The sequence below is a fragment of the Kitasatospora sp. NPDC059462 genome (assembly GCF_042749955.1).
GTDB lineage: Bacteria > Actinomycetota > Actinomycetes > Streptomycetales > Streptomycetaceae > Kitasatospora.
Genome location: NZ_JBHYUU010000050.1, coordinates 1 through 45220 on the forward strand (window position 1 = coordinate 1; position 45220 = coordinate 45220).

The 45220-nt window shown below is 70.7% G+C and carries 23 protein-coding genes and 2 pseudogenes; 16 read left to right on the plus strand and 9 right to left on the minus strand.

Annotated features, from left to right (window positions below):
• Positions 1 to 54: 54 nt before the first annotated feature.
• Together ACFXAM_RS15675 and ACFXAM_RS15680 are read right to left on the minus strand one after the other, a co-directional pair.
• Positions 55 to 3033: a hypothetical protein gene (locus tag ACFXAM_RS15675; RefSeq protein WP_380291406.1), complete on the minus strand. Its 2979-nt coding sequence runs from the start codon at positions 3031 to 3033 to the stop codon at positions 55 to 57.
• A 261-nt stretch (positions 3034 to 3294) separates the two neighbouring features.
• Positions 3295 to 4164 (minus strand): SDR family NAD(P)-dependent oxidoreductase, encoded by an 870-nt coding sequence (locus tag ACFXAM_RS15680; RefSeq protein ID WP_380291408.1) that lies wholly within the window; start codon positions 4162 to 4164, stop codon positions 3295 to 3297.
• Positions 4165 to 4225: 61 nt separating this feature from the next.
• Between ACFXAM_RS15680 and ACFXAM_RS15685 the strand changes: the two genes are divergently transcribed.
• The 6 genes and pseudogenes from ACFXAM_RS15685 to ACFXAM_RS15710 all read left to right on the plus strand — a co-directional run bounded on the left by ACFXAM_RS15685 (position 4226) and on the right by ACFXAM_RS15710 (position 9453).
• Positions 4226 to 4969, plus strand: coding sequence for a TetR family transcriptional regulator (locus tag ACFXAM_RS15685; protein ID WP_380291449.1), 744 nt, complete (start codon positions 4226 to 4228; stop codon positions 4967 to 4969).
• Positions 4970 to 5133: 164 nt separating this feature from the next.
• Positions 5134 to 5862, plus strand: coding sequence for a DUF5995 family protein (locus ACFXAM_RS15690; RefSeq protein WP_380291410.1), 729 nt, complete (start codon positions 5134 to 5136; stop codon positions 5860 to 5862).
• A 90-nt stretch (positions 5863 to 5952) separates the two neighbouring features.
• Positions 5953 to 6237 (plus strand): annotated as a pseudogene (locus ACFXAM_RS15695) (flavodoxin family protein); the annotation flags it as partial.
• Positions 6238 to 6459: 222 nt separating this feature from the next.
• Positions 6460 to 7869, plus strand: a complete 1410-nt coding sequence (locus ACFXAM_RS15700) for a recombinase family protein (RefSeq protein ID WP_380291412.1) — start codon at positions 6460 to 6462, stop codon at positions 7867 to 7869.
• A 143-nt stretch (positions 7870 to 8012) separates the two neighbouring features.
• A complete protein-coding gene (locus ACFXAM_RS15705; protein WP_380291414.1) occupies positions 8013 to 8630 on the plus strand; it encodes a hypothetical protein in 618 nt (205 codons plus the stop codon).
• 106 nt (positions 8631 to 8736) lie between these two features.
• Entirely contained in the window at positions 8737 to 9453 is a 717-nt protein-coding gene (locus ACFXAM_RS15710; RefSeq protein ID WP_380291416.1) for a flavodoxin family protein, read from the plus strand.
• 126 nt (positions 9454 to 9579) lie between these two features.
• Here the strand turns inward: ACFXAM_RS15710 and ACFXAM_RS15715 are convergent, their stop codons facing one another.
• The 4 genes from ACFXAM_RS15715 to ACFXAM_RS15730 form a co-directional block, all read right to left on the minus strand.
• Positions 9580 to 10140, minus strand: coding sequence for a hypothetical protein (locus ACFXAM_RS15715; RefSeq protein WP_380291418.1), 561 nt, complete (start codon positions 10138 to 10140; stop codon positions 9580 to 9582).
• A gap of 498 nt (positions 10141 to 10638) precedes the next feature.
• Positions 10639 to 11760 carry a hypothetical protein gene (locus tag ACFXAM_RS15720; protein WP_380291420.1) on the minus strand — a complete coding sequence of 374 codons (1122 nt, stop codon included), beginning with the start codon at positions 11758 to 11760 and terminating at the stop codon, positions 10639 to 10641.
• Positions 11757 to 12611, minus strand: coding sequence for a thiopeptide-type bacteriocin biosynthesis protein (locus ACFXAM_RS15725; RefSeq protein ID WP_380291422.1), 855 nt, complete (start codon positions 12609 to 12611; stop codon positions 11757 to 11759). The genes ACFXAM_RS15720 and ACFXAM_RS15725 overlap by 4 nt, the downstream gene beginning before the upstream one ends.
• A 28-nt stretch (positions 12612 to 12639) precedes the next feature.
• Complete coding sequence (locus ACFXAM_RS15730) at positions 12640 to 13155, minus strand: lanthionine synthetase LanC family protein (RefSeq protein ID WP_380291424.1); 516 nt, start codon at positions 13153 to 13155, stop codon at positions 12640 to 12642.
• 256 nt (positions 13156 to 13411) lie between these two features.
• Here ACFXAM_RS15730 and ACFXAM_RS15735 point away from each other — a divergent pair, with 256 nt between their 5' ends.
• The 7 genes from ACFXAM_RS15735 to ACFXAM_RS15765 all read left to right on the plus strand — a co-directional run bounded on the left by ACFXAM_RS15735 (position 13412) and on the right by ACFXAM_RS15765 (position 35536).
• Positions 13412 to 14581 carry a protein kinase gene (locus ACFXAM_RS15735; protein ID WP_380291426.1) on the plus strand — a complete coding sequence of 390 codons (1170 nt, stop codon included), beginning with the start codon at positions 13412 to 13414 and terminating at the stop codon, positions 14579 to 14581.
• 106 nt (positions 14582 to 14687) lie between these two features.
• Positions 14688 to 17828: a DEAD/DEAH box helicase gene (locus ACFXAM_RS15740; protein WP_380291428.1), complete on the plus strand. Its 3141-nt coding sequence runs from the start codon at positions 14688 to 14690 to the stop codon at positions 17826 to 17828.
• Complete coding sequence (locus ACFXAM_RS15745; protein WP_380291430.1) at positions 17825 to 23269, plus strand: hypothetical protein; 5445 nt, start codon at positions 17825 to 17827, stop codon at positions 23267 to 23269. The genes ACFXAM_RS15740 and ACFXAM_RS15745 overlap by 4 nt, the downstream gene beginning before the upstream one ends.
• Positions 23266 to 30003, plus strand: coding sequence for a DEAD/DEAH box helicase (locus tag ACFXAM_RS15750; protein WP_380291432.1), 6738 nt, complete (start codon positions 23266 to 23268; stop codon positions 30001 to 30003). The genes ACFXAM_RS15745 and ACFXAM_RS15750 overlap by 4 nt, the downstream gene beginning before the upstream one ends.
• Positions 30000 to 32321 (plus strand): UvrD-helicase domain-containing protein, encoded by a 2322-nt coding sequence (locus ACFXAM_RS15755; RefSeq protein ID WP_380291434.1) that lies wholly within the window; start codon positions 30000 to 30002, stop codon positions 32319 to 32321. Before ACFXAM_RS15750 ends, ACFXAM_RS15755 begins: the two co-directional genes overlap by 4 nt.
• A 57-nt stretch (positions 32322 to 32378) precedes the next feature.
• Entirely contained in the window at positions 32379 to 34325 is a 1947-nt protein-coding gene (locus ACFXAM_RS15760) for a DUF4357 domain-containing protein (RefSeq protein WP_380291436.1), read from the plus strand.
• A complete protein-coding gene (locus tag ACFXAM_RS15765) occupies positions 34322 to 35536 on the plus strand; it encodes an McrC family protein (RefSeq protein ID WP_380291438.1) in 1215 nt (404 codons plus the stop codon). The genes ACFXAM_RS15760 and ACFXAM_RS15765 overlap by 4 nt, the downstream gene beginning before the upstream one ends.
• 281 nt (positions 35537 to 35817) lie before the next feature.
• Here ACFXAM_RS15765 and ACFXAM_RS15770 read toward each other — a convergent pair whose 3' ends face one another.
• From ACFXAM_RS15770 to ACFXAM_RS15780, 3 genes are all read right to left on the minus strand, one after another.
• Positions 35818 to 36915: a three-Cys-motif partner protein TcmP gene (locus ACFXAM_RS15770; RefSeq protein ID WP_380291440.1), complete on the minus strand. Its 1098-nt coding sequence runs from the start codon at positions 36913 to 36915 to the stop codon at positions 35818 to 35820.
• Between the two features lie 90 nt (positions 36916 to 37005).
• Positions 37006 to 37761 (minus strand): DUF5131 family protein, encoded by a 756-nt coding sequence (locus tag ACFXAM_RS15775; protein ID WP_380291442.1) that lies wholly within the window; start codon positions 37759 to 37761, stop codon positions 37006 to 37008.
• Between the two features lie 244 nt (positions 37762 to 38005).
• Positions 38006 to 42007, minus strand: a complete 4002-nt coding sequence (locus ACFXAM_RS15780) for an AAA family ATPase (RefSeq protein WP_380291443.1) — start codon at positions 42005 to 42007, stop codon at positions 38006 to 38008.
• A 276-nt stretch (positions 42008 to 42283) separates the two neighbouring features.
• Here ACFXAM_RS15780 and ACFXAM_RS15785 point away from each other — a divergent pair.
• The 3 genes and pseudogenes from ACFXAM_RS15785 to ACFXAM_RS15795 form a co-directional block, all read left to right on the plus strand.
• Positions 42284 to 42724 (plus strand): annotated as a pseudogene (locus ACFXAM_RS15785) (flavodoxin family protein); the annotation flags it as partial.
• A 243-nt stretch (positions 42725 to 42967) separates the two neighbouring features.
• On the plus strand, positions 42968 to 44239 hold the full coding sequence (locus tag ACFXAM_RS15790) for a family 2 encapsulin nanocompartment cargo protein terpene cyclase (protein ID WP_380291445.1): 1272 nt from the start codon (positions 42968 to 42970) through the stop codon (positions 44237 to 44239).
• A gap of 15 nt (positions 44240 to 44254) precedes the next feature.
• Positions 44255 to 45136, plus strand: a complete 882-nt coding sequence (locus tag ACFXAM_RS15795) for a geranyl diphosphate 2-C-methyltransferase (protein ID WP_380291447.1) — start codon at positions 44255 to 44257, stop codon at positions 45134 to 45136.
• Positions 45137 to 45220 lie beyond the last annotated feature (84 nt).

Here is a 45220-nt window from a genome sequence, read left to right on the forward strand (position 1 = left end):
GGCCGGGGAGCGCGCTGCTCCCCGGCCCGGGGCCCGCGGTCGTTCATCGGGGCGTCAGCCCCAGTTGCCCACCAGCGGGGTCTCGCCGTCGCCGACGGTCGCCCGGAAGACGGTCAGGTCGCTGCCGACCGCCGCGCCGGAGAAGGAGTGGTCGGAGGGCCGGAAGACGCCGACGCTGTCGACGCCGGTGCCGTCCCAGTCGCCCTTGACCGGGATGTCGCCGGTGTTGCCGTAGACGACGTCCCGGACGTGCTCGGTCTGGTTGGAGTCGTTGAGGTGGAAGGTCCGCGTCTGCGGGTCGTAGACCGCGACGGTGGTGGTGCCGTTGCCGTCCCAGTCGCCGACCAGCGGCTTCCACCCGACGTTGCCCAGCATGATCCGGTACTTGAAGACGGCGTTGTCGTCGCTGAGGTAGAAGGTGGCCTCGCTCGGCCGGTAGACGCCGATCGTGGTCCGCCCGCGCCCGCTCCAGTCCCCGACGACGGGGACGTCGTCGTAGTTGCCGTACCGCACCGGGGCGCCGATCGTGCCGTCCGGACCGGGCAGGAAGAACTCCGCGGTGCTCGGGCGGTAGTAGCCGATGGTGTCGACGCCGGGGCCGTTCCAGTGGCCCGCCAGCGGGACGTCACCGGGAGCGCCGACGGTGGCGCGGGCGATGGTGACCCCGTTGTGGGACGCCTGGGTGACGCTCCGGTCGGCCGCCCGGTACACGCCGACCGAGGAGGGCCGGCGGGCGGGGGTGGCGTTGACGACCGCCGTGCCGGCGGCCTGCTGGCGGGCGACGGTCTGCGGCAGGTCGGCGGCGGTGCCGCTCATCCAGCGGAAGGGGTGCAGGTAGACGATGCGCGGGTCCTGGGCCGCGACGGCCTCGTACTCGGCGTTGAACGCGGCGATCTGCGCGTCGCTGCTGCTCCCGCATTCGTCGGACCGGAAGGTCTCCGGGAAGAGCATGAGGTGCTGGTCGGGCGAGGCGAGCTTGGAGCGGAGCTTCTCCACCAGGCCCTGGACCGTCCCCCGGCCCTGGCAGTACCGGTTGGAGCCGACGATGTCGGCGAGCGCGGGGGCGGGGTTGACGCCCGGGACCGGCGAGAGGTCGCCCGAGGCGTAGTCGAAGATCAGCAGCTTGCCGGGGAAGGCGGCCCGGACCAGCTCGGCCTGCACCCGGATCTGGTCGGCGGTCAGCTCGCGGTAGTAGGCCTCGTCGGTGAGGTAGATGGCGCCGATCTTGTCGAGGTTGCCGCCGATCCGCGCCTTCAGGGCGGTGAGGTTGTCCTCGATCTCGGCGGTGGGCTTGGCGACGAGCCGGTGCCCCACGCCGGGGTTGACCACCTCGGGGTTGACGCCGAGGGCGCAGGAGGCCGGGCGGCAGTTGTCCAGGAAGCCGAGCGAGATGTTGTCCGCGTCGCGCGAGTAGCCGTTGAAGTTGGTCCAGCCGGCGACCTTGGGGGTGAAGTCCGGGTGGGGGCCGTCGATGGGGTCCACGGTGGCGTAGTACCCGTAGTAGCCGAGCCCGCCGAGCATCGAGATCCGCAGCTCGTCCACGGTGGCGACGCGGCCGGCGGCGGAGGGCCGGGCGCCCAGGACGACGTAGCCGTCGCGGGGCAGCTCGGCGGCGGTCGTGCCGGAGAAGACCTCCCGCCCGTTGACGGTCACGGTGGCGAGCTTGTCCGGTCCGGCGGCCAGGGCCAGGGAGACCGTGTAGGAGGGGGCCGCCGGGACGGAGGCGAGCGCGGTGACGGTGCCGCCCTGGTGGAGGGTCAGAGCGCCGTCCGCCTGCACCCGCAGGCCGAGCGCGACGTCGGGTGCGTCCACGGCGCCGGTGCCGTTGCTCGCGCGGCTGACGGCGAGGTGGGCCGCGTCGGTGCCGGTGGTGCTGCCGACGGCGGGCGTCAGCCTCGCCTGCACGGTGTACAGGCCGTCGAGGTCGGCGGTGGCGGGCTTGGCGAGGCGCACCGCGGCCGTGCCCCGGGGGAAGGAGAGCACGTTCGGGTGGGCGGGGGAGTTCACCTGCGCCGCGCCCGGGACGGGGTCGGTGACCAGGCCGTTGACCCCGGACTCGGCGACGTAGTTCGAGGAGAGCAGGCTCGGCTGGCGGGCGCTCAGGTCCTGGTTCAGGCCGAAGTCGGCGGTGCCGGAGGGGGCGCCGTCGAAGGTGTCGACGAGCGGCCTGGCGCTCGCGCCGGCGGAGGTGTCGACGCGGCTGACCGACAGGCCCTGCCCGGCGCCGTTGCCGAAGGTGGTCACCTTGGTGCTGCTGGAGTCGAGGTAGGCGCCCAGGTAGAGGAAGGCGCTGCTCGGCCAGCGGGTGACCGTCGCGGGGGCGGTGGCGGTCAGCGTGGTGCCGTTGACCTCCAGCGTGACCGTGCGGTCCGCGCCGGTGGAGACCGTGAGCGAGACGGCGTAGCTGTCGGCCGGCGTGACCTGGCCGGACCAGAACGCGCTCTCGCCACCACCGCCGTGGTAGAGCGCGAGCTTGCCGTCCGACTTGACGGTCAGCCCGAGGTCGACGTCGGCGTTGGTCACGTAACCGGTGCTGCGGTGGCTGCGGCTGAGCACGATCGAGGCCCAGTCCTGGCTGGTGGTGTCGCCCACCGAGGGGTCGACCACGGTGGAGACGGTGTAGCGGCCGCCGGCGTCGGCGACGGCGGGTGCGCCCAGCATCACGGCCGAGATGCCCTTGCCGAACACCAGGCGGTTGGGCCGGGCCGCGGGGCCGACCTGGACGAACGAGGAGTCCGGCGGCTCGGCGGTCCACCAGCGGCCGGAGACGCGGGTGTAGGAGATCGTGCGCTCGCCGTCCGGCGGCGCCTGCCGGGTGGTGAGGTCGGCGTTGAGTCCGTAGAACGGGGCCGTGGCGAGCGCGGGGTCCTGGGTGAAGGTGTCGTGGAACGGGCGGGTGGCGGTCAGGTCCACCGGCTTCGGCGGGGCGGCGGCGGCGCCCGTGGCGCCTCCCGGCCCCGCGGGTATCAGGGCCAGGGTGAGTGCCGAGGCCGCGACGCCGAGCGCGCGGCGGGCACGTGGGGTGAAGGTCACCGGGTCTCTCTTCCGATCTCTCGTCCGGTCCGGTCCGGTTCGGTCCGGCCACCGGAACGCCGGATCGGCGGTGCGGCTGCGCCACCGATCCGGCGGGATCATAGAGGACGGATACGAACCTTCGTCAGGGGCGAGCGGCCCACGGGTGCGGGCCGGCGGGACATGTGAGGGCATATCGGCCGCCGCTGCCGGTCCGGGCGCCGCTGCCGGTCCGGGTGGCGCTGCCGGTCCGGGCGGCACTGGCGGTCCCGGCGGCACGGGTCAGTGCGTCGGCTCCGGCGGGAAGGGCACGGGGTAGGCCTCGGCGAAGTCGGCCGAGCGGGCGACCTCGCGCCACTTGGTGTCCTCGGCGAGCAGCTGCCGGTCCATCGCGATCGAGGTCTCGGCCGCGTTGACGCCGAGCGGCAGGTGGTGGGGGACGTCGCGCCGTCCGGCCATCCGCACCAGGATCCCGGCGGCGCGCACGGGGTCCCCGGCGGCGCCGGCGCCCGCCTGCCGCAGGCGCGTGTGGACGGCGCCGACCGTCCCGGCGTACGCCTCCGGGGTGTCGTGGACGGTCATCGAGGCGCCGGCCCAGTCGGTGCGGAACCCGCTCGGCTCGACGACCAGCACCCGGACGCCGAACGGCTCGGTCTCGGCGCGCAGGACGCGGCTGAACCCGTCGATGGCGAACTTCGCCGCCTGGTAGGAGGCGATGCCGGGGGAGCCGCCGACCCGTCCGCCCACCGAGGAGAACTGCATGATCAGCCCGCTCCGCTGCGCGCGCAGCAGCGGGATCGCGGCCTTGGTGACGTGGTAGACGCCCCAGAAGTTGGTCTCGAACTGGGCGCGGAAGTCGGCGTCCTCGGTGGTCTCGATCGGCGAGACGTTGGCGTAGCCGGCGTTGTTGACCAGGACGTCGATCCGGCCGAAGTGCGCGTGAGCCTCGGCGAGCGCGGCCCGGGCGGCCGCCGGGTCGGTGACGTCCAGCGCGATCGGGCGGATCCGGTCGCCGAACTCCTCGGCGAGGTCGGCGAGTTGCTCGGGGCGGCGGGCGGTCGCGGCCACCCCGTGTCCGGCCTCCAGGGCGGCGCGGGTGAGGGCGCGGCCGAGGCCGCGAGAGCTGCCGGTGATGAACCAGGTCTTGTCCATGCCGTTAGTAAAACACCGTTGCGCTAATAGTGCAACGGCGTTGCGCTACCATGGGGGAGTGGTGAATGCATCGGAGTTCCAGCGCGCACGCTCCCCCGAGGCCAAGCGGCAGCGCGAGGCCGCGATCCTGGAGGCGGCCCGGGTGCTCGGCCGCGAGCGCGGCATCAGGGACGTCACCCTGACGGACATCGCCGCCGCGGTCGGCATGCACAAGTCGGCGTTGCTGCGGTACTTCGAGACCCGCGAGGAGATCTTCCTGCGGCTGACCGCGGAGGGCTGGGCCGAGTGGTCCGGGGCGCTGACCGCGCGGCTGCGCGCGGCCGCGGACCCGGGCCCGGCCGCCGTGGCCCGGGAGTTCGCCGCCACCCTCGCCGCCCGCGGCCCGTTCTGCGACCTGCTCGCCCACGCGCCCCTCAACCTCGAACGCAATGTCTCGCTCGACGCGGTGCGCGACTTCAAGCTCGCCACCCGGGCCGCCCGCGAGCCGGTCGCCGAGGCCGTCCGCGCCCAGCTGCCCGCCCTGACCGACCAGGACGTCACCGACCTGTTCGCCACCGCCGTCGCCCTCGCCGGGGCGATGTGGCAGATCGCCAACCCGGGCCCCGAGGTCGCCGCCCTCTACCGCGGCGACCCCCGCCTCGCCCACGCCGTCATCGAGCTCGAACCGCGCCTCGCCCGCATCCTCACCGCCACCCTCACCGGCCTGGCGGCGGCCGCGGACACGGGCGGGACCGCCGGGACGGGCACGGACGCGGGCACGGGCACGGGCGCGGGTGCGGGTGCCGGTGCCGGTGCCGGTGCCTGACCGCACCCGCCGCCGGCGCACCCGTCGCCGGGCCGGTCCCCGCCCGGCGCCGGTCGTCACCGGAACGGGTGATGGGCGCCGGTGTGTCCGCCGGTCCGCCGGACACGTCGGCGGCGGGTGGGTATAGCTGGCAGCCGGAGTACGCCGACGGAAGGACCAGCCCCATGACCCGGCCAGCCGCCAAGCACGCGCAGAGCGTCGACGAGGTCATCGAGCGGATGCGGGAGATCAGGGCGCGGTTGGACCCGCGGGACGGGGTCGCCTGCTTCGACCGGATGTACCTCAGGGTGACCGAGCTGGTCGGGGAGCGGCTCACGGCCGGGTACTTCCAGGACCAGGCGTTCATCGAGCGGCTGGACGTGGTGTTCGCCAACCTGTACTTCGACGCGGTCGACGCCGGCGAGGCCGGACGGCCGGTGAACGCGGCCTGGAAGCCGCTGTTCGACGCGCGCAGCCACCGCAGGGTGTGGCCGGTCCAGTTCGCGTTCGCCGGGATGAACGCGCACATCAACCACGACCTCGCCCTGGCCGTCGTGGAGACCTGCATCGAGCGGCGGACCACGCCCGACACGCCGCCGGTGCACGCCGACTACCTCAAGGTGAACGAGCTGCTCGCCCAGGTGGAGGCCGAGGTGCGGGCGTCCTTCGAGGCGCAGATCGTCAGGGTCGCCACCGAGGAGGCCGAGCCGCTGAAGCACATCGTCGCCAGCTTCTCGATCGCCCGCGCCAGGGACGCCGCCTGGGCGACCACCCAGACGCTCTGGCACCAGCGCAACATCCGGCCGATGTACGACTCCACGCTCGCCGCGGTCACCGCGAGCACCGCGCTGGCGGGGCAGATGCTCGTCACGCCGGTGCTGCCGCCGCCGGAGCAGCCGGACGGGCAGGTGTGAGGCGACTCCGCTTGGCGGAGTCCGGCGGGCGGGGGTGCGCGGGGCCGGGGTGGACTGGTGGGTGACGAGCCGAGCAGCGAAAGGCCGACGATGTCCACCTCGCCCCCCGCCGAGTACGGCGACCTGAGCGCCCTGGTGATCAACTGCACGCTCAAGCGCTCGCCCGAGCGGAGCCACACCCAGGGCCTGATCGACGTCAGCACCGGGATCATGGAGCGCCAGGGCGTGCGGGTCGAGGTGGTCCGCGCGGTGGACCACGACCTCGCCACCGGCGTCTGGCCGGACATGACCGAGCACGGCTGGGAGACGGACGAGTGGCCCGTCCTCTACAGCCGGGTGATGGCCGCCGACGTCCTGGTGCTGGCCGGCCCGGTCTGAGCCGGCGGAACACTCTGCCTGCCGCCAATCGCGTGCCATGATGGCCCGCCCCGGACGGAGAACGAGTGATGACCGACCTGCCGTACGTAGACCTCTACCTGCGCAAATCGCGCGCCGTGCGCGACGAGGACCCGCGTGACCTGACCTCCATCCAGTCCCAGGAGAACACCGGTCGGGCCTGGGCCGCACGGGAGGGGTACCGGGTCCGCGAGGTTGTGGGTGGACAACCTGTCCGCCTGGAGCGACATCGAGCGGCCCGAGTTCGACAAGGCGCTGGCCGCCGTCCTGGCGGGCGAAGTACCGGCGCTGTGGTGCGCCTTCCTGGACCGGTTCACCCGCAAGGGCATCGACGACATCGGTCCGATCCTGGGCAAGGCCCGCGTGATCTTCGACTACGAGGGGCTGGACTCCTCGATCGAGCGGGACCGGCGCTGGATCATCGACCGCGCCGAACAGGCCCGCGAGTACTCCAACCGCCTGTCGTACAACATCAAGTCGACCAAGGCGACGATGCGGGCCCGCGGCCAGTGGACGCAGATGGCCCCCTACGGCCTGTGCGCGGACAGGACGAGGAAACTGCACCACGCCCCCGAGACGTGGCGGATCGTTCTGCACGTGGTGAAGTGCGTCGCGCTCGGCTTCTCGCAGCGATCCGTGGCCAAGGCGCTCAACTCCGGCCCGAACCCCGTCCCCGGGCCCGGCGGCGGAAGGTGGCAGGCGAACGCCATCTCGCGGATCCTGCACAACCCGGTCTACGAGGGCTGGCAGGTGGCGCCGCGCCGGCAGAAGGCCACCCGCGGCCGCATCGAGGCGTTCCGGGACCGCGACGGGAACCGGGTGAGCGTGCTCGCCGACGGTGTGGAACCCGTACCGGCCGACCTGCTCGCCCGGGCCCGCCAGGTCGCGGCCGGCTTCACCTTCGCCTCCCCCGACCAGGCCGCCCGGGTGGGGACGACCCGCGAACTCCTCACCGACGCGGTGAAGTGCCCCGGATGCAGGGGCGGCGCATCTCCCGATTCGCAGAACTACCGCTGCTGGCGCGCCGTGCAGGGTGATGTCTGCCCTGCACCGGTGTCGGTCAGCCGGGCACGGCTCGAGGAGTACGTGACCGAAGCCTGGTTCTCCTGGATGAACGCGGCGGAGCCGGACGACCCGCTCCTGGTGAAGGCCGCCCAGCGGTGGAAGGGCCTCCAGCAGCCGGACAACGGGGCTGAACTCGCGGAAGCCGCAGCCGCGTTGAAGTCGGCCGAAGCCGGAATCAAGCGGTTGGTGGAACAGCAGGCTTCGGGCTTCTTCGACCCGCCGTTCGACACGCACCTGCCGATCCTGCAGGCCGAAGCGCGGACCGCCCTGGAGAACGCGAAGCGGAGGGTGGCGGACGCCAGCCCGAAGCGCCTCGACATCTCGTTCCTCCTGGAGGACGCCGGGATCCGGCAGGCCTGTGCAGAGGCCGACCTGCCCCTGCGACGCGAGCTGCTGCGCCTCGTGATCCGCCGGGTCGTGGTGACGAAGGGCCGTCGGGGATGCAACGTGTTCGACGGCCCGTCGCGCGTGGAGATCCACTGGCTCGACCAGCCCGACCCGTGGTTGAAGCCGAAGGACCAAGGGTCCTTCGCCGCGGCAGCCTGACAGACACGGCTGGCCTGTCGCCGTCATGCCGCGGCGGGCCGGTCCCCGGCTGGGCCGGGCTTCGAGACAAGGGGAGACGGCCGAGTCAAACCGCGCCGGATCCGGATGCTCTCACCACTCGACGAGAGGTGAGGAGGCGTCCTGTGGCGACGTACTGTTGTGTGACATCCGGTCTTCTGGTAGCCGCTGAGCGGATCAGCGTAATGGCCGAGGGAGGATGGTGCTTCGTCACCGGCGGCCGAGAGAGCGCAGTTACGGTCGCTTCGGTGCTGGGTGGCAGGATCGACGAAGCCGACCCTCGCGGTTCCTCGCCTGCCTACATGGTGAGGACCGGAGTCCACTCTCTCTCGATCACGATGCATGGGGCTGAGTCGATCTCGTTCCGGATGGTGAACCGGGGCGTCCGGGGGAGCGGCAAGGTCCGGGCGGACCACCGGAATTGCCACCGCCCTGCTGCTCTCGACGTCAAGCAGTGCGGCTGTGGCACGGGCCTGGCGGAGAAGCGCTCTGCGGCCAGGTCCGGCCACGGCGCGAAGCCCGAGATCAAGATCGCGTTCCGGCTGACCGAGGCGCCCTCGCTCGGGGTGTTCGAGTTCGCCACCTCGTCGTGGATGCTGGCCGGGACGCTGGAACCCGTACTGCGGGCGTTCGCGGAGGGCCGGGCGTCGCTGCGATGCGAGCTCAGGATCGAATCCCGCGGCTTCGAGACGTCCAACGGCGTGCAAGTGACGTGCCACGAGCCGGTGCTCGTCCTCGGCTGAGCCGTTGGAGCGGGATCGCGGTCCGACCGGGTGAGCCTGTCAGCCGGCCGGACCCGTGGCTGGTGAGCTGACCCGAACGACCTGAGCAGCAGAAGGAGAGGAAGCCATGCCCGGGCCTGGCACGTCGTACGGTGGCCTTCGAGCCCTGGTGATCAACTGCACGCTGAAGCGATCGCCGGAACGGAGCCACACCCAAGGCCTCATCGACATCAGCACGGGAATCATGGAACGCCAGGGCGTGTCGGTCGAAGTCCTTCGCGCCGTCGACATCGACATCGCCACCGGCGTGTGGCCGGACATGACGGAGCACGGGTGGGAGACCGACGAATGGCCGGTCATCTACTCGAAGGTGATGGCCGCCGACATCCTTACGCTAGCGGGGCCTGTGTGGCTGGGAGACAACTCCTCCGTCATGAAGCGTGTCATCGAGCGGCTGTACTCCTGTTCCTCGGTCCTCAACGAGCACGGCCAGTACGCCTACTACGGGCGGGTCGGCGGCTGTCTGATCACCGGGAACGAGGACGGTGCGAAGCACTGCGCGATGAACGTGCTCTACAGCCTCCAGCACCTGGGGTACGTCGTCCCGCCGCAGGCCGATGCGGGCTGGGTCGGACCGGCCGGGCCGGGGCCGTCGTACCTCGACGAGGGGTCGGGTGGGCCGGAGAACGACTTCACCAACCGGAACACCACGTTCATGACGTGGAACCAACTGCACCTGGCGCGGATGCTGAAGGACGCGGGCGGCATCCCGGCGCACGGCAACCAGCGGTCCGAGTGGGACGCGGGCTGCCGCTTCGACTTCGAGAACCCCGAGCACCGGTAGGGATCTTCACCGGATCTGGTGATTTCGGCTGGTGTCGCACGGTCCGCTTCTTGAACGCCCTTGTGCTCTACGACCTGGTTCGATGCGGGTGCTGTTCGACTTCGGGGCGTGGCGCCGTTCCTCGGATCAGTGGCGGACGAGTGCGACCTTGGCGTCCATCACCTCCCACCACACCTCTGTGTCCCATTCGGTGACCTGTGGGAGGTGGTCGGAAACCTCCTGCACCTGCGGCGTGTTCGGGATGGTTACGGAGATGAGCGCCCGCATCAGCTCCTCGGCGGTGTAGCCGTGGTCGATCCCGCCGATGCCGCCGGGCGGGAGGTCTTCGGCGGGGATCCGCTGACGGGCCTTCTTCGGACCGTCCCAGGTGGTGGGCCCGTCCGCGCCGGCCTGTCCGAGCACGGTGGCCGCGTACCTGCCGATGTTGACCATGCCGCGGAGGGTCATGAGCCGGTCGGGCACGTCGTCGGGCCGGGTCGTTCCGTCGGGCAGGACGATCGAGCGGTCCACCACCCATGCCTTGTCCTCGGCCCCGTCGAGGCGGAGCGGGCAGCCCCACACCGGCCAGGAGTTCATGTCGCCCTGGACGAAGGCGAGCCACCGGTCCTTGTACATGTTGGCCAGCAGCCAGCGGATCTGGTGCTCCCGGTCGCCGGGGTCCTCGAAGTTCAGGTGGACGCTGGCCACCCGAGACCTGGCGCTTGCTGAGGGCCTTGGTGTGGGGATGGATGCAGCGGAGCTTGGCCGTGGCGGGCCGGTGCCAGACCGCGTTGGTGTAGGGGACCCACTCGGGGTCGGCCTGGAACAGCTCGGGCGCGAAGAACAGCGCGTTGCGGCTGCCGGGACGCTCGTTGGGTGCCTCCACGAAGTCCAGCTGGAGCTGCTGGGCGACCTCGGCGGCTTGGTCCTCCTGGAGTTCTTGGAGGGTGAGCAGGTGCGGACGCTCGGCGCCGCGCTCCTGGGCGAACTGGCGCAGGTGGTCGATCGCTTGGGCGAGTTTCCAGCCGTGCTGGATGTTCCAGCCGACGTGGACGAAGGAGCCCAGAGCGCCGGGCTTGGGCCTGGCGGTGGTGAGGGTGCTGCTCATGCGGTTGCCTCTCGGTGTCGGGTCCTGCTGGAAGGCGCGCCGGGGAGTGCGCCGGACCGGCGGCGGTGCCCGTGTCCGCGGTCGAACGGACGGCCGGGTCACGGCCGCGACTGCGAGAGGGACTTGGCGGCGGCCTTGGTGACGACGGCGGTGATCCGGTTGTCGTGGTCGGTCGTCAGGGTGGCCGGGCCGCCGACGCCGCACTCGACGGCGATGGCTGCCAGCCGGTGGCGCTGTTCGGCGGGTAGGCCGTCGGCGAGGCAGTGGCGGGCGAGGTCGCGGGCGCTGTAGCCCTCGGGGTCGGCGAGGGTGCGGCCGACGGCGGTGAGGTAGACGCGGGCGGCGTCGGGGAGTCGGCCGGCGGCGGTGGCGAGGTCGGCGACGGTCAGGACGAGTCGGGTGTCGAACACCTCGCTGCCCTGGCGCGGGGTGACGGCGGCGTGGGCGCGGAGCATCGTCTCAGCCTGCTCGGCGGCCGGGGCGCCGTCGAGCAGCGTGCACGCCACGGTCAGGGCAGCGGCGATGGCGTGCTCCCACGGCTGTTCGGCGGGGGTGTCGCGGGCCAGGGCGCGGGCGAGCGCGGTGCGGCCTTCGAGGGCCATGGCGACGACGGCGACCTGGCGGGCCTCGAACAGGCGGTCGCTGCGGTCGGTGGACTGCCTGAGATGGAAGTGGGCTTCGGCCCGGCGCCCGGCGCGGGCCAGGGCGCGGGCGCCCTCGAAGACCTGGATGTCGGTGAGCCACTTGTGGACGTCGGCGCGGTCGGCGCTGCTGACGGTCAGCCCGGTGAGGGGGATGATCAGGCCGCCGGGGAGGGTGGCGTCGTCGTTGTCGGCGACGGCCCGCAGCAGCTCGTCCAGGATCGCGAGTGCCGGGATGCCGTTGCCCGCCCGCAGTTCGAGGTGGGCGAGGTTGACGAGGGGTTCGAGGGCGTAGCGGGCCAGGTCGAGGGGCAGCGGCCGGTGGGCGAGGTAGAAGCCGGCGTGGTTGAGGCACAGCACGCGGGCCAGGCCGGGCAGGCCGCGGTCGGAGGCGAGCAGCGCGGCGCGGTTGTGGACGCTGGCGGCGGTGGCCGGGTTCTCGGTGTCAGCGGCCTGCCGGGCGAGGTCGGTGAGCTGCTGCACCCGCTGCTCCAGCGGGGCGGCGAGGGCGTGTCTGCGGGGGACGAGCGGGAGTCGGGCGAGGGCGTCGCCGAGCGGGCCGGTGAGACGGGCGCTCATCGCAGCACCGCCTCGTTGGCGTCGACCAGGTCCAGGACGGCCCCGGCGGCGGCCGAAGCGAGGGCCGCCTGCTGCTCGTAGGGCAGGCCGAGACGGTTGGCGGCGAACAGCTGGTGATGGGCGAGGACGGCGCGCTGCCCCCGCCACAGCTGGCCCTCGTCGGCCAGCCCCCGCAGGGTCAGGCCGTAGACGGCGAACGCGCCGAACCAGGGCGCGGCGTGGGCGAGTCGGCCTTTCAGGAGGGCGGAGCCGGGGGTGGTGTCGGCCCGGAGCAGGGTGCGAGCGGCGTCGACCAGACGGCGGTTCGAGGCCGGCTGCTGGGGGCCGTCTACGGACCGGTTCTCGGCGACCTGCGCCCAGGTGTCGCCGATCTCGTACCAGTCGAGTCCGGCACCGCGCATCGCGGCCGTACCGAGCAGCTGCCACAACTCGGCCCGCCGGTCCGTTAGTTCGCCGCGGTTGACGGCAGCAAGGTAGGTGAGGGCGTGGCAGCTGTCCTGGTGGAAGAGGCGGTGGGCGGCGGGCATCGCGGCGGATCCGCCGAATACGTAGGTCTCCGGCTCGTAGATGGCCGGGGTCCAGTCGTCGATCATGCCCGCCTCGCGGCACATGTCCAAGGCCTCGTTGACCGCGGCCGCGGTGGTGACTGCCTCCAGGGTGCCGGAGGCGGACTCGCGGTAACGCAGCCGCCAGCGCTCGCCCTTACGCAGGAAGTGCCAGGCGTCCAGAAGTCCTTGGTCTTCCAGGGATATCAGGGCGGGGCCGAGGAGCCGGACGGCGTGCTCCTCGGGGGTGTCGGTGGCCAGGTGCAGGTGGACCTGCGTCCAGGCGCGGTCGCCGGTGGCGAGCACCAGGGTTCTCCTTGTCGGGTCAGGTTGGTCAGACGAGCAGCAGCAGGGCGTCCCAGCCGGTGCCGGGGTGTTCGGCGGCCAGGGAGCAGCGGGCGAGGGCGATGCCGGCGGTGCCGTCGAGCAGGCCCTGGCCGGTGGCGTCGGTGCCGGGGTCGGACAGGTTGCTGGCGGCGGCGAGGATGCGCATGGCGGTGGCGTGGTCAGTGCGCTCGGCGAAGCGCCGGGCGGCCAGCCGCACCCCCGCGGTGCCGTGGCAGACGGTGCCGTCGGTGAGGCTGTGGGCCTGGTCGGGGTCCTCGATGGCGTCGAGGAAGGCGGCTTCGGCGGTGCGTGCCCGGTCGGTGTCGCCGGTGGCGCGGGCGGCGTGGTGCAGGGCGGTGGCGATGCCGGGGGTGCCGTAGCACCAGGACGGGCGCAGCGGCTTCGACTGCCGGGTTTCGCCTTGGTCGGCCTCGGCGGCGGTCAGGGCCTCGGGCCACCAGGCGCGGGCGGCGCCGTTCTGCTGCCAGGCGTCCAGCCAGTCGAGGATGCGCCCGGGCCCCACACCTCATCCGTGTACCCCACTGCGCTGCGATCAGATGCTGGGACGAACCTCGGAGTGGCCTGCTGCCTGCCATTCGTCACTCTGGCCCATCCTCCGGTCACAGAACGGCGTCACCGTCTGCGCAGGCTGGTGTTGATCGGTACGCTGTACGGGTGATTCGTCAGTGTCCACACCGCTCAGTACGGCTTCCTGAGGCGGGCGGGGCGCTCTCGTCAATCGCGCTCGCGTCGGCACTGTGGAACTCGGGGGGAAGCTGGTGACAGGCGCCGTCCTGCCGCAGCAGATCGGCCCGTACGCCGTCGAGCGGTGTCTCGGCACCGGGGGCATGGGGGCGGTGTACCTGGCTTATTCCGTCGCCGGCGATCCGGTCGCGGTCAAGGTCATCCGGCCCGACAAGATCGATCCGCACTCCCGCGCCCGCTTCGAGCGGGAGGCGGAGATCGCACGCACCATCTCCGGTACGGGCCGGGTGGCCCGGTTCCTGGACGCGGACCCGCTCGCCGAGCAGCCGTGGCTGGCCATGGACTACGTGCCCGGTCGGCCGCTGACCGAGGTGGTGCAGGACCAGGGGCCGCTGCCGGCGCCGCTGGTGGCGAGCGTGGGCGCACTGCTGGCCGAGGGGTTGGCCGCGGTGCACGGGGCAGGCTTGCTGCACCGGGACCTCAAGGCATCCAACGTCATCCTGGGCGACTTCGGCCCGGTGATCATCGACTTCGGTCTCGGCGCCTTCCTGGAAGCGTCGAAGGGTTCGATGAGTCAGCCCGGTACGGTGCTCGGCACCGTCCGCTGCATGCCGCCCGAGCAGGCCCGCGGCAAGACCGAGGTGACGGCGGCAGCGGACGTGTACGGGCTGGGGACGGTCCTTCTGCACGCCGCCACGGGCCATGCGCCTTACGACGGCGTGCGTTGGGAGGCCATCGCGGTGCAGGTGGTGAACCCGGACGCCCAGCCCGACCTGTCCGGTCTGCCCGCGAGGCTGATCCCACTGGTGAGTTCGATGCTTGCTTTCGACCCGGACGATCGCCCCACCCTGGGCCAGGTGACCGGGCGCTGCGCCGACCTGCTGCGGGAGCTGGGTACCAGTCCGGCCCGTGCCCGCCACACGCTCATCCAGCAGACCAGGTCGACCAACGGGGCATCCGCGGCGTTCCCGCAACCGGACGCCCAGATGTTGGACCGTCTGGAGGCGCTCGACAGGCAACTGCGGGAGCAGCCGGAGGCCGGCACCGGGCCCGGCGAGGAGGTCCCCACTTCGGGTGGCGTCCCCAGCGAGCCGGTGCCCGTCCCGGCACCTTCGCCCGACGACGGCCGGCCCGCCGCCGCGAGACCCGGCCGTCCGCCCGCGTCCCAGCGCGTGGCCGAGGAACTGCGCACGCGGTACGCGGTGCGCGGGCAGCTGACCTGGTCCGGGCAGCGCGGGTCCTGAGGGCCGCACCGGGCCCCACTGCTTGCGGTGGAACACGTAGACAGCAGACCCGAGTACGGCGTTACCCCGTACCGGCTGAGCACACCACTCATCGAGGAGCACCACGTTGACCACGGCGCCACTGCCCGACGATCCTGCTGCGGGCACCGCCGCGGATTCGGATTTCCCGGCGGGCACGAAGCCGGCGTTCGCCCCCGGCGCGCAGGTCCGCGTCCGGGACGAGCAGTGGCTGGTCAAGTCCGTCGCCGAGAGCCGGGACGGACTGATGGTCGAGGTCAGTGGCGTGTCCGCGTTCGTCCGCGGCACGGACGCCGTCTTCTACGAGAGCCTCGACCAGATCGAGGTGCTCGATCCGAGGAAGACCATTCTCGTCCCGGACGAGACGTCCAAGCACGCCAAGGCACGTCTCTACCTCGAGGCGGTGATCCGCAAGACCGCGCTCCCGCAGACCGAGCACGGACTCGCTCTGGCCGACTCGTTCCTGATGGACCGGCAGGAGCACCAGCTGCGTCCGGCCGAGCTGGCGCTGTCCATGCGCAACCCGCAGCCGCGGCTGCTGATCGCCGACGTGGTCGGTCTCGGCAAGACACTGGAAATCGGCATCATCCTGGCCGAGCTGATCCGCCGGGGCCGCGGCGAGCGCATCCTCGTCGTCACACCTGCCCACGTCCTGGAGCAGTTCCAGCGCGAGCTGTGGACCCGGTTCTCGCTGCCGCTGGTGCGCTTGGACTCCACCGGGATCCAGCGCATCCAGCAGGAGATCCCCGCCGGACGCAACCCGTTCGCCCACTTCAAGCGGGTGATCGTCTCCGTCGACACGCTCAAGTCGGCCACCTACGCGCACCATCTGGAGAACACCCGCTGGGACGCGGTGGTCATCGACGAGTCGCACAACCTCGTCAACAAGGGCACTCGGAACAACACCCTCGCCAAGCTCCTCGCCAAGCGCACCGACGCGCTGATCCTGGCTTCGGCGACCCCGCACAACGGCGAGGCCGAGTCCTTCGCCGAGCTGATCGGGATGCTCGACCCCGCGGCGATCGCCGACACCAAGAACTACAAGGTCGAGGACCTGAGCCACCTCTACATCCGCCGCACCAAGACCGACCGCGAAGTGCGCGACGGCTTGAAGGACAAGCCGTGGGCGGAACGCGGTGAGTCCCGGCCGGTCCCCGCCCCGGCCACGTCCAAGGAGGTGGCCGTGCTGGAGAAGCTGGCGGCCGATTGGACACCCGGCGATGCCGCCCGATCCTCGGTGTGCGCCGATGCGATGGTCGCGTACGGCTTCCTCAAGGCGTTCCTCTCCTCCCACGTCGCGCTGCGCAAGACGCTCGCCAACCGCCGCACCTACCTGGAGGACCCGCGGCGCGCCACCGCAGCGCCCGAGGACCGCGAGGGCTTCGCCGCGGAGCTCCGGGCCCTGGGCGAACTCGAAGCGCTCGTGGCCGAGTTCGAGGACAAGGACTCCGCCAAGCTGGACGCGCTGGTGACCACGCTCCAGGACCTCGGCGTCGGCCCGCGCTCCGAACGCCGGGTCGTCGTCTTCTCGGAGCGGACCGCCACCCTGGAGTGGCTCGCGCAGGTGGTCCCGGAACGGTTGGGCTTCAAGGCCAAGCCCGCTCTGGCCGAGCGCACCCGCCCGTGGAAGGCGTACGGCGGAGCGGTCGAGGTCATGCACGGTGACACCAGCAACGACGACCAGCAGCGGGAGATCGTTGACCGCTTCGGCCGCCGCGACGAGCCGGTGCGGCTGCTGTTCACCGGTGACATCGCCTCCGAAGGCGTCAACCTGCACCACCAGTGCCACGACCTCATCCACTACGACCTGCCCTGGTCGCTCATCCGGATCGAGCAGCGCAACGGCCGCATCGACCGCTACGGTCAGGCCGTCAGCCCCGAGTTCCGCGCGATCACCCTGACCGCCGACGTTCCCTGGCGGCGCGACGAGGTGACCGGTGAACAACTCACCCTCGACGACCGACTGGTCGGTGTCCGGCTGCTGCGCCGCGAGGAGCAGGCACACGGGATCGAGTCCGGGGAAGGCTGTGCCGAGGCCGTCACCGGCCTGTACGACGCCAAGAAGGAGGACGACCGACTCACCCGCGACCTGATCAAGGGCAGCACGGTCGATCGTTCCCTCCAGCAGTCCCGGCAGGAAGCGGGCGGCGTGCTGGCCGGCCTGCTGGCGAACGTGCACGCGCGGATCGCCGACCCGTCGGCCGCGCCGGTCGGTACGGGCCTGCCCCCGGTCGTGAAGGCGGACGTGCCGTACCTGTACGCCGACACCGAGGCGTACTTCCACGCCGCGATGGACCTGGTCTACCCGCAGGCCGAGCGCGGCGCCCTGGGCTGGAAGCCTGTCACGGAGCGGGGGCGGATCGAGTTCACGCCACCGGACGACCTCCAGTACCGGTTCCGCGAACTGCCCGCCTCCTACCTCGACCAGGAGAAGATCCTCACCACCTCCAAGTACGACGGCAAACTGAGCATCACCTTCGACCGGAAGTACGCGGCGGAGCGCTTGGAGGCCGCCCGCGACGCCAAGCGGGGGAAGACCGAGCAGACCGCGTCGCAGTGGCCGAACGTCTCCTACGTCTCCGACATCCACCCGGTCCTCGACTGGCTGACGGACAAGGTCCTGGCGGCACTCAAGTACGACGAGGCGTTCGTGCTCGCCCACCGGCCCGACGCCGCGAAAGCCGCGCGCATCCACCCCGAGCTGCCGGCCGCGCTGGACGGCCCGGTCTACCTCGTGCAGGGCGTGTACTCCAACGCAGCCGGCAAGCCGACCGTGGTCGAGTGGATGGCTGTCACCGGTCTCGCGGACGCCGACCCGCGGGTGTGGCGGATGGACTCGGCCTTCCTCGCCGCCTGCGGTGTCGGACCGAACATGCCCGGGCGCGACCGGATCCTCGACGAGGACGGCCTGCAGGCCCTGGTGCCGGCCGCCGTCGACGCGGCCGAGTCCCACCTGCGGGCCCGACGCGCCGAGTACGACCGACAGATCGACGGCTACCTCGCCCCGTACGAGGACCGGGTGCAGGTCTGGGAGCAGGGCGCGCTGATCGCGGCCGGAAGCCGACAGCGCCGCGAAGAGGTGCAGGACACCGCCGCCGACCGCCGCGCGCTGGTCCGGCGCCTGCGCACCTCCGGCGATCCGATGCTCCGGGTCCTGGCCGTGCTCGAACCCCTGTACTCCGCTGCGCCCGCAACCACTGCCCTCCGTGCCGAGGAATCCACCCGATGAGCTACACCTTCGACTCCTTCGCCAACCGCGGCGAGTACCTCTCCGCCCACTACTTCAGCGAGGAACTGGAGAACACCCTCAAGAAGAAGTCCGCGGACGACGAGGGCCTGTTCACGCTGTGGACCTACCGCGAGACCGACGAACACGACTCGCAACCCACACCGCGCGAGAGCGTCCTGCGGCTGCACGGCGAGTACGCGGGCCGGGTCCGCCCGGCCCTCGCCGCGCACGACGACCGGGACGAGCAGTGGAGTGAACGGCTCACCTCCTGGCACACCGACCTGCTCACCGCGCTCGGCTACCGCAAGTCCGACACCGCGCTGACGCTGCACAACGCCGGCCGCGCGTACGAACTCCCCGTCGCCTGGCACGGCGACGGCATCGTCGCCCTCGACTGCGGGTGGACCGGCAACCTCGACGACGCCCTCGACCCCGAGGCGGCGGGCCGCCTGCTGCACCCCTTCAAGACCCACGAGGGCCTGATCAGGACGGGCGAGAAACTCGCCGGTTGGCTGTTCCAGAGCGAACTGGACGAGCCTGGTGGCGAGCCCCCGCGCTTCGTGCTGCTGCTCTGCGGCGGCGTGATCGTCCTCGCCGACCGCACCACCTGGTCCGAAGGCCGCTATCTCGCGGCGAATGTGGACGCGGCCCTGCTGCGCAACGACACCAAGAAGACCGGCGAACTCGCCCTCCTCGCAGCCCTGTTCTCGCACGACATGCTCGCGCCCCGCCCCGACGGCAAGGGCCGCCGGATGGACGACCTGCTCAAGGCGTCCCGCGACAACGCCGTCGGCGTCAACTCCGAACTGCGCAAGGGACTCCAGCGCTCGGTCGAGATCATCGCCAACGAGGTGCTGGCCCGGCTCAAGCAGCACAAGATCACCCCGCGGCAGATCGAAGACCCCGAACGGCACGGCCCGTTCGCCAAGCAGCTGACCCGCGAATCACTGCGCTACCTCTACCGCATCCTCTTCCTGCTGTACGCCGAAGCCCGCCCCGAGCTGGGCATCCTGCCCGCCGACGACTCCACCTACGAGGCCGGCTACTCGGTGGCCAGGTTGCGCGAACTCGTCTCCCGCGACCGGAAGCTGGTCGACGAGGAGAGCAAGAACGGCTTCCACCTCTACTCGTCGCTCGACGTCCTGTTCAACAAGGTCAACTACGGCCACCGCCCGCACGGCACCGAGCCCGACGACCACAAGGCCGTCGCCGAACGCAGCGAGCAGCGCGGCCTGCGCTTCGAGCCGCTGCGCAGCGAACTCTTTGATCCCAAGGCCATTACCCTGATCGGTCGGAACGTCCGCGACCCGCGCAGCGAAGGCGACGGCGGAGCGGACGAATGTCCCAAGTGGCTCGACCTCCGACTGCGCAACGCCGCCCTGCACGAGGTGCTGCGCCTGCTCACCATGAAAGAGGCGAGCACAAAGGGCCGGCAGGGCGGCTTCATCTCCTACCGCAACCTCGGCATCAACCAACTCGGTGCCGTCTACGAGGGCCTGATGTCGTACACCGGCGTCATCGACGAAGAGCGCCAGCTGGCCGAGGTCGCCAAGCCTGGTGCCAAGACCGGTACCCAGCAGCACGGTGACCCGGAGAAGGGCTCCTGGCTCGTCCCCGCCGACAGGCTGAGCGACTATCCCGCGAACACGCACGTCGTCTACTCCGCGCAGGACGCCGAGCAGCACGGACTCCGCGGCCCGAAGAAGTACGACCCCGGCACCTTCGTCTACCGGCTCGCCGGGCGCGACCGGGAGACCTCGGCGTCCTACTACACGCCCGAGTCGCTGACCAAGGTCACCGTCGAACTGGCGCTCAAGCACCGGCTCGACCAGCAGCGTGACGAGGATGGCGAGGTCGTCAAGACCCGGGCGAGCGAGCTGCTCTGCTACACCATCTGCGAGCCCGCCCTCGGCTCCGGCGCGTTCCTCAACGAGGCGATCAACCAGGTCGCCGAGGCCTACCTGAAGCGCCGCCAGGAGGAGTTGGGCCTCACTCTCGACACCTCGCAGGCGCTGGAGGCGAAGCAGAAAGTCAAGGCGTACATCGCGTTGCACAACGCGTACGGCGTCGACCTCAACGCGACAGGCGTCGAGCTGGCGGAGGTGTCGCTGTGGCTCAACACCATGCACCCCGGAATGCGCGCACCCTGGTTCGGCCTGCACCTGCGGCGCGGTAACTCCCTCATTGGAGCGCGTCGTTGGGTGTATTCGGCCGATCATCTCAAGCAGGAACGGACGCCTGCCGCGCACACGCCGGACAAGTTGCCGTTCCGGTCGGCCGAGACCGGCGCCGAGCAGCCGCTGCCGGCGGGCGCGGTGCACCAGTTCCTGCTGCCCTCGCCCGGGTGGGGCGCGGTCGCGGACGCCGGTGGGGACGCGAAGAAGCTGGTCGAGTACCTTGCCGGTGAACAGCTCGGCGCGCTGAAGGCGTGGCGGAAGGCGGTCGGGACCAAGCCGAAGACGACTGGGGGCAAGAGTAGCCAGCTGGCCCGTCTCCAGGCCGTTGCGGAGCGGGTGGAGTACCTGTGGGGGCTGGTCGCGAAGCGGCTGGAACTCAGCGAGCAAGAGATCGCCCGGACGATAGACGTCTGGGGCGCGGACCGGCCGGAGGACGCCGAGGAGTACGCCTTCCTGCGCCGGGACAAGGAGAACGCGGCTGGTGCGCTGCCGCTGACCAAGGAGCAGGTGTTCAAGGACCTGTTCGAGGCGGAGGGCTCGCCCTACTGGCGGCTCAAGCAGGTCATGGACGCCTGGTGCGCGCTCTGGTTCTGGCCATTGGACAAGGTCGGTCTGCTGGACGGCTCGGACCCCGAGTACGCCTCCGCGCCGGTCGTCGCGCTGGACGCGCTGCTGGCGTCCGGGGTAGCGCCGGTCGTCGGGGCCGCCGCACCGTCTGTCGAGGCCAAGCCCGTGGTGGTGGAGCACGGGCTGCTGTTCGCCATGCCGGGAGACCAGCTGGCCTTCGGCGAGGGAGAGGACGAGGGCGAGCTTGTCGAGCGAAGGGTGATCAAGAAGGTCGCGCCGCCCGCCCGGAAGGTGACGAGCGGACCGGCACGCCGCCGGGACGTCATTCCGCTCGCCGATTTGGACGACTGGCTCGCGTTCCTGGAGTCCATGGTCGGCACCGGCGCGGTGCCGAAGGGGACCTTCGCCGAGTCCGTCGACTCGCTGGCCAAGCTGAAGGACCTGGAGAAGCTAATTGAGGCGGAGATGGGCATGGACGATGCCCGCCGAGCCGTCGAGACGCGGTACCCGTGGATGCGGACCGTCCGCGACATTGCTGCGGAACAAGGATTCCTGCACTGGGAGTTGGAGTACGCCGGGGTCTTCGCGGGACGGTCAGGAGGGTTCGACCTCCAGGTCGGCAACCCGCCGTGGGTGCGGCCCCAGTGGAAGGAGGACTCAGTCCTCGCGGAGTTCGAGCCGTGGTTCATGCTGACGGAGAAGCCGAAGGCCGAGGAGAAGACCCGTCGGCGGGATGTCGAACTCGGACAGCGGCACGTGCAGGAACACCTGCTGCGCGAGGTCACGAACACCGCGACGATGGCGTCCTATCTGGCAGCCGGGCCCGTGTATCCGCTGGTTGCGGGGAGCCAGCCCGACCTGTACCGAGCATTCATGTGTGAGGTGTGGGACCACACAGGCACCGGTGGTATGGCGGGGATGGTGCATTCGGATACGCACTTCTCCGGCGACAAGGAGGCGAGGTTGCGGGCTGGCGCCTATGCGCGGCTGAGGGTGCACGGCCACTTCGTCAACGCGAGCAACCGGTTTTTCCCGCCACCGGTGGGCCATTCGACGGACTTCGGCGTCCACGTCTACGGGAGCGCGGGGGAGACCGCCTTCGACTCGCTGTCCTGGCTGTTCACGGCTGACGCCCTGCGGATGTCGGCCGCCACGATTGTCGAGAAGGACGATGAAGATCCCGGCGTGAAGTACCGGGGCGACTGGGACGAGCGCCCGCACCCCAAGCGTGTCATCCGCGTCACCCCGGACACTCTGCGACGCTGGCAGCGCCTCGCCGGTGACACAGGGCCGCTGGAGCACACCCGCCTGCTCACGCCGGTGAGTACCGCCGAAGACCCGGCGATCGACGCACTGGGCCTGTACCCGTTGCGGCTCGGTGCGATGGCGCCGGATATCACTCCGGGCTACCACGAAAGCGGAGCCAAGAAGGCGAAGTTCGGCCCCGGCAAGAACGTGCGGCTCATCGACTACAACACCGGCGTCGACGGCCAGGAGGACTACCACGCGGCGTCCTGGGAGGACGTCATCCTCAAGGGCCCGCAGCTCGGGGTCGCCAACCCGATGTTCAAGCAGCCGAGCCAGGGCGGCGGCGAGACGCGCGGCCTCAATCCGCAGGCACTCGCGGACGACGCGGTACCGGAGTCGGAGTACCGGCGCGTGGCCCCGATCGAGGTCTTCCGGGGAGAGCAGGACCGCTGGACCGATTGGGACCGCTACGAGGATTTGCTCGCTTCGGAGGAGGAGCGGGCGGCGGCACGGTTGGCGGTCTCGGAGAGCCGAAAGGTGGGACTGGGCGAGGTAAAGGCCGCGGAGATCGAGGCGTGCCTGCGGGACAAGGCGGGAAGGCCGTACAGCCGAGAATATCGTGTTGCCTGGCGTCAGATGATTGCATCAGATACCGAACGTGCACTCTACGCTGCCCTGTTGCCACCCGGCGCTACACACGTACACGGCTTGCGGACGATGCGTCTGCGAACTCCTTTGGAGACCTCCCTGACGGGTGGTTTCTTTGCAGCTCTGCCCGCCGACTACCTGCTGAGGACGTCCGGCACGACCAACTTTGACGTCGCCCAGGTCTCCCAATTCCCAGCCCCCCAGCCCGGTCACCCTCTAGCCTCCGCCCTCCTCCTCCGTACCCTCCGCCTGAACGCTCTGACCACCGCCTACGCCGACCTTTGGGAAGAGCTCTACGACCCCAAGTGGCCCGGCTACGAGCCCTGGGCGATCGAGTGGCCCGGCATGAAGACCGAGCTGCACACCGTAACCCCCTCCTGGCAGCGGGACACCCCGCTCCGTACCGAGTATGCGCGCCGGGCTGCTCTGGTCGAGATCGACGCGCTCGTTGCCGTCTGGCTCGGCATTGACGCTGACACGCTCGCTGCTATGTATCGGGCCCGGTTCCCGATCATGCAGGACTTCGACCGTGCGACCTGGTTCGACGCCAACGAACGCAAGATCGCCACTCATCCCAAGACCTATGGTTTTGGCCAGACCCGGGAGCACCGGCAGCAGTTCGAGGCCTACCAGGAGGACCCCGAGGCGAACCTCGTTCCCGACGGCTACGCCGCGCCCTTCTACAAGGCCGATCGCGAGCGCGAGATTCGCGAGGCCCACGCCCACTTTGCCGCTCGCCTGAACGACGCCGTGGCCAAGGGTCTGTGGAACCCGACCACGATGGAGGTCCCGAAGCCGTGAGGCCCACTCTCGAAGCGCAGGGACTCAAGGAGAGCCTGCTCCAGTACCTCTCCACCACCTACGGGCTGGCCGACGAGGGGGCCCGCAAGGCCCTGCACACCTTCCTCGGTGACGAGACCACGGGCATGTTCCGCGGCCCGTACCTGCGCCTGCGCACGCCGTTCACTCGCGCCGAGGACGGTTGGCAGCAGCACCTGGACTGGCGTCGCGCCGACGGCTGGTCCCCGTACGCGCACCAGGCCCGTGCGTTCGCCCGGCTGACCACGAAGAACGGCCACACTCCGCTCCCCACCCTGGTGACCACCGGCACCGGTTCCGGCAAGACGGAGTCCTTCCTCTACCCGGTGCTCGACCACTGCGCCCGCGAGCGCGCCGCCGGAAGGACCGGCGTCAAGGCGGTCTTCCTGTACCCGATGAACGCCCTCGCCACCGACCAGGCGGGGCGCATCAACGATTTGCTGACCGATCATCAGGAAGCGCTCAGGGGCGTCCGGGCGGGCCTGTACATCGGCGACAAGGCGGCGACGCACTACGACCACGTCTACACCCGCCGGCAGGACATGCAGCTGTCCCCACCGGACATCCTGATCACCAACTACAAGATGCTCGACCTGCTGCTGCAGCGTTCCGCGGATGGGCCGCTGTGGGAGGGCAACGACATCCGCTACGTGGTGGTGGACGAGTTCCACACCTACGACGGTGCACAGGGCACTGACGTGGCGATGCTGCTGCGCCGTCTCGCCGCCGCGGTGGGGGCCACGCAGGACGGCCGGCCGCTGGGCACGATCACGCCGGTCGCCACCTCCGCCACCCTCGCGTCCGGGACCGACTCCGACGGGGTGCGCCAACTCCTCGACGTCGCCGCGCACGTCTTCGGCACCGCGTTCACCGAGGACGCGATCGTCGGCGAGGACCGGCTCACGGTCGACGAGTTCATGCTCGACGAGACTGCCTCGCACCCGAAGTTCCTGCCCGGCCGGGTGCCCACGCCCGAGGAGCTGACCACCCTCCCCGATCCCGCCTCCGGGCCGGCCGCCTTCGCCTCGCTCGTCGAGGCCGTCACCGGCCGCCGGATCGACACGGCCGACCTGCCCGGCGCCCGGGAGCTGGGCGCGGTGCTCCGGCGGCACCGGCTCACCTACGCCGTGCTGTCGGCGTTCGACGGCACGGTGCGCAGCTACGACGAAGTCCTGGATGTCATGCGGCGCGAGGGGGCCGCCGGTTGGGACGAGGCGGTCACCACCCGACCGGAGGCGGCCGCTCTCGCGTTGGCGCGGTTCGTCGCTCTGCTGTCCGTCGCCCGCGATCCTGACGCGCCCGCCGGGGTGAGTCGTCCGCTGGTGCAGGTGGAGGTGCACCAGTGGGCGCGGTCGGTGACGCGGGTGCTGCGCGGTGTGCAGCCGTGGCCGCAGGCGTCGTTCGCATGGGACGCGGCCGGGGCGCAGGCCCAGTCGCGGACGACGCCGGACACCACCGGCCCCCGGGAGACCCGGCTGTTCCTGCCGGCGGTGTACTGCCGCGAGTGCGGTCGCTCCGGCTGGTCGGCGCTTGCGCCCGAGTCGGACGCCGAGGAGTTGAGCTTCGAGTCCCACAAGATCCGGCGTGCCTCGGTGACCGCCGACAAGGCGAAGGTCCGCGCGCTGATCGCGGCCACCGACAAGGAGGCCATGGAAGGCAGCGGCCGCGCCGTGATGGACCGGGCGGCGCAGCGCTCGCTGACCACCGGCGGCGCGGGCGTGCTGATGGTGCTGGACGGCCCCGACCGCCGACTCCGGCTGCCGGACCCGGTCGACGACTACACCGCAGAGGGCGCCCCCCAACCGCGGGGCGCGGACGCGGCCTTCGTCCTCGTCCAGTTGGGCGAGCGGGCCGAGCGGGCGGCGCAGGACGACTGGTGCCCGGCGTGCGGCACCCACAACGCGATCCGCTTCCTCGGCACCGGTGCGGCCGCACTCGCCGCCGCCTCCGTCACCCAGCTGTTCACCGGCGGGGAGATGGACGAGCAGCAGCACGAGACGAAGACGCTGATGTTCAACGACTCGGTGCAGGACGCCGCGCACCGGGCCGGTTTCGTCGCCTCCCGCTCCTACACGTTCTCACTGCGTGCGCTGTTCACCAAGCACCTGAGCGAGGACCGGTCCATCGCTCTGAACGACCTGGTGGCGGACGTGGTGGCGGCCACCACCGACCGGAAGACCCTGGCCGCCGTCGTCCCGCCGGACCTGCACGACGTCACGGGCGTGGCCCGGCTGCTGTCGGGTGCCGGCCGGGGCGGTGACAGGCGGACCTGGGACCTGATCGGCGAGCGGTTCGCCTTCGAGGCGGCCATGGAGTTCGGCCACCGCTCCCGCAACGGCCGCACCCTCGAACTCACCCGTACCGCTGCGGCGTTCGCCGACATCCCGGACGAGCAAGCGGCGATCGGACTGGTCCGCACCGCCTACGAGGAGACGACGAACCGCAGCCTCACCCTCGCCGAGCAGGACGACGCCCGCCACCTCGCCTTCCTGCGGGGCTTCCTCGACCGGCTGCGCACCCGCGGTGCGATCGGCCACCGCTGGCTGGCGAAGTACCTCGACGAGGCGGGGACCAGCCGGTTCTTCATCTGGGGCGGCCGCCCGCCCGGAATGAAGGCGTTCCCGAAGGGGGTCGCCGCCCCGGTCTTCCTGCTCGCCAAGCCGAAGCCCAACAGCGAGTTCGACGTCGCGGCCGGACGGCTTTCCTGGTACGAGACGTGGGCGCAGCGCTGCCTCGGCCTGACTCGCGAGCAGGCCGACGAGTTCTGGCTCCGCCTGCTGCCCCGGCTCACGGACGCCGGGCTGCTCGCCGTCCGCACCCCAGGTGACTCGGCGGCCCGGATCTACGGGCTCCAACCCGGGGCCGTGCGGCTCCGGCTGCTCTCCGACGAGCAGGTCAACAGCGCGTACGTGCGCTGCCCCAGGTGCTTCTGGGAGCAGACCGTGCACCCGTCGCTGCTGAGCCAGTACCACGACCAGCCGTGTCCGGCGTACCGCTGCAGTTCAGGGCGCCTCGTCGCCGGCGACCGCTGGCAGGAGAGCGTCGACCGGCACGACCGCGACCGCGACTACCGCGACGACTACTACCGCGGCCTGTACCGGCGGGCCGGCACCTTCCAGGTGATCACCGCCGAGCATACCGGTCTGCTGTCCCGGGCCAAGCGTGAACGCGTCGAGGAGGCGTTCCGCAAGGGGGAGGGCTTCAACGACCCCAACGTGCTGTCCTGCACCCCGACGCTGGAGATGGGCATCGACATCGGCGACCTGTCGGCCGTCGTGCTCGGCGCACTCCCGCGCCGTCCCGCCAACTACACCCAGCAGGCCGGCCGGGCGGGCCGCCGGACCGGCAACGCGTTCCTGCTCACCATCCCGGACCGCAAGCGCCGGGACCTGTACTTCCTCGACCGGCCGCGCGACATGATCGACGGACAGATCGTGCCACCCGGCTCGTACCTGTCGGCCGTCGAGATCCTGCGCCGCCAGTACACCGCCCACCTGCTCGACCTGGCGGCCCGCGGTCGGCTCCTGCGAGAGGACGGCAGGCCGCTGGCCGCGCTGCCGCGCAGGGTCGACGAGCTGTTCGGCCCGTCCGGCTATCTGGAGGACTTCGCCGCCGCCGCCCTCGCCCGCGGCGATGAACTGGTCCGCGGGTTCCTCGCCCTCTTCCCGAAGGGGGTGAACGAGAACGCGCAGGCGGAGCTGACCAAGTACGCGAAGCGCCGCCTGCGCAGCGCGGTCGAGCGGGCGGAACGCACCTGGGAGCGCGAGAGCCAGAAGCTGCGCGACCGCATCCGCACCATCCGGTCCGCCATCGACGAACTGAAGGACGGCGACGAGGAACAGGCCCGGACCAAGGCCGAGTTGGAAGCCGAGGCGCGGGCGCTGTCGAAGAAGGGCGGAGCCCGGCTGCGCCAGCCCGCCCAGAGCGTCCTGTGCGACCTCGGGCTGCTCCCGAACTACGCGCTCATCGACTCGGTCACCACCCTGTCCGCCACGCTCTACTGGCCGGAGGGGAAGACCGCCACCGGGCAGGACCAGTACAAGTCGAAGCCGTACAACTACGACCGGCCCCGGTCCTTCGCCGTCGCCGAACTCGCCCCCGGCAACACCTTCTACGCGGAGGGCTACAAACACCGCATCACCGGCATCGACATCATCGCCGGCCAGGAACAGGACTGGCGCCACTGGCGCTTCTGTCCCTCCTGCGGCTACGTCCGCACGGACAACGCCCAGCAGGACATCTCGCCCTGCCCGCGCTGCGCGGACACCGGCATCGCCGACTCCGGCAGCCTGTGGCAGGTCGTCCAACCGACCACCGTCACCGCCCGCGCCAAGCGCGAGGACGCCCGGATCGGCGACGAGAGCGACGACCGTGACCGACGCTTCTACACCGTCGTCGACATCGTCGACATCGCCCCCGGCGACTTCGTGGCCGAGACCTCGTGGCGGCACACCAAGGAGGTGTTCGGCGTCGACTACACCCGGCGTGCCGTGATCCGCCGGGTCAACGTCGGGCCGCTGAGGATCGGTGCCCAGGACGGCGACCAGCTCGCCGGCAAGCCGGTGCGCATCGCCCCCTTCCAGGTGTGCACCGGGTGCGGCGCGGCGAGTGCCGACGGGCAGCCGGTGTTCGACGACGACCGCGATGCCGTCGACGCCTCGGCCAACCGCCAGCGCGCCCTGAAGCACCACGCGCCCTGGTGCCCGCACCGGCGCGGTGCCGCCCAGGTGCCGCAGGAACAGGTGCTGCTGGCCCACCAGCTGGAGACCGAGGCACTGCGAGTCCTGCTTCCCGCGGCGACCGTCCTGGTCGAGGAGAAGGTGTACTCCTTCCAGGCCGCGCTCCGGCTCGGTGTCGACCGCGCTTTCGGTGGCGACCCGCAGCACCTGGACTCCTGCCTGGCCGTCATGCCCGACCGCGACACGGAGGAGACGCGCAACTTCCTCGTCCTGTACGACCGGCTCCCGCACGGCACCGGCTATCTCGACCGGCTCACCAAACCGGCCGCCTTCCGGCAGGTCCTGGAGGACGCGCGGACCCTGCTCGTCGAATGCCCGTGCGTTCAGGAGAACCGGCCTGCCTGCCACCGCTGCCTCTACCGCTACGCCGACGAGCGGCACATCGACGCGGTGTCCCGGCAGGCGGCGCTGGACATCCTCGACGACCTCCTCGGCCGGGGCACCGATGCCTGGGCCACGGAGGACATCGGGAACACCGACCAGATCGGTCTGGACGGACAGGTCGAGTCCGACCTCGAGGCACGCTTCCTCACCGTGCTACGGGCATGGGCCGAGCAGCAGGACAGTGACGCTTCGCTCGACGAGAGCGGCGACAACAGCGGCTACCTCCGGCTCAAGGACTCGGCCGCCGTCCACGGCTGGCGGCTCACGGCGCAGCGCGGCGAGGGCTTCACCCGCACCGACTTCACCTTCGAACGCACCGAAGGCCCGAAGCGGAAGGTGACCGTGTACCTCGACGGCCGCCGCTTCCACGCCTCCCGCCGCCACAACCGGCTCGCCGGGGACGCTGACAAGCGGAACCGGCTGCGGGCGAAGGGACGGGCGGTCTTCCAGCTCACCTGGGACGACCTGGTCGCGTTCGAAAAGCGGATGGGTGTCAGCTCGGCAGACCGCGAGTCGGCCGAGTCGGTGTGGCCGCCCTACTCGCACAGCGCTCGGGGGCTGGCCAGGCAGCTGCACGCCGAGCACGGCGCGGAGGACCTGGACTCCACGGCTTTCCTCGACCCGATGAGCCAGCTCCTCGCGTACCTGCGCAGCCCCGACGACGCCGCCTGGGGCCGACGGGCTGCGGCCGTGGTGGGCGGACTGCTGCAGGACCGCCAGGTGCCGCTCGTCGCCGGCGGCTCCGCGGAGCAGACGCGTCGAACACTCGGGACGCTCCTCGAAGCCTGGAGCCACGGCGATGGCATCGACCCGGTTACCGTGACAGGAATCGGGACGCTCAACTTGTTCCAGAGCTGCGACCAGTCCGGACTGCCCATCGCGTTCCTGTTCGACGGCCTCACCGGCCCCTGGACGGCGCTGGTGTGTCTCGACGACACGGAGACGGACCGCCTCGACACGGTGGAGCACAAGGCCCGGTGGCGGGCCTGGCTCCAGTGGTCCAACCTGCTGCAGTTCCTCGCCCACGACGGCGGCGACGGCATCCAGCTCACCACCGCCACGGCGGAAGGGTTCGACCTCGGCACGCTCAAGGCGTTCGGCGGGATCGGCGAACTCGAGTCCCTGGTCGCCCAGTACGGCGAGGGCGAGCGGCCGGTCCCGCAGCCCGCAGCGCTGGCGCTGCCGAACCACACCCCGCTGGAGGCTGCCCTGCGGGACCTGCTGTGGGACCGGGAGATCCTCGGATACCTGGACGAGGACGCCCCCGACTCCCCGCTCGCTCGCCTCGCCCACGCTCTGGCCGACCACGGCAAGCAGGCGCCGGTGTACGGCTACGAGCTCGGCGACCGCGGTTGGCTCGCCGACCTTGCCTGGGCCGGCCCAGGCGTGCGGATCGCCGTGATGGCAGAGCCGTACGACAGCGAGGACGAGGAGAACCGCAAGACCTGGCAGGCGTACCACGACGCGGGCTTCACCGTCCGCTCGGCCGACGAATGGCTCGGCCTCCTCGACGACCTGCTCGCCGCTCTTCCCGAGGCCGCCGGCCGGCCCGACGCCGCTTCCGACTCCCACGAACCGAGTGCCACACGATGACCGCACGCCTGAGCCTCTACCAGAAGGCCGAGAACGAGCTCTACAAGATGGACTCGTCGGTCAAGACGAAGTTCTACGACTTCTGCCACCTGTTCCGGAACGACCCGGCGCACCCGAAACTCGACCTCAAACCGCTCAAGGGCGACCGCCGCATCTTCCGTGCCAGGATCGACCCCTCGTACCGAGCGCTCCTCGCCCCCGCCGGTGTGGGCCCGGACGGCGTCGAGCAGTGGCTCGTCGTCGCGGTGCGGCACCGCAAGCACGTCTACGAAGAACTCAGCGTCGCCATCAACCGGATCACCGGCGAGATCGAGTTCGTCGACCTCGGCGTCGTCGGTCAGAGCGTGCTCAAGCGGGCAGGCATCCAGCTCACCCCCGACACGGCCGACGCGGCCCGCCCGGAAGAGCCTGCCGCCGCCGCTCCCGCCGCCGTGCCTGCCGTCGAACCCTCCGCGCCGCCGCTCCTCACTGCCTGCACCGCTGACGACCTCCGCCGCCTCGGCGTCGCGGAAGCCCTGATCGAGGTGGCCCTCCAGGTCACCACCGACGACGAACTCGACCAACTCGTCGCCGGCGCACCGCGCCTCACCGCCGAAGTGCTCACCGGTCTCGGTGCCGGCATGAGCGTCGACGAGGTCGAGGAGGAGATCACCCAGCCCGCCGCCACCGTCCTCGAACCCGGTTTCGAGGACGACATGGGTGCTGCCCTCACCCGCACCGCTGTCACCACCGTCGACGACGACCTGCGCGACGTGCTCGCAGAGGGCGATTTCCGGGCATGGAAGGTCTACCTCCACCCCACCCAGCGCAAGATCGTCGAGCGGAACCACAAGGGTTCGGCCCGGGTCAGCGGCGGACCCGGAACCGGCAAGACCATCGTGGCCCTGCACCGCACCGCCAGGCTCGCCGCCCAGCTCCCGCCCGGCCGGGACAAGCCGATCCTGCTCACCACTTACACCAAGAACCTCACCGCCGACCTGCGCTCCCGGCTCAGCTCCCTGATCACCCCCGACCTGCTCGCCCGGGTGGACATCAAGCACATCGACGTCCTGGCCCAGAGCGTCCTCAACGAGAACAGCGCCGCCGGCGCACAGCGTTCACTCATCGGCGACGCCCAGGCGAAGGACATCCTCGGCGAAGTCCTGTTCGAATACGACGCGGAGCGGCGCTGGGACGCCGACTTCCTCTTCGACGAGTGGGAGCAGGTGATCCTCGGCCAGTCGCTCGCCACCCGGCAGGACTACTTCAAAGCCCGGCGCGCCGGCATGGGCCGCTCCCTCACCCGCCCCGAACGCGCAAGCGTCTGGCAGGTGCTGGAACAGTTCACGCTGCGCCTGAACGGCATGAAGCGCGAGACCTGGGCGCAGTCCGCGGAGCGCGCCGCGCGCTACGAGATGGAGCGCGCACGCAAGATCAAGGACCGCGCGGAGCAGAGGGCCGCGATCGGCGGCGGCGACCTGAAACACCTCGACGACAACAGCTCCGCCATCCGCTACCTGCGCCACCGCTACCAGCACATCGTCGTCGACGAGGCACAGGACCTCAGCGCCGCCCACTGGAAGATGCTGCGCGCGATGGCGGCCCCCGGCTCGAACGACCTGTTCATCGCCGGCGACACCCACCAGCGGATCTACGACCGCCAGGTCACCCTCTCCACCGTCGGGATCAACATCCGAGGTAGCTCCTCCAAACTGACCCTCAGCTACCGCACCACGCAGGAGATCCTCAACCAGGCCGCCAAGGTCGTCGGCGACGCGACCTACGACGACCTCGACGACGGCACCGACAACCTCAACGGCTACCACTCCCTGCTCCGTGGCCCGGCGCCGGAGTTCATCGCCTGCACGGACTGGGACGACGAGATCACCAAGCTCGCCGCCAGGCTGAAGCTCTGGCGCCAGGAGGTCACCCAACCGGCCGAGGACGGTACCGTCCGCGATCCCCACGGCACCATGGCCGTCTGCGTCGCGGACGGCGACATGGCCGGCCGCGTCGCCTCCGACCTCGCACTCAAGCACGGCATCACCACCGCGACCCTCACCAAGGACGGCCCCCAGGGCGGCGGTGAGGTGCACATCGGCACCATGCACCGCTTCAAGGGCCTGGAGTACCAGAAGCTCGCCATCATCGGCGCGAGCGACGGCATCCTGCCGCGCACGGCCCTGATCGAGAAGTACCTCCACACCGACCCCAAGCGCTACGAGCGCGAACTCAAACAGAGTCGCAATCTGCTCTTCGTCGCCGCTACCCGCGCCCGCGACGCACTGTCGATCTCATGGCACGGCGCCCCCAGCCCGTTCCTGCAGAGCCATAACTGACATCGCATCGACTCTGAAGCTCCGTTCCCCCTGTACCCCATCGTTCGAGGAGCCGTCGTGGACAGCACCGCGTACCCCGAGTTCCTGCTGAGCCTGCCCGGTGGCACGCACGTCGCCCGTGGGCGGCTGCTGGCGGACCGCGGCAGCAACGGCAGTCAGAAGTTCGTGGTGCTTGCGGGTTCTCCGGCGCGGGCCGAGGTGGTGCCGTCGTTCCCGATCCGGATGCCGTCCTCGTTCCGCTTCCGCGAGGCACTGATCGCGGAGGGTGCGATCACCGACTCGGGCCGCTGGGCCGGGACGCTGGAGGTGGTGCGCGACGTCGAGTGCGGCTCGCCGTCCGCCGCCGCCGAGATCCTGGTGGGGCGCAGCGCCAACGGGTGGGCCGAGTGGAAGACCGCGGACGGGGCGCCGCTGTCCGATTTCATGCCGGGTGTCTGGGCGGGCCCCAACCGGGCCTGGTTGGTCCGCGGGTCCAAGGTGTCGGGCGTGGATGTCGTCCGTCGCCTCTGGCTCCCGGAGGGAAGGGTGAGCCTGTCGGCCGCGCGGCTGCGGTCCGGCGTGAAGCAGGGTGCGAGCAAACACGAACTGCGGTCGATGGTCGAGGAGGACTACGAGTCGACCGCGACCTACAACCAGCGGCTCGAACTCGCCGACGAGTTCCACGCGTTCCTGTCGCGGATGAAGCCGGGCGACACCGTGTGCACCATCTCCGACAACGAGCTGTACGTCGGAGAGATCACCGGCTCGGCCGAGCAGGTCGCCTCGGAGGACGGGAGGTCGAACCTGCGCCGACCGGTGGAGTGGCAGCCGGACGGCCACCCCTACGACGAACTGCCGGAAGGATTGCAGCAGAAGCTGTCGGCACAGCACGACGTGGTCGAGCTGACGTCCGTACAGGCCCTCATCGACGGGCTCGGCCTGACCGACGAGGACCTCGCCGCAGAAGCCGAAGCAGCCGACGTGGACCCCAGCGTCGAACTCCCCATCGTGACCGCCCGTCGCGAGCTGGAACTGCCCGATCTCACCAAGGAATTGGCCGATGACCTGCTGGTGCACGACGCCGCCTGGCTAGGGGAGCTGCGGGACCTGCTGTGGGACGAGCGGCAGCTGATCCTCTACGGGCCGCCCGGCACCGGCAAGACCTTCCTGGCCCTCAAGCTCGCCGAGTTCCTCGGCGGCGGCCCCGAGCAGGTCAAGCTCGTGCAGTTCCACCCCTCCTACGCCTACGAGGACTTCTTCGAGGGCTTCCGCCCCCAGGAGGACCGCGAGACCCGCGAGGTTGCGTTCCGGCTGACCGCCGGACCACTGCGGGAACTCGCGGACCTGGCCTCGCGCGAGGGCAACCAGCACATCCCGCACTTTCTGATCATCGACGAGATCAACCGCGCCAACCTGGCCAAGGTCTTCGGCGAGCTGTACTTCCTGCTGGAGTACCGCAACAAGTCCGTGCGGCTCACCTACTCGGGCGACAACTTCGCCCTGCCGTCGAACCTGTTCGTCATCGGCACCATGAACACCGCCGACCGCTCCATCGCCCTGGTGGACGCCGCGATGCGCCGCCGCTTCGCCTTCGTCGAGCTCTCCCCGCGGATAGAGCCCACCCGAGGCCTGCTGCGCCGCTGGCTCACCGCTCAGGACGCGCAGGACAGCGAGCCGGCGGACCTGCTCGACACCCTCAACGCCCGCATCGACGACCCGGACTTCCGCATCGGCCCCTCCTACCTGATGAAGAAGGGCGTCTACCGGACCGGCGGCCTGGACCGCACCTGGCGGACGAAGATCCTGCCTCTGCTGGAGGAGCACCATTACGGCGAGGGCATCGACATCGAGAAGCGCTACGGGCTTGGCGCCCTGCGCGCGACGATCGCCCGTGAGCGGCGAGCCGGGGCCGAGCGCTTCGCCGCGCAGCCGGGTGACCTCCAATGGTCGCCCGACCAGGGTGGCAGCCCCGGGAACGTCCCCGACGACGGTGGCGCCCCGACAGTCGGCGCCCCCGCCCGATGACCACCGTCGAGCTGGTCGAGCACGCCCGGCCCACCCCGTGGACGCTCGACACAGCCATAGGCCAGGCACTCGCCACATCCAAGATCGTCGATGCCGCACCCGACCCCTACACACCGGGGGTGTGGCTGCTGCGGGCGGGCAGCAAGGTCGGTGCGGTCACGGTTACCGCCCCCGGCGCCGACCCGGTGAGCGTCCAGATCACGCCGAAGGTGTCCATCGCCAGGCTGCTGTTCCTGCTCGGCTACGCCACCGACTCCAAGGGCTGGCGCAACGACACCGTGGACGTGCAGCAGTACGCGGACCTGCTGCCCGCGCTCGCCCACGCCTTCGAACGCCAGGTGGAACGCGCGCTGCGCCAGGGCCTGATCCAGGGCTACCGCACCATCGAGGACACCGCGCTGGTAGTCCGCGGCCGCATCCGCGAAGCCGACCAGATCCGCCGCCGCTTCGGCGCCGCGATCCCCGTGGAGCTGCGCTACGACGAGTTCACCGCCGACACTCCCGAAAACCAGATCCTGCGCGCCGCCGTCGAGCGCCTGCTGCGCTTGCCCGGCGTGCCGCCCCTGGTGAGCCGCCGCCTGCTGCACCACAAGGCCCGTCTGGCCGACGTCTCCCCGCTGGTGCGCGGCGTCCCACTGCCCGCTTGGCGGGCAACCCGGCTGAACGCGCGCTACCACCAGGCCCTGCATCTGGCCCGGGCGGTGCTGCGCGACAGCTCCGTCGAGCACCGTGCGGGTGACCTGCGCATCAGCTGCTTCCTGTTCGACATGAACCGCCTCTTCGAAGACTTCGTCACCGTCGCCCTGCGCGAGGCCCTGACCTCCCGGCACCCCGGAGGCCGTACCGTGCTGCAGGCACGTCACCACCTCGACGAGGCGAACACCATCCGGATCCGGCCCGACCTGGTCCTCTACGGTCCAGACGACCTCCCGCGCGCGGTCGTCGACGCCAAGTACAAGGCCGAGAAGCCCGACGGCTTTCCCGAGGCCGACCTGTACCAGATGCTCGCCTACTGCACAGCTCTCGGCCTCGGCGAGGGCCACCTCGTCTACGCCAAGGGAAACGCCCCGCACGCCGTGCACCAGGTGCGGGGCAGCGGCATCGTGCTGCACCAGTACGCCCTCGACCTCGACCAGCCGCCGACCGCACTGCTCGCCGAGGTGGCCGACCTCGCCGACGCCGTCTCCGCCGTTGCCGGTTCGTCCCTATGATCTGCAAGATCATCCCGGCGGACCAAGGAGCATCGCCGTGCCGCGACTTGCCTTCGAGCGCACCTTCTGGGAAACCTTGTGGGTCTCGCTGGTCAGCGGCTGGACCGGCGACACCCTCTTGCCGCCGGACTGTGCCGCGGCGCCCGCAAGCCGGCCGCCGCCCACGCCCGAGCGGCTGATGCAGAGGTGCGCCGCCGGTGGATCCCGGCCAGGTACCTCCGCATCGACACTTCTGCAGTTGCCCATCGACTCGCACGTCGGTCGCAGTGCCTTATTCGGACTCAGAACAGGGCGCCCTGAGGGGCGGCGGTGACGGTAGTCGTTCCGATGATCCGGCCAGGGGAGGCCGTGAGTTGCTGCTCGTCCCGCATGCGCTTGAGTAGGGGTATCACCTGGGTGGGCCGGTAGACGGTCTCCAGCAAGGTGTACCTCTTGAGCTGATCGACGGACAGGGGCGCCGGAGCGGTGCGGAGGTGTTCGAGCAGGATGCGGCGCAGCGGGCCGGTGTCCGGTTCGAGCTCCAGATCGAGGGCCTGCTGGTGGGGATCCTTGGGGTCGCGGTAGCGGACACCTGAGGTGCTGTCCACGGCCCACATGGCCTCCTTCATCTTCTCGACGCCTCGCTCGTGGCGGGTGCCGAAGATCAGGTAGAGGAGGCGGCGACCTTCGTCGATCATCTCGAAGACCAACGTGTGGTGGAAACCGGCTTGTTGGAGCGACGCACGGTACTGGTCGCGCAGGTAGGCGGCCTTGGCGCTGGACGGCTGCTGGAAGACGCCGTGCCAGTCGGAGCCGCCGAAGAAGGCATCGCCGGTGGCGCGGTGCTGCTCGTTCTTCTCTGCGAACCGGAAGAGGAAGGAGGGCTGGAAGGTGACCATCACCTCGTTGCTGTGGTGAGCGTCGGCTAGCCGCCGCAGAAGGTCGAACGGCACCTCCGGGCCGCCGAAGCCGTCGAGCAGGACGAACATCGGCCGACGCATGCTGTCCGTGCGGGCCAGTCCTTCCAGGAGGACGGGGTGGCAGCTGCCCTGACCGATTCGGACATCCAGCCGTCCTGACCGCAGCCGGCTGGAACGCGCGGCGGCTGCGATGCGCTGCTCCAACTCCGCGTTGCGCCGGAGGTCTTCTTCCACCAGCACCATCCGCACCCGGCCCGGTCTGTCCTGGAGGGCGCTGGCGAGCACGTGGTAGGCGACGATTGGCGAGCCCTGTTCGCCGCCCCGGTAGACGCCGGGGCCCGCGAACCCCTCGGCGTAGACGACGGTGTCGTTGTACCGGAGCATGATCGGGGCCCATGCCTGGAGGTAGCGGCGCAGCAGGGCGTGCTTCGCTGCGGTGTGCGGGTCGCGGTCCCAGGTGACGTCCTTCGGTACCGACATGTGTCTCCCCGATGAGGTCTGCTGTTGCTACCGAGGGGAGGATCACACAATCATCACGCGCTGAACAGGGTGCGTACACGGCTCACGGCGTCACCCAACGGCGGCGCGGTGGCGCTCGGGCATGTCGTCCCAGGTGCGTCCCTGGAGGTCGCGTCCACCGGCCTTCGGATTACGTCCACCCCACTGCTTGAAGAAGAACGGCACGCCCGCCGCCGCGCAGGCGTCGCGGATCTCCAGTACCCACCGCGGGTCCATCGGCCGATGCCCGGGCCCGGACTCGCCGCCCGCGATCACCCAGCCGATCCCGGCGAGTTCCAGCCCCGGCAGCGGTCCGAGCAGCGGCTCCAGCGAGAGGAAACGCACGGCTGCGGGAACCCCGCGCAAGTCGTTGACGCGCCCGAGGTGCCCGGCGCCCTCCACGGACACCCCCATCCAGAGGTTGGCTGGCCAGTCGAGCCGCTCTGCGACCCGGCGCAGCCGCACCGAACGCTTCGTCAACACCTGGTACGTGTGCTGCGGCGTCTCGGCAATCACCGCGAAGACATCCCGCACGAAGGACAACGGCACCTTGGCGTGGAACAGGTCGCTCATCGAGTTCACGAACACCATCCGCGAACTGCGCCACCGCCGGGGCACCTCCAGCGCGTCCCGGTGGACCGTCAGCCCGAACCCGGGCCCCGACGTTCGAGGATCACCGTCCGCCTGGTACTTCGCGGCTCCCATCGCCTTCAACCGCCTTGCCAGGACCAGGGCGTAGCAGTTGTCGCACCCGGCGGAGACCCGGTCGCAACCGGTGGTCGGATTCCACGTCGCCTCCGTCCACTCGATGCTGCTGCGATCACTCACTGCTCGCTCCTCGCCCCAGACGCGCGCTCGCTGCGGCACTGGCCGCACGGCACTGCTTACCATCCTCCGCAGACACCGCGATGTCGAACCGTTCGACGTCAGCAGCAGAACCCGTCCGTCTGGAGACGAAACACGCTCTCGGGGAATCCTTCGACGTTCAACGCTGGTGGTTCGACGATCCGGTGCGGGTACCCGACGGCAGAGCGCCGCCGCCGGGTACCCGTGTCACTGGCCGATCGGCGGCTCAACCGTCGGCGCCGCCGACGGAGGAGCGTCCCGGGCCCCGCCAACCGGTGGCCGCGGGCCAGAGGACGGAGACATCGAGAACCTGCTCGATGAGATCGGGGATCCACGGCTCGTCGGGCGGCGACGTCAGGACGACGTGGAACTGTTCGGGAACCCCGTCGACCACCTGCCCGATCTCCCGCACACGGACCGCGCCGGACCGCACGGCGTGGTACGAGGAATGGCCGACCGGAAGGACCTCGTAAACGATCGGCCCCCGTTCTCCGGGGCGGACGACATCGACGATCGACGAGTCCTGCGGTTTGTGGCCTGCCTCGAAGAGAGCAGCCATGAGCTGGTGACGCACCGCCTCGTGCCGTAGGCACGTCCGGTCCGACTCGGCCGCGGCCGCGAGCTCGGATGTCAGGGCGGTGACCGGCGAAGACACGGCGGACACGGCCGGGGACTCCCCGCCTGTCAGTCCCGCCAGGGCGGCGGCCGCCCGGTCGTGCCAACCGCTGCTCCGTAGGACTTCGCCGAGCTGCTCCAGCCTGGTGGCGTCAGTCGACCGTACGGCCTCCGGGAGATTGCGGGAGAGGTCCCTCAGCACCGCCAGATCGGTTGAGGACGGGGACCCGAGGAGCTGCCAGACAGGGAGCCAGTCGGCCTGGTCGCGGCGGAGGCAGCAGTTCACCAGCTCGTCGAGGCCCGAGTTGCCCGTCTCCGGCAGCTCCACCGGGATGCCCTCGCCGAGGGCGGTCAGGACCGCGAGCGCGGCTCGGTACAGTTCGGCCGACCGGTCGGAGATCGCCTGGCGTCCGAAGTCGTTGGCCGACACCAAGTGCACGCCGGAGCGGTGCTGCACGACCCAGACGTCCAGTTCCTGCCCGGTCTCGGGCGCTCGGTCACCGGACCTCAGCCGCAGGAGGTACCGCCGCTGCGGATCTTCCAGTACCGGGGTGACTCTCCAATGGAGCTGATCGCCATGGGCAAGGGCACGTACTCGCAGTTCGGTGCCGGGTGCGAGTTCGTCGGCCCCTTCCAGACCGGCCGCTGCCAGGATCTCCGCGTCCAGCGGGGTGGGGCTGCGGACGAAGAGCACCGAACTGCCGTCAGGTGAGAGGTTCCAGGTCTGTGAGGCGCCGAGAACGAGGTGGTTGCCCCGTGGTTGTGTCTCGATGTGGCCGCTGGCCAGGTCCCTCGCAAGTGTGGTGCGGAGCCGGCCGAGGAAACCGGGGTCGGCCGGATCGGCCCGGTCCGAGGTGAGGCCGGCGTACGCGGCTCGCGTCTCCGCGCCCACCAGGATCTCTTCGACCCCAAGGGCGCGCACGGTCGCCGTGTCCTGGAGCGCAGGACCGCGCTGGGCAGCGGCGAGCCCGGAGGACCTGTACCGGGACGGGACCCCGGCCAGGTACTGCGCCGGGCTCCGTTCGCCGTGTACGCTCCGGTAGCCGGTCACGGTTGTCCCATCGTGGCTCAGGACGAACCGGTAGCCGCTGAGGTCGACGAGTCGGTAACCGTCCGATTGCTGCGCCTGGCGCCCGTCGGTCAGGAACGTGGCGATCACGCCGCGGATCTCGGCCTCGGCCTCCTGGTCACTGCCGCGGTGCGCGGTGACGAAAGCCCGTACGGCGGCCCTGGTCACCCGGAGCCTGCGGAGGAAGGCGTCCGACGCCTCCAACACGGCTCCGAGGTCGGCGTCGACGGGCACCCTGGGCAGGTAGCGGGTCGGAGGCCGGTCCGGTACCGCGCCCATCCGGAAACCGCTGCAGGAACTGTCACGACACCAGCCGTCGGCGTTCTCCGTGGGGAGCTTGCAGCGCTCGCCGTCCAGGTGGAAGCGCGAGCAGACACGGCCCACCGCCGGATCGGACGGGGGCTTCGGGGTGGGGTCGGCCGGTTCGACGGAGGGCAGCATGACCGCGGGGAGGGGCGAGGCGTGCAACACCGTCAGTGTCTGCGTGCTTCGGGTCAGGGCCACGTACAGCTGACGCGGACCCTCAGCACCGCGGGCGGTGATGATCGCAGGCTCCAGGACGAGGACGTGGTCGAATTCCATGCCCTTCGCCTCGCCCGCAGTCAGGACAGTCACCGCCTCCCGGACCTCGTCGGTCATCGCCTCCGCAGCGTCGACCAGGAGCTGTACCTGCCGGAGCCAGTCCGAATCGTCGGGGACGATCAAGGCGATCGAGCGCTGGATGTGACCGTCCGATCCGGCCAGCCGTGCCGCGTGCTCGACCGCCTCGGTGAGGAGTTGCCACGGCGGCGTCTCCACAATCCGCACGGGCCCCCCGTTCGCCCTCTTCACCGCGGCCGGGAACGGAACGGACGGAGCCACCGCCCGGGCCAGGGGCGCGACGAACTCCATGATCTGCGCGGGCACCCGGTAGCTGGTGGTGAGTTCTTCGAGGTGCCAGCCGCCCTGGCCCGCCAGGATCCGGCCGATCCGCTCCCAACTCGGGTAGCCGTGTGCTCCGGTGGCCTGTGCGAGGTCGCCGAGTACCGTCATCGACCCCTTCGGGTTGCGCCGTCGCAGCGACCGGGCCTGCATGGGAGTCAGGTCCTGGGCCTCGTCCACGACGATGTGCGGGTAACTCGGCGGTGTCTCCCCTGAGATGAGGGTCCGCAGTTCCTCGAGGCACACCAGGTCGTCGAGGGTCCACACCTCGTCCTCGGCACGCTCGGCGGCCGGGCGGGACAGCAACCCCTGCTCAGCCGCGTCGAGCACGTCGGCCGCGCACTCGGCCAGCCTGCTGGACGAGTTCAGCAGGCTGCGCAGGGCCTCCTCCGGGCTCAGGGGAGGCCACACGCGTTCGACGAGCCCGGCGACCTGGCGATGGCGCTCGACGCTCTTCCGAATGGTCCGGTCGTGGGCACGCTGCGGGAAACCCTGCTTCAGCGCGGCCAGCAGGAGGTCGACCAGGAGGTCACGGAAGTGGTCACGGCGGGCTCTGTAGTGGCCCGGTCTGCTGCGGGCGGCCTCGAAGGCGCGGCGGACCTCGGACACCGGAACTCTCAGCGGCGCGCTGCCCAGGACAATGGTGAACATCGGTTCGTCCTGCGCGTCGGCAGCGGCAGTGACGGCTGCATCGATGGCGTCCGGCCGGCAGTTGCCGTCGACCCGGAGCCGCAGTACCACCGCCATGCGCTCGTCCGACTTGACCCGCCGCACCGGCGGGTCGTCCTCGCCTCGAACAGTCCCCTCCCAGAGCAGGGGGAGTTCGACCGCGGTGACGTTGCGCGAGCCCAGCGTGGGGAGAACTCTGCCGACGTACTCCAGGAACCTCCGGTGCGGGCCCACCACCAGGATGTCCTGCGCCTGGAAGCGCTTGTTGTCGACGAGCCAGGTGACCCGGTGCAGACCGACAGCGGACTTTCCGGTGCCCGGACCGCCCTGGACGATCAGGACGTCCGTGGACGGGCTGGCCACCAGGGCCATCTGGTCGGGCTGGATGGTTTCGACGATGTCGCGCATGCGGTTGCGGCGGGCGCGGTCGAGGTCGCGGAGCAGCAGGTCGTCCACGGCAGGCTGCCGAGCCCCGGCGGTGGGGCCGAACACGTCCACGGGGGAGGGTACGCCGATCCCCGCACCGACGGCGGCCGTGACCGGTGGAGCTATCTCGTCGCGGTAGTCCCGGAGCGTCCGCCCGTCGCAGTCCAGACGTCGACGCAACCGGACTTCTCCTGGGGCGTTCGGCGTGGCCAGGCGCCAGGCGGTGGCGAGCTCGTTCGTCCAGGATATGACGACGGTGTCGCGGGTCTCCGCGTCGTGCACCGTCCGCCGCCCGAGGTAGAAGACCTCCTCCTCGCCGGTCTTGTCCGACTGGGTGTCCACCCTCATCGTGACGAGGTTTTCGCCCTCCAGGCGGAACTCCTCCGCCCTGGCCAAGGACTCTGCCCGGGTCGCGATGCCGTCCTTCCCGGTGGCCGCGGCTCGGGCCGAGGAGTTGCCGGACAGTTCTGCGAGCTTCGCTTCGTAACAGGCGTACGCGCGATCGACCGCTCGTTGTTCGGTGGCCATGACGGCCGACCTCGGTGACGTGCCCATGTGCTTCCCTCCCGCGGGGCCGCACTGAGCGGCCACCCGCCTGCAGCCCCGACCTGCTTATCAGAGGGTCCTTGCGGGTCGAGTACGGAAAGCCACATTCGTTGCGCAAGCGTAGAGTTCGGAGCCCTCCGTGCCGTTGCAGGCTGGGCGAAGCAGCGGGGCATTGTGTCGTGTCGTGGTGCGAAAGTGCGGCACGGTTGTTGACGGGGGGATCACGCTCCAGGTCAGCTATGGTGCCAGAGTGTTCCGCCGGTCTGGCTCGGGGACAACTCGTCCGTGATGAAGCGGGTCGTCGAGCGGCTGTACGCCTGCTCGTCGATCCTCAACGAGCGCGGCCAGTACGCGTACTACGGGCGGGTCGGCGGGTGTCTGATCACCGGCAACGAGGACGGCGCCAAGCACTGCGCGATGAACGTGCTCTACAGCCTCCAGCACCTCGGCTACACCGTCCCGCCGCAGGCGGACGCCGGCTGGGTGGGGGAGGCGGGGCCGGGGCCGTCGTACCTGGACGCCGGGTCGGGCGGGCCGCAGAACGACTTCACCAACCGCAACACGACGTTCATGACCTGGAACCTGCTCCACCTGGCCCGGATCCTCAAGGACGCGGGCGGGATCCCGGCGTACGGGAACCAGCGGTCGGAGTGGGACGCGGGGTGCCGGTTCGATTTCGAGAATCCCGAGCACCGCTGAGCGAGGGCGGGTGTGACGGTCCGTCGGTACCGGAACGACCCGTGACGCGCGGCCCCGGCGCCCCGGCGGGGCCGCTTCGGCGTGCCCGGTGGTCCGAACCGATCATCAGATGCGCCATTTCAAACGCGACTGATGTGAACGTTCACCCTTTCGAGTGCACAGGATCATGCGAAGCGGTCCAGATCGTTCCGCCCCGCCTACGGTTGGGCAGCAGCGAGACGGGGCCGCCCGCGACGAGCGGAGATGCCCCCTCTTTCCGGGACGGAGGCGACGGCCGACGGCCCGTCATGTCGTGCCCCCCTTCGCAGAGGAAGGTTCTCCCATGCCCGTGGCCACGAGCGTCGAGACACCGCAGGCTCCCCGGCAGCACCCGCACCCCGGCCGGCGCACGGCGGTGCGGTCATGAGCGGGACGGCCCTGGAGCAGCTCCTCCGCGGGCCGAGCGGGATCGGCACGGCGGCACTGAACCTGGCGCTCCGTCAGGTCGCGGCGGTGGAGACGGCGGAGACCGGGCCGCCCTCGGGCAAGCCGGCGTCCGGCGACCCCGTGCCCGGCCTGTACTTCCACCCGGTGCCCGAGCCGGACGCCGCGCGGGTGGCGGAGGTGAACCGCCGCATCAAGCTGTGGGCCGACGAGATCGAGCTCTACCCGCCGGACTGGGAGGAGCAGTTCGACGGCTTCTCGGTGAGCCGCTACATGGTCGCCTGCCACCCGGACGCCCCGAGCGTCGACCACGTCATGCTCGCCACCCGGCTGATGGTCGCGGAGAACGCCGTCGACGACTGCTACTGCGAGGACCTCGGCGGCTCGCCGGTCGGCCTCGGCAGCCGGCTGCTGCTCGCCCACACCGCCCTGGACCCGCTGCACACCACCGCGGAGTACCACGGCGGCTGGCAGGAGTCGCTGGCCTCGGACCCGCCCCGGCGGGCGTACCGCTCGGCCATGGAGCACTTCGCCCGGGCCGCCACCGCCTCCCAGGCGGACCGCTTCCGGCACGACATGGCGCGCCTGCACCTCGGGTACCTCGCCGAGGCCGCCTGGGACCAGGACGACCACCACGTCCCGGAGGTGTGGGAGTACCTGGCGATGCGGCAGTTCAACAACTTCCGCCCGTGCCCGACCATCACCGACACCGTCGGCGGCTACGAGCTGCCCGCCGACCTGCACGCCCGGCCGGCCATGCAGCGGGTCATCGCGCTCGCCTCCAACGCCACCACCATCGTCAACGACCTGTACTCGTACACCAAGGAGCTGGCGAGCCCGGGGCGGCACCTCAACCTCCCGGTGGTGATCTCCGAGCGCGAGGGCGTCGACGACCGCGAGGGCTACCTGAAGGCCGTCGAGGTGCACAACGAACTGATGCACGCCTTCGAGGCGGAGGCCGCGGCGCTGGCCGCCGCCACGCCCGTCCCGGTGGTGGTGCGCTTCCTGCGCGGGGTCGCCGCCTGGGTCGACGGCAACCACTACTGGCACCGGACCAATACCTACCGCTACAGCCTGCCCGATTTCTGGTAACCAAGGAGCTGAACCGTGTCCGTCACCGACACCACCCCCGTGAACCGCACCGCCGTCCCCGGACCGGCCACTCCCTACCAGGGCGACATCGCCCGCTACTGGGACCATGAGGCCCGGCCGGTGAACCTGCGCCTCGGCGACGTGGACGGCCTCTACCACCACCACTACGGCATCGGCGAGGTCGACCTGGCGGCGCTCGGCGACCCGGAGGACAGCGAGCGCGAGAAGAAGCTCGTCTCCGAGCTGCACCGGCTGGAGTCCGCGCAGACCGACGTCCTGCTCGACAGCCTCGGCGACATCCGCCCCGAGCACACCCTGGTCGACGCGGGCTGCGGCCGCGGCGGCTCCATGGTGATGGCCCACCAGCGGTTCGGCTGCAAGGTCGAGGGCGTGACCCTGTCGGCCAAGCAGGCCGAGTTCGGCAACCGGCGGGCCAAGGAGCTCGGCATCGACGACTCGGTGCACGCCCAGGTCTGCAACATGCTCGACATGCCGTTCGGCAACGGCACCGTCCGGGCCTCCTGGAACAACGAGTCCAGCATGTACGTGGACCTGCACGACCTGTTCGCCGAGCATTCCCGGATCCTGTCGGTCGGCGGCCGCTACGTGACCATCACCGGCTGCTGGAACCCGATCTACGGCCAGCCGTCGAAGTGGGTCTCGCAGATCAACGCCCACTTCGAGTGCAACATCCACTCCCGCCGCGAGTACCTGCGCGCGATGGCCGACAACCGCCTCGTCCCGAACGCCGTCGTCGACCTGACCGCCGCCACCCTCCCGTACTGGGAGCTGCGGGCCACCGTGCCGTCCCTGGTGACGGGCATCGAGGAGGCGTTCATCAACTCCTACAAGGACGGTTCCTTCCAGTACCTGCTGATCGCGGCCGACCGGGTCTGACCCCGCGGCGCCGCACGGCGCGGACCCGGCCCGGCCGAACGGGGCGGGGCCGGGTCCGCCGCGCGTCGCGGCACCCCCCCGGGC

Bases quoted from the DNA above. Each gene is read 5' to 3' on its own strand.
- ACFXAM_RS15680 (WP_380291408.1), bottom strand. From the start codon at position 4,164: ATGGACAAGACCTGGTTCATCACCGGCAGCTCTCGCGGCCTCGGCCGC.
- ACFXAM_RS15690 (WP_380291410.1), top strand. From the start codon at position 5,134: ATGACCCGGCCAGCCGCCAAGCACGCGCAGAGCGTCGACGAGGTCATC.
- ACFXAM_RS15710 (WP_380291416.1), top strand. From the start codon at position 8,737: ATGCCCGGGCCTGGCACGTCGTACGGTGGCCTTCGAGCCCTGGTGATC.
- ACFXAM_RS15720 (WP_380291420.1), bottom strand. From the start codon at position 11,760: ATGAGCGCCCGTCTCACCGGCCCGCTCGGCGACGCCCTCGCCCGACTC.
- ACFXAM_RS15745 (WP_380291430.1), top strand. From the start codon at position 17,825: ATGAGCTACACCTTCGACTCCTTCGCCAACCGCGGCGAGTACCTCTCC.
- ACFXAM_RS15755 (WP_380291434.1), top strand. From the start codon at position 30,000: ATGACCGCACGCCTGAGCCTCTACCAGAAGGCCGAGAACGAGCTCTAC.
- ACFXAM_RS15765 (WP_380291438.1), top strand. From the start codon at position 34,322: ATGACCACCGTCGAGCTGGTCGAGCACGCCCGGCCCACCCCGTGGACG.
- ACFXAM_RS15770 (WP_380291440.1), bottom strand. From the start codon at position 36,915: ATGTCGGTACCGAAGGACGTCACCTGGGACCGCGACCCGCACACCGCA.
- ACFXAM_RS15780 (WP_380291443.1), bottom strand. From the start codon at position 42,007: ATGGCCACCGAACAACGAGCGGTCGATCGCGCGTACGCCTGTTACGAA.
- ACFXAM_RS15790 (WP_380291445.1), top strand. From the start codon at position 42,968: ATGCCCCCTCTTTCCGGGACGGAGGCGACGGCCGACGGCCCGTCATGT.